This window comes from Klebsiella sp. CD33, from assembly GCF_051992865.1.
In the GTDB taxonomy this organism is placed as follows: domain Bacteria; phylum Pseudomonadota; class Gammaproteobacteria; order Enterobacterales; family Enterobacteriaceae; genus Klebsiella; species Klebsiella pneumoniae.
This window is the reverse complement of the sequence record NZ_CP197023.1, coordinates 112,810-169,448: the sequence shown is the minus strand read 5'-3', so window position 1 is coordinate 169,448 and position 56,639 is coordinate 112,810. Positions and strand designations below refer to the sequence as shown.

The 56,639-nt window shown below is 55.9% G+C and carries 57 protein-coding genes (2 of these 57 only partly in view); 35 read left to right on the top strand and 22 right to left on the bottom strand.

From position 1 onward, the window contains the following. A protein-coding gene (gene mtlR, locus ACR809_RS00840) for a mannitol operon repressor MtlR (RefSeq protein ID WP_002922401.1) crosses the window boundary here: on the top strand, positions 1-502 show its 3' portion. The gene continues 95 nt to the left of window position 1, outside the view; only the last 502 of its 597 coding nucleotides appear in the window; the start codon falls outside the window, past its left edge; the stop codon is at positions 500-502. Here mtlR and ACR809_RS00835 read toward each other — a convergent pair. Beyond that, positions 491-715: a hypothetical protein gene (locus ACR809_RS00835; RefSeq protein WP_002922402.1), complete on the bottom strand. Its 225-nt coding sequence runs from the start codon at positions 713-715 to the stop codon at positions 491-493. The two genes, mtlR and ACR809_RS00835, sit on opposite strands and share 12 nt — an antisense overlap. A gap of 272 nt (positions 716-987) precedes the next feature. Between ACR809_RS00835 and ACR809_RS00830 the strand changes: the two genes are divergently transcribed. The 5 genes from ACR809_RS00830 to trmL all read left to right on the top strand — a co-directional run bounded on the left by ACR809_RS00830 (position 988) and on the right by trmL (position 5,811). Further along, entirely contained in the window at positions 988-1,350 is a 363-nt protein-coding gene (locus ACR809_RS00830; protein WP_002922410.1) for a YibL family ribosome-associated protein, read from the top strand. Positions 1,351-1,635: 285 nt separating this feature from the next. After that, the gene (gene lldP, locus ACR809_RS00825) at positions 1,636-3,291 is read left to right on the top strand and encodes an L-lactate permease (protein WP_102098022.1); all 1,656 of its coding nucleotides are present in this window, start codon (positions 1,636-1,638) and stop codon (positions 3,289-3,291) included. After that, a complete protein-coding gene (gene lldR, locus ACR809_RS00820) occupies positions 3,288-4,061 on the top strand; it encodes a transcriptional regulator LldR (RefSeq protein WP_002922415.1) in 774 nt (257 codons plus the stop codon). Before lldP ends, lldR begins: the two co-directional genes overlap by 4 nt. Continuing rightward, positions 4,061-5,245, top strand: coding sequence for an FMN-dependent L-lactate dehydrogenase LldD (gene lldD, locus ACR809_RS00815; RefSeq protein WP_068815549.1), 1,185 nt, complete (start codon positions 4,061-4,063; stop codon positions 5,243-5,245). The genes lldR and lldD overlap by 1 nt, the downstream gene beginning before the upstream one ends. 92 nt (positions 5,246-5,337) lie before the next feature. Then, a complete protein-coding gene (gene trmL / locus ACR809_RS00810; protein WP_004181521.1) occupies positions 5,338-5,811 on the top strand; it encodes a tRNA (uridine(34)/cytosine(34)/5-carboxymethylaminomethyluridine(34)-2'-O)-methyltransferase TrmL in 474 nt (157 codons plus the stop codon). Positions 5,812-5,892: 81 nt separating this feature from the next. Here trmL and cysE read toward each other — a convergent pair whose 3' ends face one another. The 5 genes from cysE to ACR809_RS00785 form a co-directional block, all read right to left on the bottom strand. Beyond that, the gene (gene cysE / locus ACR809_RS00805; protein ID WP_002922426.1) at positions 5,893-6,714 is read right to left on the bottom strand and encodes a serine O-acetyltransferase; all 822 of its coding nucleotides are present in this window, start codon (positions 6,712-6,714) and stop codon (positions 5,893-5,895) included. 73 nt (positions 6,715-6,787) lie between these two features. After that, positions 6,788-7,807: an NAD(P)H-dependent glycerol-3-phosphate dehydrogenase gene (gpsA, locus tag ACR809_RS00800; protein WP_002922427.1), complete on the bottom strand. Its 1,020-nt coding sequence runs from the start codon at positions 7,805-7,807 to the stop codon at positions 6,788-6,790. Continuing rightward, positions 7,807-8,274, bottom strand: a complete 468-nt coding sequence (gene secB, locus ACR809_RS00795; protein ID WP_002922428.1) for a protein-export chaperone SecB — start codon at positions 8,272-8,274, stop codon at positions 7,807-7,809. The genes gpsA and secB overlap by 1 nt, the downstream gene beginning before the upstream one ends. 60 nt (positions 8,275-8,334) lie before the next feature. Continuing rightward, positions 8,335-8,586, bottom strand: coding sequence for a glutaredoxin 3 (gene grxC / locus ACR809_RS00790; protein WP_002922429.1), 252 nt, complete (start codon positions 8,584-8,586; stop codon positions 8,335-8,337). A 106-nt stretch (positions 8,587-8,692) separates the two neighbouring features. After that, entirely contained in the window at positions 8,693-9,124 is a 432-nt protein-coding gene (locus ACR809_RS00785; RefSeq protein WP_002922436.1) for a rhodanese-like domain-containing protein, read from the bottom strand. 245 nt (positions 9,125-9,369) lie between these two features. On the opposite strand from ACR809_RS00785, the gene gpmM reads away from it, so the two are divergent. The 3 genes from gpmM to ACR809_RS00770 are packed head-to-tail and all read left to right on the top strand — an operon-like array spanning position 9,370 to position 13,146. Continuing rightward, entirely contained in the window at positions 9,370-10,914 is a 1,545-nt protein-coding gene (gpmM, locus tag ACR809_RS00780; protein ID WP_102097938.1) for a 2,3-bisphosphoglycerate-independent phosphoglycerate mutase, read from the top strand. A gap of 9 nt (positions 10,915-10,923) precedes the next feature. Then, positions 10,924-12,195, top strand: coding sequence for a murein hydrolase activator EnvC (envC, locus tag ACR809_RS00775; protein ID WP_002922458.1), 1,272 nt, complete (start codon positions 10,924-10,926; stop codon positions 12,193-12,195). Between the two features lie 3 nt (positions 12,196-12,198). Then, entirely contained in the window at positions 12,199-13,146 is a 948-nt protein-coding gene (locus ACR809_RS00770) for a divergent polysaccharide deacetylase family protein (protein ID WP_002922459.1), read from the top strand. A gap of 5 nt (positions 13,147-13,151) precedes the next feature. Here ACR809_RS00770 and ACR809_RS00765 read toward each other — a convergent pair whose 3' ends face one another. From ACR809_RS00765 to kbl, 3 genes are all read right to left on the bottom strand, one after another. Further along, entirely contained in the window at positions 13,152-13,940 is a 789-nt protein-coding gene (locus tag ACR809_RS00765; protein ID WP_016946699.1) for a glycosyltransferase family 2 protein, read from the bottom strand. Between the two features lie 168 nt (positions 13,941-14,108). Continuing rightward, positions 14,109-15,134: an L-threonine 3-dehydrogenase gene (gene tdh / locus ACR809_RS00760; RefSeq protein ID WP_002922461.1), complete on the bottom strand. Its 1,026-nt coding sequence runs from the start codon at positions 15,132-15,134 to the stop codon at positions 14,109-14,111. Positions 15,135-15,146: 12 nt separating this feature from the next. Continuing rightward, positions 15,147-16,340, bottom strand: coding sequence for a glycine C-acetyltransferase (kbl, locus tag ACR809_RS00755; protein ID WP_122051030.1), 1,194 nt, complete (start codon positions 16,338-16,340; stop codon positions 15,147-15,149). Between the two features lie 213 nt (positions 16,341-16,553). On the opposite strand from kbl, the gene rfaD reads away from it, so the two are divergent. From rfaD to ACR809_RS00730, 5 genes are read left to right on the top strand one after another with little or no spacing between them, the layout of a single operon-like run. After that, positions 16,554-17,486, top strand: coding sequence for an ADP-glyceromanno-heptose 6-epimerase (gene rfaD, locus ACR809_RS00750; protein ID WP_002922463.1), 933 nt, complete (start codon positions 16,554-16,556; stop codon positions 17,484-17,486). Positions 17,487-17,495: 9 nt separating this feature from the next. Further along, complete coding sequence (rfaF, locus tag ACR809_RS00745; RefSeq protein ID WP_002922465.1) at positions 17,496-18,554, top strand: ADP-heptose--LPS heptosyltransferase RfaF; 1,059 nt, start codon at positions 17,496-17,498, stop codon at positions 18,552-18,554. A gap of 3 nt (positions 18,555-18,557) precedes the next feature. Then, positions 18,558-19,544: a lipopolysaccharide heptosyltransferase RfaC gene (rfaC, locus tag ACR809_RS00740; protein WP_016946701.1), complete on the top strand. Its 987-nt coding sequence runs from the start codon at positions 18,558-18,560 to the stop codon at positions 19,542-19,544. Then, positions 19,537-20,637 (top strand): putative lipopolysaccharide heptosyltransferase III, encoded by a 1,101-nt coding sequence (gene rfaQ / locus ACR809_RS00735; protein ID WP_015369166.1) that lies wholly within the window; start codon positions 19,537-19,539, stop codon positions 20,635-20,637. The genes rfaC and rfaQ overlap by 8 nt, the downstream gene beginning before the upstream one ends. Beyond that, positions 20,637-21,746: a glycosyltransferase family 4 protein gene (locus ACR809_RS00730; RefSeq protein WP_077251474.1), complete on the top strand. Its 1,110-nt coding sequence runs from the start codon at positions 20,637-20,639 to the stop codon at positions 21,744-21,746. Before rfaQ ends, ACR809_RS00730 begins: the two co-directional genes overlap by 1 nt. Here ACR809_RS00730 and ACR809_RS00725 read toward each other — a convergent pair. Then, entirely contained in the window at positions 21,725-22,828 is a 1,104-nt protein-coding gene (locus ACR809_RS00725) for a glycosyltransferase family 4 protein (protein WP_015369164.1), read from the bottom strand. The genes ACR809_RS00730 and ACR809_RS00725 overlap by 22 nt on opposite strands. Before the next feature lie 239 nt (positions 22,829-23,067). Here ACR809_RS00725 and ACR809_RS00720 point away from each other — a divergent pair, with 239 nt between their 5' ends. The 7 genes from ACR809_RS00720 (at position 23,068) to coaD (ending at position 30,839) form a co-directional block, all read left to right on the top strand. Then, entirely contained in the window at positions 23,068-24,438 is a 1,371-nt protein-coding gene (locus tag ACR809_RS00720) for an O-antigen ligase family protein (RefSeq protein WP_016946703.1), read from the top strand. 137 nt (positions 24,439-24,575) lie between these two features. After that, the gene (locus tag ACR809_RS00715; RefSeq protein WP_015369162.1) at positions 24,576-25,559 is read left to right on the top strand and encodes a glycosyltransferase; all 984 of its coding nucleotides are present in this window, start codon (positions 24,576-24,578) and stop codon (positions 25,557-25,559) included. 9 nt (positions 25,560-25,568) lie between these two features. Then, positions 25,569-26,540 (top strand): glycosyltransferase, encoded by a 972-nt coding sequence (locus tag ACR809_RS00710; RefSeq protein WP_016946704.1) that lies wholly within the window; start codon positions 25,569-25,571, stop codon positions 26,538-26,540. A 6-nt stretch (positions 26,541-26,546) separates the two neighbouring features. Beyond that, the gene (locus tag ACR809_RS00705) at positions 26,547-28,157 is read left to right on the top strand and encodes a sulfatase-like hydrolase/transferase (protein ID WP_122051029.1); all 1,611 of its coding nucleotides are present in this window, start codon (positions 26,547-26,549) and stop codon (positions 28,155-28,157) included. Between the two features lie 155 nt (positions 28,158-28,312). Next, the gene (gene waaA / locus ACR809_RS00700; protein ID WP_016946706.1) at positions 28,313-29,587 is read left to right on the top strand and encodes a lipid IV(A) 3-deoxy-D-manno-octulosonic acid transferase; all 1,275 of its coding nucleotides are present in this window, start codon (positions 28,313-28,315) and stop codon (positions 29,585-29,587) included. After that, positions 29,587-30,363, top strand: a complete 777-nt coding sequence (locus ACR809_RS00695; RefSeq protein ID WP_004145264.1) for a glycosyltransferase family 2 protein — start codon at positions 29,587-29,589, stop codon at positions 30,361-30,363. Before waaA ends, ACR809_RS00695 begins: the two co-directional genes overlap by 1 nt. After that, on the top strand, positions 30,360-30,839 hold the full coding sequence (gene coaD / locus ACR809_RS00690) for a pantetheine-phosphate adenylyltransferase (protein WP_002922501.1): 480 nt from the start codon (positions 30,360-30,362) through the stop codon (positions 30,837-30,839). The genes ACR809_RS00695 and coaD overlap by 4 nt, the downstream gene beginning before the upstream one ends. A gap of 188 nt (positions 30,840-31,027) precedes the next feature. Here coaD and mutM read toward each other — a convergent pair whose 3' ends face one another. The 4 genes from mutM to radC form a co-directional block, all read right to left on the bottom strand. Further along, a complete protein-coding gene (gene mutM / locus ACR809_RS00685) occupies positions 31,028-31,837 on the bottom strand; it encodes a bifunctional DNA-formamidopyrimidine glycosylase/DNA-(apurinic or apyrimidinic site) lyase (RefSeq protein WP_122051028.1) in 810 nt (269 codons plus the stop codon). 135 nt (positions 31,838-31,972) lie between these two features. Next, the gene (rpmG, locus tag ACR809_RS00680; protein WP_002922510.1) at positions 31,973-32,140 is read right to left on the bottom strand and encodes a 50S ribosomal protein L33; all 168 of its coding nucleotides are present in this window, start codon (positions 32,138-32,140) and stop codon (positions 31,973-31,975) included. Positions 32,141-32,160: 20 nt separating this feature from the next. Next, a complete protein-coding gene (rpmB, locus tag ACR809_RS00675; RefSeq protein ID WP_000091955.1) occupies positions 32,161-32,397 on the bottom strand; it encodes a 50S ribosomal protein L28 in 237 nt (78 codons plus the stop codon). Positions 32,398-32,613: 216 nt separating this feature from the next. After that, positions 32,614-33,279, bottom strand: a complete 666-nt coding sequence (radC, locus tag ACR809_RS00670) for a RadC family protein (protein WP_002922589.1) — start codon at positions 33,277-33,279, stop codon at positions 32,614-32,616. A gap of 172 nt (positions 33,280-33,451) precedes the next feature. Between radC and coaBC the strand changes: the two genes are divergently transcribed. The 4 genes from coaBC (at position 33,452) to ACR809_RS00650 (ending at position 37,015) form a co-directional block, all read left to right on the top strand. Beyond that, positions 33,452-34,666: a bifunctional phosphopantothenoylcysteine decarboxylase/phosphopantothenate--cysteine ligase CoaBC gene (gene coaBC / locus ACR809_RS00665; RefSeq protein ID WP_004188117.1), complete on the top strand. Its 1,215-nt coding sequence runs from the start codon at positions 33,452-33,454 to the stop codon at positions 34,664-34,666. Continuing rightward, complete coding sequence (gene dut, locus ACR809_RS00660) at positions 34,644-35,102, top strand: dUTP diphosphatase (protein WP_004145270.1); 459 nt, start codon at positions 34,644-34,646, stop codon at positions 35,100-35,102. The genes coaBC and dut overlap by 23 nt, the downstream gene beginning before the upstream one ends. 124 nt (positions 35,103-35,226) lie before the next feature. Further along, entirely contained in the window at positions 35,227-35,823 is a 597-nt protein-coding gene (gene slmA / locus ACR809_RS00655; RefSeq protein ID WP_002922598.1) for a nucleoid occlusion factor SlmA, read from the top strand. Positions 35,824-35,998: 175 nt separating this feature from the next. Beyond that, complete coding sequence (locus ACR809_RS00650; protein WP_004173905.1) at positions 35,999-37,015, top strand: SMP-30/gluconolactonase/LRE family protein; 1,017 nt, start codon at positions 35,999-36,001, stop codon at positions 37,013-37,015. A 35-nt stretch (positions 37,016-37,050) separates the two neighbouring features. Here the strand turns inward: ACR809_RS00650 and pyrE are convergent, their stop codons facing one another. From pyrE to ACR809_RS00625, 5 genes are all read right to left on the bottom strand, one after another. Then, on the bottom strand, positions 37,051-37,692 hold the full coding sequence (gene pyrE / locus ACR809_RS00645; RefSeq protein ID WP_004173904.1) for an orotate phosphoribosyltransferase: 642 nt from the start codon (positions 37,690-37,692) through the stop codon (positions 37,051-37,053). 111 nt (positions 37,693-37,803) lie between these two features. Beyond that, on the bottom strand, positions 37,804-38,520 hold the full coding sequence (gene rph / locus ACR809_RS00640) for a ribonuclease PH (RefSeq protein ID WP_002922602.1): 717 nt from the start codon (positions 38,518-38,520) through the stop codon (positions 37,804-37,806). Positions 38,521-38,616: 96 nt separating this feature from the next. After that, positions 38,617-39,756, bottom strand: coding sequence for an ABC transporter permease (locus tag ACR809_RS00635; RefSeq protein WP_015875241.1), 1,140 nt, complete (start codon positions 39,754-39,756; stop codon positions 38,617-38,619). Further along, the gene (locus ACR809_RS00630; RefSeq protein WP_122051027.1) at positions 39,743-40,660 is read right to left on the bottom strand and encodes an ABC transporter ATP-binding protein; all 918 of its coding nucleotides are present in this window, start codon (positions 40,658-40,660) and stop codon (positions 39,743-39,745) included. The genes ACR809_RS00635 and ACR809_RS00630 overlap by 14 nt, the downstream gene beginning before the upstream one ends. Then, positions 40,653-41,579, bottom strand: coding sequence for an HlyD family secretion protein (locus tag ACR809_RS00625; protein WP_271375311.1), 927 nt, complete (start codon positions 41,577-41,579; stop codon positions 40,653-40,655). Before ACR809_RS00625 ends, ACR809_RS00630 begins: the two co-directional genes overlap by 8 nt. Between ACR809_RS00625 and ACR809_RS00620 the strand changes: the two genes are divergently transcribed. Then, entirely contained in the window at positions 41,539-41,670 is a 132-nt protein-coding gene (locus ACR809_RS00620) for a hypothetical protein (RefSeq protein WP_014906776.1), read from the top strand. The genes ACR809_RS00625 and ACR809_RS00620 overlap by 41 nt on opposite strands. Positions 41,671-41,707: 37 nt before the next feature. On the opposite strand, the gene ACR809_RS00615 is transcribed toward ACR809_RS00620, so the two are convergent. Beyond that, positions 41,708-43,408 (bottom strand): lysophospholipid acyltransferase family protein, encoded by a 1,701-nt coding sequence (locus ACR809_RS00615; RefSeq protein ID WP_122051025.1) that lies wholly within the window; start codon positions 43,406-43,408, stop codon positions 41,708-41,710. 499 nt (positions 43,409-43,907) lie between these two features. Here ACR809_RS00615 and ACR809_RS00610 point away from each other — a divergent pair, with 499 nt between their 5' ends. The 3 genes from ACR809_RS00610 (at position 43,908) to ACR809_RS00600 (ending at position 46,761) form a co-directional block, all read left to right on the top strand. Next, complete coding sequence (locus ACR809_RS00610; RefSeq protein ID WP_002922636.1) at positions 43,908-44,771, top strand: YicC/YloC family endoribonuclease; 864 nt, start codon at positions 43,908-43,910, stop codon at positions 44,769-44,771. 182 nt (positions 44,772-44,953) lie between these two features. Continuing rightward, positions 44,954-45,700 (top strand): isocitrate lyase/PEP mutase family protein, encoded by a 747-nt coding sequence (locus ACR809_RS00605; RefSeq protein WP_004181536.1) that lies wholly within the window; start codon positions 44,954-44,956, stop codon positions 45,698-45,700. A 2-nt stretch (positions 45,701-45,702) separates the two neighbouring features. After that, a complete protein-coding gene (locus ACR809_RS00600; protein WP_004151500.1) occupies positions 45,703-46,761 on the top strand; it encodes a bifunctional transcriptional activator/DNA repair enzyme AdaA in 1,059 nt (352 codons plus the stop codon). 55 nt (positions 46,762-46,816) lie between these two features. Here ACR809_RS00600 and ACR809_RS00595 read toward each other — a convergent pair whose 3' ends face one another. Further along, positions 46,817-48,067 (bottom strand): chloride channel protein, encoded by a 1,251-nt coding sequence (locus ACR809_RS00595; RefSeq protein ID WP_122051024.1) that lies wholly within the window; start codon positions 48,065-48,067, stop codon positions 46,817-46,819. Positions 48,068-48,342: 275 nt separating this feature from the next. Here ACR809_RS00595 and ACR809_RS00590 point away from each other — a divergent pair, with 275 nt between their 5' ends. Continuing rightward, positions 48,343-48,960 carry a trimeric intracellular cation channel family protein gene (locus ACR809_RS00590; RefSeq protein ID WP_002922654.1) on the top strand — a complete coding sequence of 206 codons (618 nt, stop codon included), beginning with the start codon at positions 48,343-48,345 and terminating at the stop codon, positions 48,958-48,960. Positions 48,961-48,965: 5 nt separating this feature from the next. Here ACR809_RS00590 and ligB read toward each other — a convergent pair whose 3' ends face one another. After that, positions 48,966-50,642, bottom strand: a complete 1,677-nt coding sequence (gene ligB / locus ACR809_RS00585) for an NAD-dependent DNA ligase LigB (RefSeq protein ID WP_102098680.1) — start codon at positions 50,640-50,642, stop codon at positions 48,966-48,968. Positions 50,643-50,900: 258 nt separating this feature from the next. Here ligB and gmk point away from each other — a divergent pair, with 258 nt between their 5' ends. The 5 genes in view from gmk to recG are tightly spaced (at most 54 nt apart) and all read left to right on the top strand, a layout consistent with a single transcriptional unit that may run on beyond the window. Next, complete coding sequence (gene gmk, locus ACR809_RS00580; protein ID WP_002922664.1) at positions 50,901-51,524, top strand: guanylate kinase; 624 nt, start codon at positions 50,901-50,903, stop codon at positions 51,522-51,524. A gap of 54 nt (positions 51,525-51,578) precedes the next feature. Next, positions 51,579-51,854 (top strand): DNA-directed RNA polymerase subunit omega, encoded by a 276-nt coding sequence (rpoZ, locus tag ACR809_RS00575; RefSeq protein ID WP_000135058.1) that lies wholly within the window; start codon positions 51,579-51,581, stop codon positions 51,852-51,854. An 18-nt stretch (positions 51,855-51,872) separates the two neighbouring features. Continuing rightward, positions 51,873-53,993 (top strand): bifunctional GTP diphosphokinase/guanosine-3',5'-bis pyrophosphate 3'-pyrophosphohydrolase, encoded by a 2,121-nt coding sequence (gene spoT / locus ACR809_RS00570; RefSeq protein WP_122051023.1) that lies wholly within the window; start codon positions 51,873-51,875, stop codon positions 53,991-53,993. A gap of 4 nt (positions 53,994-53,997) precedes the next feature. Further along, on the top strand, positions 53,998-54,687 hold the full coding sequence (gene trmH / locus ACR809_RS00565; RefSeq protein ID WP_004181538.1) for a tRNA (guanosine(18)-2'-O)-methyltransferase TrmH: 690 nt from the start codon (positions 53,998-54,000) through the stop codon (positions 54,685-54,687). Positions 54,688-54,692: 5 nt separating this feature from the next. Continuing rightward, positions 54,693-56,639 carry the 5' portion of an ATP-dependent DNA helicase RecG gene (gene recG, locus ACR809_RS00560; RefSeq protein WP_023284397.1) on the top strand. It continues 135 nt past the right edge of the window, so only the first 1,947 of its 2,082 coding nucleotides appear in the window; it begins with the start codon at positions 54,693-54,695; the stop codon falls past the right edge of the window.

Here is a 56,639-nt window from a genome sequence, read left to right as displayed (position 1 = left end):
GCTTGAGCGTCTGAATGCTGGCAAAACCGTACGAAGCTTCCTGATCGCCACCGTCGAGCTGTTAACGGAAGCGGTCAATATTCTGGTGCTTCAGGTGTTCCGTAAAGACGACTACGCGGTGAAATACGCCGTCGAGCCCTTGCTGGAGGGCAGCGGGCCGCTCGGCGATCTCTCTGTACGCCTGAAGCTGATTTATGGCCTTGGGGTGATAAGTCGTGCCGAATATGAAGACGCTGAGCTGCTGATGGCCCTGCGCGAAGAGCTTAACCACGACGGCAATGAGTACAGCTTTACCGACGACGAAATTATCGGTCCGTTCGGCGAGCTGCACTGCGTCGCCGCCCTGCCGCCAACGCCGCAATTTGATGACAGCGATGCCGAACTGCTGGCAATGCAGAAACTGCGTTACCAGCAGATGGTGCGCTCAACGATGGTGCTGTCCCTGACTGAGCTGATTTCACGAATCAGCTTAAAAAAAGCCTTTCAGAAATCAACGCTCTGATTCCGGTTCCGTCTGGTCGCAGGTCGGCCGGTAAAGCTGACGATAATATTCCAGACGCTGCAGGAACAACGCTTCCTTATCCTGAGGAATGTCTCGCGGTACATGCTGCAGACGCGGAGACTTTTTCAAATACTCCATAAACGCCTGACTGGAAGCCATAAAATCAACCGCTTTGTCGATTAAACGTGGTACGCCGTCGCCGATCTTTGCCATCACGTCCTCCTTTTGGGAATAATCTGATTAAGCATTAGCCAATTCACCAGCGTGGGTTAAGGAAAACGTGCTTATCTGCCGACAGGCTTCACAGAAATGAAATTAGAACGGGTATTAGGCGGAATATTAATAAAATTCAAATTATTAGCGATAAATGATATTGCATTCCGCCGGCGACAAACGGCGAATTTTTGATAAATAGCTATCAACAATAGCGGTCACGGCACATACTATAGGCGAATGAAGCCCCTTTATTAACAGATCAAATCACCATGAAAGAAGTCGAAAAGAATGAAATCAAGCGTCTGAGCGATCGTCTCGACGCCATCCGCCACCAGCAGGCCGAGCTGTCGCTGGTGGAAGCCGCCGATAAATATGCTGAACTGGAAAAAGAAAAAGCCACTCTGGAAACGGAGATTGAACGTCTGCGTTCCGTCCAGAGCCAGAAGCTGAGCAAAGAGGCGCAGAAGCTGATGAGCCTGCCGTTCCGCCGCGCGATTACCAAAAAAGAGCAGGCCGATATGGGCAAGCTGAAGAAAAGCGTTCGCGGCCTGGTGGTTGTCCATCCGATGACCGCCCTGGGCCGGGAAATGGGTCTGAAAGAGATGACCGGTTTCGCCCGCAGCGAATTTTGATCCCCAGCCCTCTCCGTACGGAGAGGGCTATTCTGTCTTCACTCCCCCACATTTTTACCTTCAGCCGGGTCGATTGGTCCAACCAATAATTTCATCCACCCCCTGGCAGTTCACAAATCCGTCAAAACCCATCACAAACCCGTTGCTTGTGAGCAACATCTGATTAACCATTCGTTGTCATCAACCCTGATACCCTTAATTGGCCGGGCCAATTTTTCCTTCGATGGGATCGGCAATGAGCGCAGACTCAGCCCTCCTCTCCTGGCGGCCCGATGGAGACCCTGCATGAATCTCTGGCAACAAAACTACGATCCCGCCGGTAATATCTGGCTATCCAGTCTTATCGCATCGCTACCGATTCTGTTTTTCTTTTTTGCGCTGATTAAGCTCAAACTGAAAGGCTACATCGCTGCCACCTGGACCGTCGCAATCGCGCTGGTCGTTGCCTTACTGTTCTATAAAATGCCGGTGGACCGCGCCTTAGCCTCGGTGGTCTACGGCTTCTTCTACGGCCTGTGGCCTATCGCGTGGATTATTATCGCCGCGGTCTTCGTCTATAAAATCTCGGTGAAGACCGGACAGTTCGACATCATCCGCTCATCGATTCTGTCGATTACGCCGGACCAGCGCCTGCAGATGCTGATCGTCGGCTTCTCGTTCGGCGCCTTTCTCGAAGGGGCGGCGGGTTTCGGCGCACCGGTGGCGATTACCGCCGCGCTGCTGGTTGGTCTCGGGTTTAACCCGCTGTATGCGGCTGGCCTGTGCCTGATCGTCAACACCGCGCCGGTGGCCTTCGGTGCGATGGGCATCCCGATTCTGGTCGCCGGCCAGGTGACCGGTATCGATAGCTTCGCCATCGGCCAGATGGTGGGCCGCCAGCTGCCGTTCCTGACCATTATCGTGCTGTTCTGGATCATGGCGATTATGGATGGCTGGCGCGGCATTAAAGAGACCTGGCCGGCGGTGATAGTCGCAGGCGGTTCGTTCGCTATTGCCCAGTACCTCAGCTCTAACTTCCTTGGCCCGGAGCTGCCGGATATCATCTCGTCGCTGGTCTCCCTGGTCTGTCTGACCCTGTTCCTCAAACGCTGGCAGCCGGTACGCATCTTCCGCTTCGGCGATCTCGGCGCCTCGCAGGTGGATATGACGCTGGCCCGCACACGCTACACGGCGGGACAAGTGATCCGCGCCTGGTCGCCGTTCCTGTTCCTGACCGCCACCGTGACCCTGTGGAGCGTGCCGCCATTCAAAGCGCTGTTCGCTCCTGGCGGCGCGATGTATGACTTCGTTATCAATATTTCGGTACCATTCCTCGACAAAATGGTTGCCCGTATGCCGCCGGTGGTTAGCGCCGCGACGCCCTACGCCGCGGTATATAAATTCGACTGGCTGTCGGCAACCGGCACCTCCATTCTGTTCGCCGCCCTGCTGTCCATCGTCTGGCTGCGCATGAAGCCGAAAGATGCGCTGACCACCTTCGCCGGGACGCTGAAGGATCTGGCGCTGCCGATCTACTCTATCGGCATGGTGCTGGCGTTCGCCTTTATCTCTAACTATTCCGGGCTGTCGTCGACCCTGGCCCTGGCGCTGGCCCATACCGGCCACGCGTTTACCTTCTTCTCGCCGTTCCTTGGCTGGCTGGGGGTATTCCTGACCGGTTCGGACACCTCGTCTAACGCCCTGTTCGCCGCGCTGCAGGCAACGGCGGCGCAGCAGATTGGCGTCTCCGATATTCTGCTGGTCGCGGCTAATACCACCGGCGGCGTTACCGGCAAGATGATTTCCCCGCAGTCGATCGCCATCGCCTGCGCCGCGGTAGGCCTGGTGGGCAAAGAGTCGGATCTGTTCCGCTTTACCGTCAAACATAGCCTGATCTTCACCTGCATGGTGGGGCTGATCACCACGCTGCAGGCCTACGTTTTAACCTGGATGATCCCGTGATAGTGATGCCTAAACGCCTGGCCGACGACGTGGCGCGTCGCGTCCGGGCGCTGATTGAAGAACAACAGCTGGAGGCGGGCATGCGACTGCCCGCCGAGCGCCAGCTCGCCGCCCAGCTCGGCGTCTCACGCAATTCCCTGCGCGAAGCGCTGGCGATGCTGGTCAATGAAGGGGTGCTGTTGAGCCGTCGCGGCGGCGGCACCTTCGTCCGCTTTCAGCATGAGCCGTGGTCAGAGCAAAACATCGTCCAGCCGCTGAAGACGCTGCTGGCCGATGACCCGGACTACAGCTTCGATATCCTCGAAGCTCGCCACGCCATCGAAGCCAGCACCGCGTGGCACGCGGCGATGCGCGCCACCGACGCCGATAAAGAAAAAATTCGTCTGTGCTTTGAAGCGACCCAGAGTGAAGACCCGGATATCGCCTCGCAGGCGGATGTCCGCTTTCACCTGGCGATCGCCGAAGCCTCGCATAACGTGGTGCTCCTGCAAACCATGCGCGGCTTTTTCGACCTGCTGCACTCCTCCGTTAAGCAGAGCCGCCAGCGCATGTATCAGGTGCCGCCGGTGTTTGCCCGCCTGACCGAACAGCACCAGGCCGTCATGGAGGCGATTGTCGCCGGCGACGCCGAGGCGGCGCGCCAGGCGATGATGGGCCACTTAGGCTTTGTCCACGCCACCATCAAACGTTTTGATGAAGACCAGGCCCGCCAGGCGCGAATTACCCGCCTGCCCGGTGACCACAATGAAAATTCCAGGGAGAACTCGTGATGATTATTTCCGCCGCCAGCGACTATCGCGCCGCCGCACAGCGTATCCTGCCGCCGTTTCTGTTCCACTATATTGACGGCGGCGCCTACGCCGAACATACCCTGCGCCGCAACGTCGAGGACCTTTCCGATGTAGCCTTGCGCCAGCGTATTTTGCGCAATATGTCGGACCTGAGTCTGGAAACGACGTTATTCAACGAGAAGCTGGCGATGCCGACGGCGTTGGCGCCGGTCGGGCTGTGCGGGATGTACGCCCGCCGCGGCGAAGTGCAGGCCGCCGGCGCGGCGGACGACAAAGGCATTCCGTTCACCCTCTCTACCGTTTCCGTCTGCCCGATCGAAGAGGTCGCCCCGACCATCAAGCGCCCGATGTGGTTCCAGCTGTATGTCCTGCGCGACCGCGGCTTTATGCGCAATGCGCTGGAGCGCGCCAAAGCCGCCGGCTGCTCGACGCTGGTCTTTACCGTCGATATGCCGACTCCCGGCGCCCGCTACCGCGACGCCCATTCAGGCATGAGCGGCCCGAACGCCGCCGTGCGCCGCTACTGGCAGGCCGTCACCCATCCGCAGTGGGCGTGGGACGTCGGCCTTAACGGTCGCCCGCACGATCTGGGCAATATCTCCGCCTATCTCGGCAAACCGACCGGGCTTGAGGATTACATTGGCTGGCTGGCGAATAACTTCGATCCGTCGATTTCATGGAAAGACCTGGAGTGGATCCGCGATTTCTGGGACGGTCCGATGGTGATCAAAGGGATCCTCGATCCGGAGGACGCCCGCGATGCGGTGCGCTTCGGCGCTGACGGCATTGTCGTCTCCAACCACGGCGGCCGCCAGCTCGATGGCGTGCTCTCCTCGGCCCGCGCCCTGCCGGCAATTGCCGACGCGGTGAAAGGCGACATCACTATTCTCGCCGACAGCGGCATCCGTAACGGGCTCGACGTGGTGCGGATGATCGCCCTGGGCGCCGACAGCGTGCTACTGGGCCGCGCTTACCTGTACGCCCTGGCGACCCACGGTAAGCAGGGCGTGGCGAATCTGCTGAACCTCATCGAGAAAGAGATGAAAGTGGCGATGACCCTCACCGGGGCGAAAAGCATCCGTGAAATCAGCCGTGATTCGCTGGTGCAGAACGCGGAAGCGCTGCAGACCTTCGATGCGCTGAAGCAGAATAACGCCGCGTAATTCTCCACGTTTTCCCTTACGCCGCCCCTCTCCCTCAGGGTGAGGGTTCGCCAAATATCTGCTATTCTGCCCCCCGCAATTAAGGGGGCAGTATGCTGAACATCGTGTTATTCGAACCAGAGATCCCGCCGAACACCGGGAATATTATCCGCCTGTGCGCCAACACGGGCTTCAGTCTGCATATCATTGAGCCGATGGGCTTCACCTGGGACGATAAACGCCTGAGACGCGCCGGACTGGACTATCACGAGTTCACTGCCGTGCAGCGCTATGCGGATTACGCGGCGTTTGTCGCCAGCGCGCAGCCGCAACGGTTGTTCGCCCTCACGACTAAAGGCACGCCCGCCCACAGCGCGGTAAGCTATCAGGACGGTGATTTCTTGATGTTTGGTCCGGAAACGCGCGGCCTGCCGGCCAGCATCCTCGATGCCCTGCCGCCGGAGCAAAAAATCCGTATTCCGATGATGCCGGACAGCCGCAGCATGAACCTGTCAAACGCGGTGTCGGTGGTGGTGTATGAAGCCTGGCGCCAGCTGGGGTATCCTGGCGCGGTCTTGCGCAGCTAACCTGAGCGGTTCCCGGATTACGGCGCGTTGCGCCTTATCCGGGCTACATTTCTGTGCTTAGCAGCGGCAAATGGCAATACATCAAATCCCGTCGCCGTACTCGAAGGTGTGGTGGATGCCGTTGAAATGCTGATCCATATCCATCGCCGGCTTGTCGCTCTCCGGCTTGCCGACGATACGCGCCGGTACGCCCGCCGCGGTGGTGTGAGGCGGAACCGGCTGCAATACCACCGAACCGGCGCCAATCTTCGCGCCACGCCCGACTTCAATATTGCCGAGGATCTTCGCCCCGGCGCCAATCATCACGCCTTCGCGAATTTTCGGATGACGGTCGCCGCTGGTTTTACCGGTCCCGCCGAGGGTGACCGACTGCAGAATAGAGACGTCATCTTCAATCACCGCCGTTTCGCCGACCACAATGCCGGTGGCATGGTCGAGCATGATCCCGCGGCCGATTTTCGCCGCCGGGTGGATATCCACCTGGAAAGAGACGGAGACCTGATTTTGCAGGAAAATCGCCAGCGCGCGTCGCCCCTGAGTCCACAGCCAGTGGCCGATACGATAGGCCTGCAGGGCATGGAAACCCTTCAGATAGAGCAACGGCGTGGAGTATTTATCCACCGCCGGGTCGCGCGTGCGCACCGCCTGAATATCGCAGGCGGCGGAGGCGATCATTTCCGGATCGGCGGCGTAGGCCTCTTCCACCACTTCGCGAATGGCGATCGCCGGCATAATCGGGGAAGCCAGCTTGTTGGCCAGCATATAGCTCAGCGCGCTGCCGAGATTTTCATGCTTGAGTAGCGTTGCGTGGTAAAAACTGGCGAGCATCGGCTCACAGTCAGCCAAAGCCCGGGCTTCGGCTTTAATATTATTCCAGACGATATCCAGTTCTTCACACGGCATTGCATACTCCAGGCGATATAGTAATGACCTGCCAGTTCTGCGCTGGCAGGGTCATTCAGGTGACAAAGGAAAGCTAATTGCTGCTGCGCTCGTCCTTGCGGGCGCGACCCAATAAGGTCAATGCTGCCTCGCGCGCAATTTTTCCGCAATACAATACCTGATAAATTTCCTCGGTTATTGGCATTTCGACACCTAAACGCTGTGCCAGAACGCGAACTTCCTTGGTATTGCGGTAGCCTTCAACCACCTGGCCAATCTTGTCCTGGGCGCTCTGCACGTCCATACCCTGGCCGAGCATCATGCCGAAGCGACGGTTACGGGACTGGTTGTCGGTGCAGGTGAGCACCAGGTCACCGAGGCCGGCCATGCCCATAAAGGTTTCCGGATCGGCGCCCAGCGCCGCGCCGAGGCGGGACATTTCCACCAGCCCACGGGTAATCAGCGCCGTACGCGCATTGGCGCCGAAGCCGATGCCGTCCGACATACCTGCCCCGATGGCAATGACGTTTTTCACCGCGCCGCCGAGCTGCACGCCGATAAAGTCCGGGTTGATGTAGACGCGGAAGCTTTTGCCGCAGTGCAGTAGGCGCTGAAGGTCCTCCGCAAACTGCGGATCCGTGGCCGCCAGCGAAATCGCCGTCGGCAGGCCGGCGGCCAGCTCTTTGGCGAAGGTTGGCCCCGAGATCACCGCCAGCGGAATATCATCGCCCAGCGCTTCACGCGCCACGTCCTGCAGCAGACGGCCGGTTTCGGCCTCCAGGCCTTTGGTGGCCCACACCAGCCGCGCGTCGGAACGCATCAACGGTTTAATCTGGCGTAACACCTGACCGAATACATGGCTCGGCACCACGACAAGGATGTCGCGGCTGGCGGCCAGCGCGGTGGCCAGGTCGCTCTCAAGATGCAGCGTATCCGGGAAAGGCACATCGGGAAGGAACGCGGCGTTGCAGCGATCGTGTTGCAGCGTCGCGATATGTTTCGGGTCATGGCCCCACAGCACAACGTGGTGGCCATTTCTTGCCAGGGTGATGGCAAGAGCGGTGCCGTAAGAGCCGGCACCGATCACAGTCATTGCAGCATTAAGTGCGTTCATCAGGCATCCTGATGTTGTTCAGCACCTTCGCCAGCCTGCTGCTGCAGATAGTTCATGAACAGCGCGTCGAAGTTCACTGGCGCAAGGTTAAGTTGCGGGAAGGTACCGCGGGAAACCAGGCTGGTGATGCACTCGCGCGCGTACGGGAACAGAATGTTCGGGCAGTATGCGCCGAGGCAGTGCGCCATCTGGGTGCCTTCGATGCCGTCGATGGAGAAAATACCGCCCTGCTGTACTTCACAGAGGAACGCGGTTTCTTCGCCCAGCGCAGCGGTCACGGTCACACGCAGCACCACTTCATAAACGCCTTCAGCCAGCTGGGTGGAGGCGGTATCCAGATCAAGTTTAACTTCCGGCTGCCAGTCTTTCTGGAAAACTTGCGGCGCGTTCGGCGCTTCAAAAGAGATATCTTTGGTATAGATACGCTGGATCTGGAAGGTCATTTCGGTGCTGTTTTGTTCTGACATAGTAAAACCCTTTCGTGTTGTCCTTAAATACGCGCTTCCGCCAGGGAAAGCGCGCAAAAATTAGCGCAAGAGGGGATCAAGTCCACCACGTGAATCAAGCGCATACAAGTCGTCACAGCCGCCAATGTGCTGCGCATCAATAAAAATCTGCGGAACCGTCGTCCGTCCGCTGCGCTGGATCATCTCCTCACGCTTCGCGGCATCGCCATCGATCGGCAACTCATGGAACGTTACGCCTTTGCTGTTCAGCAGCGCTTTCGCGCGGATGCAGAACGGGCAGGTCGCTTTGGTGTAGATCTCAATATTGGCCATGACTTCACTCCTGTTGTTACCCTGAGGGTTTTACGCCGCAGCCTGTGTTCCCTTCACGTCAGGCGTGAAGGAGAGAAAACGCGGCGGCATCACCACGCGAGGTAAGTTATTTGCCGCGTACCAGAGGGAGGTTTTCGCCGCTCCAGCCAGCAATGCCCTCTTTCAGTACAAAGACTTTTTCAAACCCGGCTTTGTTCAGCGCGCTGGCGGGCTCTTGCGCCTGCATGCCGGAACCGTCTACCACAATAATGGGTTGCGATTTGTGTTTTTCCAACTCGCCGACGTTATTGGCTTTGATATCGCTGGGCAGCAGGTTAATAGCGCCGGCAATATGGCCTTTACGGAAATCGTCACGCTGACGCAGGTCGACCACCACCGCATCTTCTTTATTGATAAGACGCGTCGCTTCACCACGGGTGATGACTTTAACTTTCGACATCAGCCCCTTGAAGGTGGTGAACACTACCGCACCCAGCAGCGCGATCCACGCGATGCTCAGGACCGGGTGACGGCCGATGAATTGCATAATTTCTTGCATGGGGGGTTACAACTCCCGACTAAGTGAGAAAAAAACCAGGAAAGGAGTATACCTGTGCCTTGCGGCAATTACAGCCAGTGAGCGCGATGTAATGTATTTTCTGCGGGCGGTGGCGAAAAAAAGCCGCTCTCGCTGACCCGGCGCGGCCCGGCCGCTCCCTTTCTTTGATCTTTCACGGGGATTTAAACGATTCAGCTGTAGTAAAATTACGCAAAATTTCTGTCTTTGAGCATGAGGTTGTCGCAATGTCGGTTTCTAAAAAACCTATGGTACTGGTGATTCTGGATGGCTACGGCTATCGCGAAGACCAACAGGATAACGCCATTTATAGCGCTAAAACGCCGGTAATGGACGCGCTGTGGGCCAAACGTCCACATACCCTGATCGATGCATCCGGCCTCGAAGTCGGCCTGCCGGACCGTCAGATGGGGAACTCCGAAGTAGGCCACGTCAACCTGGGCGCCGGTCGTATCGTCTATCAGGACCTGACCCGTCTCGATGTGGAAATTAAAGAACGCACCTTCTTCGCCAACCCGGTACTGACCGCCGCGGTCGATAAAGCGGTTGCCGCCGGCAAAGCAGTACATATCATGGGCCTGATGTCGCCAGGCGGCGTCCACAGCCACGAAGATCACATCATGGCGATGGTGGAGCTGGCGGCAGAGCGCGGCGCTGAGAAGATCTACCTGCACGCCTTCCTCGACGGCCGTGATACGCCGCCGCGCAGTGCGGAAAAAACGCTGGCGACATTCGAAGCCAAATTTGCCGCGCTGGGCAAAGGTCGCATCGCGTCGCTCATCGGCCGCTATTACGCCATGGACCGCGACAACCGCTGGGATCGCGTGGAACAAGCTTATGATCTGCTGACCCTGGCCAAAGGCGAATTCCAGGCCGATACCGCCGTCGCGGGTCTGCAGGCCGCCTACGCCCGTGACGAAAACGACGAATTCGTGAAAGCCACCGTTATCCGCGCCGCCGGCCAGGCCGATGCCGCGATGGAAGACGGCGACGCGCTGATCTTCATGAACTTCCGTGCCGACCGCGCGCGTGAAATCACCCGCGCCTTCGTCAACGCCGACTTCGACGGCTTTGCGCGTAAGAAAGTGGTTAATCTCGATTTCGTGATGCTCACCGAATACGCCGCCGACATCAAAGTCGCCTGCGCCTATCCGCCCGCCTCGCTGGCCAATACCTTCGGCGAGTGGATGGCGAAGCACGATAAAACCCAGCTGCGCATCTCCGAAACTGAAAAATACGCTCACGTCACCTTCTTCTTCAACGGCGGCGTAGAAGAGCCGTTTAAAGGCGAAGAGCGGATCCTGATTAACTCGCCGAAAGTGGCGACCTACGATCTGCAGCCGGAAATGAGCTCCGCCGAGCTGACCGAGAAACTGGTCGCCGCCATCAAAGGCGGAAAATACGATACCATCATCTGTAACTACCCGAACGGCGATATGGTTGGCCATACCGGGGTGATGGAAGCAGCCGTAAAAGCGGTTGAAGCGCTGGATCGCTGCATCGAGCAGGTGGCTCAGGCGGTGGAATCCGTTGGCGGCCAGCTGCTGATCACCGCCGACCACGGCAACGCCGAGCAGATGCGCGACCCGGCCACCGGCCAGGCGCACACCGCCCATACCAATCTGCCGGTTCCGCTGATCTACGTCGGTAATAAAGCGGTCAAAGCGGTCAACGGCGGCAAACTTTCCGACATCGCCCCGACCATGCTGTCGCTGATGGGAATGGAAATCCCGCAAGAGATGACTGGCAAGCCGCTGTTCATCGTGGAATAATCCTTCCCCATGAGGGGAAAGGCGATGTATTCAACTACATGGATCGCAGCGGCAGTTCGATCCGTCCTTTACGCCAGCGCGCTCAGCGCTGGCGTATTGCTGTGCGCGTCATCTGCGCATGCCGACGATCGCGATCAGCTAAAGTCCATCCAGGCCGACATCGCCGCCAGGCAGCGGGCGATTAAGCAACAGCAGCAGCAGCGCGCAAGCCTGCTCGCCCAGCTCAAAGCGCAGGAAGAGGCGATCGCCGCCGCGGCCCGCAAACTGCGCGAAACCCAGGATAGCCTGAACCAGCTCAATAAGCAGATTGACGAGATGAACGCCGCTCTCGCGAAGCTGGAGCGCCAGCGCGCGTCTCAGGAGCGGAACCTCGCCGCGCAGCTCGATGCCGCTTTCCGCCAGGGGCCGCATACCGGCATCCAGATGGTGCTCAGCGGTGAAGAGGGCCAGCGCAATCAGCGGATGCAGGTCTATTTCAGCTATTTCAACCAGGCCCGCCAGGAGACTATCGCGGAGTTGAAGAAAACGCGCGAAGAGATGGCGGTGCAAAAGTCGATGCTCGAAGAAAAACAGAGCCAGCAGCAAACGCTGGTCTACGAGCAAAAGGCCCAGCAGGCGAAGCTGGAGCAGGCGCGTAACGAACGGAAAAAGACCCTTTCCGGCCTGGAGTCTTCCATTCAGCAGGGTCAGCAACAATTAAGTGAATTACGGGCTAACGAATCGCGCCTACGCGGTCGTATCGCCCAGGCGGAAGCTGCCGCCAAAGCCCGCGCCGATCGGGAAGCACGCGACGCGCAGGCGGTGCGCGACCGCCAGCAGGAAGCATCGCGCAAAGGCACCACCTATAAACCAACGGAAAGTGAGCGTTCGCTGATGTCACGCACCGGCGGGCTGGGCTCGCCGCGCGGTCAGGCGTTCTGGCCGGTTCGCGGTCCGCTCCTTCATCGATATGGCGAACAGCTGCAAGGTGAACTACGTTGGAAAGGGATGGTTATCGCCGCGTCTGAAGGCACCGAAGTCAGAGCCATTGCCGATGGTCGGGTCATTCTGGCCGACTGGCTGCAGGGCTATGGTCTGGTGGTGGTGGTCGAACATGGCAAAGGCGACATGAGCCTGTATGGCTATAACCAAAGCGCGCTGGTCAGCGTTGGCACCCAGGTGCGTGCTGGCCAGCCTATCGCGCTCGTAGGCAGCAGCGGCGGTCAGGGCCGTCCGTCGCTCTATTTCGAAATTCGCCGCCAGGGTCAGGCGGTCAATCCACAGCCGTGGTTGGGAAGATAAGTTTTGCTTCAATTTCGCGCAATTGCTCTTGCCGTAGCCGGTTCGCTGGCTCTGGCGGCGCCAGCGTTCGCTGGCAAACTCTCCATCGTTATTGACGATTTTGGCTACCGCCCGCAGACCGAGAATCAGGTGCTGGCGCTGCCGGCAACTATCTCCGTCGCCGTGCTGCCGAACGCGCCGCACGCCCGGGAAATGGCCACTAAAGCGCATAATCAGGGCCATGAAGTGCTCATCCATCTGCCAATGGCGCCGCTCAGCAAACAGCCGCTGGAAAAAGACACCCTGCGTCCCGAAATGAGCAGCGAGGAGATCGAGCGCATTATTCGCGAGGCTTACGGCAAAGTCCCTTACGCCGTCGGGCTGAATAACCATATGGGCAGCGCGATGACCTCCAACCTGTTTGGCATGCAGAAGGTGATGCAGGCCCTGGAGCGCTACAATCTCTATTTTCTCGACAGCGTCACCATCGGCAACACCCAGGCCATGCGCGCCGCGCAGGGTACCGGCGTGAAGGTGATTAAGCGCAAGGTGTTTCTCGACGATACGCAGAATGAAGCCGATATCCGCAACCAGTTCAATCGCGCCATCGCCCTGGCGCGGCGCAACGGTTCGGCGATAGCCATTGGACATCCGCATCCGACGACGGTGCGGGTGCTGCAGCAGATGGTCTATAACCTGCCGCCGGATATCACGCTGGTGCGCCCGAGCAGCCTGCTGAACGAGCCGCAGGTCGACAACTCGACGCCAAACTACGCCCAGCCGCCTGCGCAACAAACGCAGCAGAAGCCGCGTAATCCGTTCCATGGCGTGAAGTCTTGCAAACCGAAGCGCCCGCTGGAGCCTGTGAACGCCAGCCGCTTCTTCACTATCCTCAGCGATAGCATCAGCCAGAGCGCGCTGATCCAGTACTATCGCCTCAAATGGCAGGGCTGGGACAACCCCGGCAACTAGACCACTCAGGGGTCCGTTCGCTTTTGCGCGACGGGCGCCTGGTTATCTTCGTGGGCGTACCACGCCTTAAAATATTTCAGAAAGCTGTAAAACGTCGCGTACAGGCCGGTCACCACGCCGACCTTGCCATAGCGCCACGCCCCGCTAAACAGATACCACTTAAAGAAAGCGCCAATGGCGCTGACGATCCCCCGCGTCAGCGAAGGTTTGATCTGCTGGTACTTCACCAGCCGGGTGGTATAGCTGTTCAGCTTATTAAACACTTCATGCAGCGAATAAAAGGTATCGTGGCGAACGAAGCCCGGCAGCCTGACGGAGCTCGCGTGTCCGACCACCTGGTCATCCACCGGCCGATCGTTAAACCGCGCCTGCTGGCGGTTAAAGAGGCGCACCGGATAATCCGGTGAGGAAATGGGGTAGATAGTCCGTACCTGTTTGCCTAGCACAAACCAGTAGCGCGGCAGACGCCAGGCGCAGGTCGGGTCAGGCTCCTCCCCCGCTTTTAGCGCCTGAATGGCCGCCACCACGTCATTATCAAGAATTTCGTCGCTGTCCATGCACAGCACCCAGTCATGGCTGGCCAGCCCGATGGCATAGTTCATCTGCGCGCCGTGGGCTTTATAGGCATGGTGATGGACGGTGAGACCAAACTGCTGGCAAATAGCGACGGTTTCGTCGGTACTGCCGGAGTCGACGACGATACATTCATCGGCAACCTTCAGCAGAGGCGGCAGCACCTCCATCAGCAGGCGCGCAGAGTTACAGGTCAGTAAGCATACGGAGAGTTTAAGCATGATAGTTACAAAGTTAAACTGCGACTAAACACACTTTATAAGCGAATAACCGTAAAATCGATGTAGAAATTGTGCGCTTAATATTAAGCAGGCTAAAAATGTTATCCAAATCTAAATTAAGGCGCCCGCAGGCGCCTTTTTTGCTGATTTTTACGCCAGCATGGGGGATTAGTCCCAGCTCAAAACCACTTTACCGGACTGGCCGGAGCGCATCGCGTCAAAACCTTTCTGGAAGTCATCAATGCCGAAGCGGTGGGTGATGATCGGTGAGAGATCCAGACCAGACTGGATCAGCGCCGCCATCTTGTACCAGGTTTCGAACATTTCGCGACCATAGATACCTTTGATAAAGAGCCCTTTGAAGATGACCTTGGTCCAGTCGATGGACATATCCGACGGCGGGATACCCAGCATCGCGATACGGCCGCCGTGGTTCATGGTATCCAGCATGCTGCGAAACGCCGGCGGCGCGCCGGACATCTCCAGACCCACATCGAAACCTTCGGTCATCCCCAGCTCGGCCATCACGTCATTAAGGTTCTCTTTGGCCACGTTCACCGCGCGGGTAACGCCCATTTTGCGCGCCAGCTCAAGACGGTACTCGTTGACGTCGGTGATCACCACGTTACGCGCGCCGACGTGTTTCGCTACCGCCGCCGCCATCACGCCGATCGGACCGGCGCCGGAAACCAGCACGTCTTCCCCGACCAGATCGAAGGAGAGCGCGGTGTGCACCGCGTTGCCGAACGGGTCGAAGATAGACGCCAGGTCATCAGAGATATTGTCGGGGATTTTAAAGGCGTTAAAGGCCGGGATCACCAGATACTCAGCAAAGCAGCCCGGGCGGTTGACGCCCACGCCGATGGTGTTGCGGCACAGATGGGTGCGGCCCGCGCGGCAGTTACGGCAGTGGCCGCAGGTGATATGCCCTTCGCCGGAGACGCGGTCGCCAATCTTAAAACCACGCACTTCCTGACCAATCCCCACCACTTCGCCGACATATTCGTGACCGACCACCATCGGCACCGGAATGGTCTTCTGCGACCACTCATCCCAGTTGTAGATGTGCACGTCGGTCCCGCAAATGGCGGTCTTGCGGATTTTAATCAGCAGATCGTTATGGCCGACTTCCGGTTCCGGTACGTCGGTCATCCAGATGCCTTCTTCCGCTTTCAGTTTGGATAACGCTTTCATCTCATACCCTTATTAGGCGATGACGCCCAGTTGTTTGCCGATGCGGGTAAAGGCTTCCACCGCACGCTCAATTTGTTCAGGGGTATGCGCCGCCGACATCTGGGTGCGAATACGCGCCTGGCCTTTCGGTACCACCGGATAGAAGAAGCCGGTGACATAGATCCCTTCTTTCTGCAGCTCGCGGGCAAAGTTCTGCGCCACCACCGCCTCGCCCAGCATCACCGGAATGATGGCGTGGTCGGCGCCGGCCAGCGTGAAGCCTGCCGCGGTCATTTTTTCGCGGAACAGACGCGCGTTAGCCCACAGGCGATCGCGCAGGTCTGCCCCCTCTTCAACCATCTCCAGCACTTTGATGGAGGCGGCCACGATGGCCGGCGCCAGAGAGTTGGAGAACAGATACGGACGGGAGCGCTGGCGCAGCCACTCAACCACCTCTTTGCGCGCGGCGGTGTAGCCGCCGGAGGCGCCGCCCAGCGCTTTACCCAACGTGCCGGTGATGATATCGACGCGCCCCATCACATCGCAGTATTCGTGGGAGCCGCGGCCGTTTTCGCCGACGAAGCCGACGGCGTGGGAGTCATCGACCATCACCAGCGCATCGTATTTATCCGCCAGGTCGCAAACGCCTTGCAGGTTGGCGATCACGCCATCCATCGAGAACACGCCGTCGGTGGCGATCAGCACGTGACGCGCGCCGGCCTCGCGAGCTTCTTTCAGACGCGCCTCCAGCTCTTGCATATCGTTGTTGGCATAGCGGAAGCGCTTCGCTTTACACAGACGCACGCCGTCGATGATCGAGGCATGGTTCAGGGCGTCGGAGATAATGGCGTCTTCCGGGCCGAGCAGCGTTTCAAACAGGCCGCCGTTGGCGTCGAAGCAGGAAGAGTAGAGGATCGCGTCTTCCATACCGAGGAAATCGGCCAGCTTCTTCTCCAGCTGCTTATGCGTATCCTGGGTGCCGCAGATGAAGCGTACCGAGGCCATCCCGAAACCGTGGCTGTCCATGCCGGATTTCGCCGCGGCAATCAGTTCCGGGTGGTTCGCCAGACCCAGATAGTTATTGGCGCAGAAGTTAATCACGTGGCTGTCGCCGACGGTAATGTCCGCCTGCTGCGCCGAGGTGATGATGCGCTCTTCTTTGAACAACCCTTCGGCCCGAGCGGTCTCCAGATTGCCAGTTAACTGTTTGTAGAAATCACCACGCATTGCAACTCTCCAGATTCGGCAAAATTTGGCACATATTACCCAAAGCTATACGCTGATACGAGATGATGCAGGCCTGAATGAATTATTTGCAGCATAAATCACGTCAGCCCAGCACCTTATTCTGCGAATGGCTGTAGGCTTGCTCATGTGGTGATATGATAAGAGCATTCATGTCCGGATTGTCTCCGGGCTCCCAACTTCAAAGGTACAGTTATGATCATCGTTACCGGCGGCGCAGGCTTTATCGGCAGCAACATCGTTAAAGCGCTGAATGACAAAGGCATCACCGACATTCTGGTTGTCGACAATCTGAAAGACGGCACCAAGTTTGTAAACCTGGTTGACCTGAACATCGCTGACTACATGGATAAAGAAGACTTTCTGATCCAGATTATGGCGGGTGAAGAGTTCGGTGAAATCGAAGCAATCTTCCACGAAGGCGCGTGCTCTTCCACTACCGAGTGGGATGGCAAGTACATGATGGACAACAACTATCAGTACTCCAAAGAGCTGCTGCACTACTGCCTGGAGCGCGAAATCCCGTTCCTGTACGCCTCCTCCGCGGCCACCTATGGCGGACGCACCAGCGACTTCATCGAGTCCCGCGAGTACGAACAGCCGCTGAACGTTTACGGCTACTCCAAATTCCTGTTCGACGAATACGTCCGCCAGATCCTGCCGGAAGCCAATTCGCAGATCGTCGGCTTCCGCTACTTCAACGTCTACGGGCCGCGCGAAGGCCACAAAGGCAGCATGGCGAGCGTCGCTTTCCACCTCAATACCCAGCTGAATAATGGCGAAAGCCCGAAACTGTTCGAAGGCAGCGACGGCTTCAAGCGCGACTTCGTCTACGTGGGCGACGTGGCTGACGTCAACCTGTGGTTCTGGGAAAACGGCGTTTCCGGCATCTTTAACCTCGGCACCGGCCGTGCGGAATCCTTCCAGGCCGTCGCCGATGCGACCCTGGCATACCACAAAAAAGGCAGCATCGAGTACATCCCGTTCCCGGACAAACTGAAAGGCCGCTACCAGGCGTTCACTCAGGCGGATCTGACTAACCTGCGCAAAGCGGGCTATGACAAACCGTTCAAAACCGTTGCCGAAGGCGTAACGGAATATATGGCCTGGCTAAACCGCGACGCGTAAGAAACAAGCATGAAAATATTGGTGGTAGGCCCGTCTTGGGTGGGCGACATGATGATGTCGCAAAGTCTTTATCGTACGCTCAGGGCGCGCTATCCCCAGGCGATTATCGACGTGATGGCGCCAGCCTGGTGCCGTCCGTTGCTTTCGCGCATGCCGGAAGTGAACGAAGCGATCCCGATGCCGCTGGGTCACGGCGCGCTGGCTATCGGCGAACGCCGTAAGCTCGGCCACAGCCTGCGCGAACGTCGCTACGATCGCGCTTACGTGCTGCCGAACTCGTTTAAATCGGCATTAGTCCCTTTCTTTGCCAATATCCCGCTGCGCACCGGCTGGCGCGGCGAGATGCGCTACGGCCTGCTCAACGACGCCCGGGTGCTGGACAAAGACGCCTGGCCGCTGATGGTGGAACGCTACGTGGCGCTGGCCTACGACAACGGCGTGATGCGCTGCGCCAAAGATCTGCCGCAGCCGCTGCTATGGCCGCAGCTGCAGGTCAACGAAGGGGAAAAGTCGCAGGCCTGCAGCGCCTTTAACCTGTCCAACGATCGGCCGATCGTCGGCTTCTGCCCCGGCGCGGAGTTCGGCCCGGCCAAACGCTGGCCGCACTATCATTATGCTGCGCTGGCGAAAAAGCTTATCGACGATGGCTATCAGATTGCGCTTTTCGGCTCGGCGAAAGATAACGAGGCCGGCAAAGAGATCATCGCCGCCCTCAGCAGCGAGCAGCAGGCCTGGTGCCGTAATCTGGCGGGTGAAACCCAGCTGGAGCAGGCGGTCATTCTGATCGCCGCCTGTAAAGCTGTAGTGACTAACGATTCGGGGCTGATGCACGTCGCCGCAGCGCTGGACCGCCCGCTGGTGGCGCTGTATGGCCCGAGCAGTCCGGACTTTACCCCGCCGCTGTCGCATAAAGCGCGGGTTATCCGTCTGATTACCGGCTACCACAAGGTGCGCAAAGGCGATGCCGCCGAAGGCTATCATCAGAGCCTGATCGACATCACCCCAGAACGCGTCCTGCAAGAGCTGAACGAACTATTAGCGGAAAAAACCGAGCACGAGGAAGCGTAACGGATGCGGGTATTGATCGTTAAAACCTCCTCCATGGGCGACGTGCTGCACACGCTGCCCGCGCTAACCGACGCCGCGCAGGCTATCCCCGGCATCCGCTTCGACTGGGTGGTTGAAGAGGGTTTCGCGCAGATCCCCTCCTGGCATGAAAGCGTCGAGCGGGTGATCCCGGTGGCGATCCGCCGCTGGCGCAAAGCCTGGTTTTCCGCGCCGATCAAAGCCGAGCGTCAAGCCTTTCGCGAGGCCGTTCAGGCGGTAAAGTATGACGCCATCATCGATGCCCAAGGGCTGGTAAAAAGCGCCGCGCTGGTTACTCGCCTGGCGCACGGCGTCAAGCACGGTATGGACTGGCAAACGGCCCGCGAGCCGCTGGCGAGCCTGTTTTACAACCGCCGCCACCATATCGCGAAACAGCAGCACGCGGTGGAGCGTACCCGTGAGCTGTTCGCCAAAAGCCTTGGCTACGCGAAACCCCAGACCCAGGGGGATTACGCCATTGCGCGCCATTTCCTGCAGCACGAGGCTAGCGCTGCCGCGCCCTATCTGGTGTTTCTGCACGCCACCACCCGCGACGATAAGCACTGGCCGGAAACCCGCTGGCAGGAGCTTCTCGATCTGCTGGCCGACAGCGGCGTCCACATTAAGCTGCCGTGGGGGGCCCCGCACGAAGAGGCGCGGGCAAAACGGCTGGCGGAAGGGCGCAAGAACGTCGACGTATTGCCGCGCATGAGTCTTGAGCAGGTAGCCCAGATTCTGGCTGGCGCACGCGGCGTGGTTTCCGTCGACACCGGCCTTAGCCATCTGACCGCGGCGCTCGACAAACCTAATTTCACGCTCTACGGCCCAACCGATCCGGGACTGATTGGCGGATATGGTAAAAATCAGCATATTATCCGCCCGGTTAACTCATCGCAGCTTGCCGATTTAGACGCTGCTGCGGTTTTTGCACAAATAGAGCCATTGCTGGTAGCAGAGAAAGCCTATGTCTGATTTTTTTTCAGAGCAACGTCCGCCTAAACGCGTGCTGATCATCAAGCTTCGCCACCATGGCGATGTACTTTTAACATCGCCAGTCTTTACGGTAATGAAAAAAAACTGGCCAGACGCCGAAGTGGATGCCCTGGTGTATGACGATACTCAGGCGATGTTGACCAGTCATCCGTATATTAATCAGGTGCATACGATTGGCCGCCAGTGGCGAAAAAAAGGCTGGCTCGCGCAGTTTCGCTTATATCGCGAACTACTCAATACGCTAAAAGCGCGCCAGTATGACGTGTTGATTAACCTGACCGAACACTGGCACGGCGCGCGCCTGGCGCGTCGCCTGAAGCCCCGCGTGTCGGTCGGTTTCAAACCCGATAAGCGCAGCGGCCTGGCGCGTCGTCGTTGGGTAAAATCATTTACCACGCTGTATCCGGCGATTCAGGATAACTCTCGTCATATGGTTGAGGTGAATCTCGATGCGCTGCGCCGTATCGGTATCCACCCGCAAAACGCGGCGGACAAAAATACGCTCTTTGTACCAGGAGAGGCGGCTGAGAAATCGATCGCTGAAAAACTCGACGCCTTCGGCCTTAGCAGTAAATCCTATATTCTGGTGCACCCGACCTCGCGCTGGATGTTTAAGGCCTGGCAAATCGACAAACTGGCAAGGACCATTGACACCCTGGCCGCTCGCGGATTGCCTGTTATTCTTTCTGCCGCGCCGTCGAAAGAAGAAACGGCCTACATGAACGAGTTGCGCGCCGCACTCACCCAACCGGTTTTCGATTTGAGCGGACAGTTAAATCTGAAAGAGCTTGGCGCCTTGATGAAACACGCCCGTCTCTACTTCGGCGTTGATTCAATGCCGATGCATTTAGCCAGCGCGGTCGGAACGCCGACGGTGGCCATTTTCGGCCCAACCGGCGCTATCAAGTGGTCGCCGTGGGGCGTGCCATATCGTGTGATTACCGCCGGGTTTACCTGCCAGCCGTGCGGCAAAGCCGGCTGCGGCGACAGTCAGGTTTCGGACTGCATCACTGCCATTACTCCGCAGCAAGTCCTGAGCGCGATTGACACTCTGTTACTGGAATCTCCATGATGAAACTGGCTATCGTTCGCCAAACCTGGAACCCTAACGGCGGCGCAGAGCGTTTTGTCTCGCGCGCGCTTAACGTGTTAGCGCAGGATTCCGCGCTGGACGTCACGCTGATCGCCCGCTCATGGGAGGAGTCGGCAAACTGGAAAACGTTGACGGTAAATCCCCCTTTCCGTAACCGCACGGTACGTGAACGCGGCTTCGCTCAGGCCGCTGCCGCTCATTTCGCAGACTTTGATATCGTACAGTGCCATGAGCGCATCCCCGGTGCGACGATCTTCCGCGCTGGCGATGGCGTACACGCGGCCTGGCTTGAGCAATATAACCGTATCCTTTCGCCGCTCTCTCGTCTGGCGCAGTCCTTTAGCCATTACCATCGCTATATTCTCAGCGCTGAGCGGGAGATGTTCACACACCCCGCGTTACGCAAAGTTATCTGTAATTCAAAAATGGTTCGCGATGATATCGCGCGCCGCTTTCAACTCGCCGACGATCGGCTAACCGTTATCTACAACGGCGTCGATACCGCGCATTTTCATCCGGACGTTAAAGCGTTGTCCCTGCGTAGCTCACTGGGGATCCCCGAGTCAGCGCCGGTGCTGGCCTATGTCGGATCAGGATTTTCGCGGAAAGGCGTCGCGACAGCGCTGCGCGCCGTCGCCGCTCATGCTGACGTTTGGTTGCTGATCGCCGGGCGCGATAAACATGCGCATCGTTTTAGCGCGCTGGCGAAGCGGTTGAAGATTGCCGATCGCGTCAAATTTCTCGGTCCGGTTTCCGATGTACGCCAGGTATATGGTTCGGCCGACGCTCTGATCTTACCTACGTTGTACGATCCATTCCCTAACGTCTGCGTCGAGGCTATGGCCTGCGGACTACCGCTGCTAACCAGTTTCGGCTGTGGCGCAGCGGAGTGGATTGAACAAGGCATCAACGGCTGGGTATGCGATGCGCTCGACGTCATTGGCTATCAGGATGCCATCGGCGAATGGTTAAAGGGCCGCGAGCGCAACGTTGATTTTGCGGCCAACGCACGCGCCACCGCCGCCCCCTATACGCTTGAACGCATGGCGGAAGAACTGCAGGCGCTTTATCGCGATCTTTTACGCTGAGCCGCCGAGCGGAAAACGCTTTCCATCGCCTCTAACATACATTCGCGAGTAAAATGGGTTGTGAGATACTCATAGCCCTGCTCCGCTAACTGGCGGCGCAGTGATGCGTCCTGATAGAGAGTAACGATCGCTTCCCGTAGCGCATCAACATCATTCTGCGCAATAAGTAACCCCGTCCGGCGGTCGATAACCGCATCACCAGTACCACCAGCATCAGTAGCAATCGTCGCTATCCGCGAAGCCAGAGACTGTAAGACCCCCTGCGGCACGCCTTCCATATCATGAGAAGGACTAATTGCCACATCAAAAGCCGGGAACCAGCGCTGCGGGTCAGGGCGATGTCCTGCCATCACCACACGAGATAGCAGATTGAGCTGAATAATCTGCTCCTCCAGGGCCTCGCGGTGCGGCCCCTCACCGACAATCGCCAGCTTCACCGTGGGATCGTTTATTTGCGCTAACGCTTTCAGCAACACGCTGTGGCCTTTGTTAGGGCGCAGATGCGATACGACACCTAGCCAAAAATCGTTCTGCGAGAGCTCGCAATACGCTCGAGCATCATATTTGTCATCAGGATAGAAACGCTGCGTATCCACACCGCTCGGTACTGAAGTGGTTTGTTCAAGCGGTACGCCCAGCGCCGTCATTTGATGACGAAGCGCTTCGCCAGTCGTAACGATGTGCGCACAGGCGGTGCGAAATAGCCAACGCGTTGTCCAGTTATTACGCGGAACGCCGGAGGCATGGCGCGTACGCACTAACGGAATAGGATTTGCCAGAGTCAAGTTAGCCAACGCCACCAGCCAGGTATCGGCTGAGTTATGGCTGTTAATAACATCAATATTATTACCCTGTTCCAACAGCCAGCGCCGCAGCCGCATCAGATTACTCAGATTTTTACGCTTTAATGGCATCGTGACGACGGTTAATCCTGCCGCCTGCGCCATCTGATGCAACGGCGCAGATTCCGGGCACAGTATGGTCACGGTGTGCCCCCGGGCCACCATACCTAACGATTCATTAATGATGCGCAGAGGCTGGCCGCCCTTGCCGCCATCGGCTTCAGTGTGAACGATGTGCATACTTTTCCAGTTCCTGACAGTGGAGCGATAGTATATACATCGAGAGCGGAGATGTGCATGGTCTGTGAGGAACGCAACGAGGAATGTGCGACCGCTTACAATTATCCCTCTTCTTCATAAGTACGATGTATGTTAGTTTTCCCATCCACGGATTATTGACGGTGGCTGGCATTTCAGCTTCTGTCATATTGTTAACTCACGCTGCCGGAAAGCTGGTTTGTCAAACCCGCCTCTAAACTATGACTAAAACCCGTAATTTTTTTGCAGGACTGACGTTTTTGTACGTCCTGGCATTATGTTTTGTCTGGCCGATTCCTAACGACCAACTCCTTTTCAACCGCAATGGTTTTATCTACACCATTATTTTATGTAGTTTCGGCCTATTCTTTACCAGCCGCACCGCTCGCCAGAAGCTTGATACTCACCAAATAAAGTTTGTATTGATTACCCTCTGGCTACTAACGCTTTATATCTTGCTCAACGGCCTGTTCGTCGCCCCGGATTTAAAAGAAATGGTCGGTACCTGGGATGGACAATGGCTGCGTCCGGTCCTGCTGTTTTGTTCCGGTCTGATTCTGATGCCGGTACTGCAGACCCAGTTCCCTTCCCTAACCAGCGCACGGCTGTTCACACTGATCGTGCTGTGTTTCTGGGGCGTGATTTGTATTCATCTCCTGGACTCCGCCTGGCTTTACTGGCGCGATGGCTATATCCACTGGGGCGAAACGCGGATTGTTTATAACCGCACCCGTATGAGCTTCCAGGTCAATATGATAACCGGCTTCCTGCTGGCGGAATTACTGGCCCGAGCGTTAATCAAAAAGCGCTTCCTGTGTCTGAATACCCCGATCGTTACGCTGTTGTTGATCTCTAACCTCATCTGTACCACACTGGTTGATACGCGCTGGGGCACAATCGGGCTGGTCGGTAGCCTGTTCTCGACCTTTATCCTGCTTAGCCTGAACGCCCAGCGCCGCAGCCGCATCGTACTTACCTTAGGCCTGTTAGTCGCTCTGTTCTGCTCCGCGATTTTCCTCGGTTACGCCTCCTGGAAAACCGATCCGCGCTGGCAGAGTCTGGAAAGCGATGCGGTCGCTGGCTGGAACGCGCCGTTTACCAGCTTCTGCTATAACCGCATTGACGGCACTATCCCGCTCAATGCCCAGGGAAAAGAGATCGATCACTCTAACGGCTGCCGAGCCAGCTTCTTCCATCAAGGCTGGAAGCTTGTTGGCGAGCACCCGGCAGGAATTGGCCCGCGCAAAGAGGCGTTTCGCTATATTCTGCGTCGCGATACTCAGGATATGCATATTACGATTCCGCACAGCCATTATGGGCTAATCGAATTTGGCCTGCAGAACGGCGTGGTCGGGATTGCCGGCTGGCTTATCTTACTGGCGGGCTGCTGGTATATCGGCTGGCGTGAATTCCGCCATGGTAAAACTATGGTTGGGTTATTCCTGCTGCTGTTTACCATCGGCTTCTTCTCGCGAACCATGGTCGACCACAATCTCAAAGACCATTATCTCGAGCAATATATGATGTTGACCGGTCTGCTCATCGGCATCGCCGCGCTGCGACCGCGTGAGAATTATTCGCCAAACGACTAACCATACCTCCGCGCCGGTGGCTTTCTTTATCGCATCATAGATAATAGAGAGCGCTGGCGCAGTTCATATCCGAACTCTGCAACACAAACAGTGTCCAAGCGTAGCACTAGACGTCCCGCTTTTATCACGGAGTAAGCATGTCAGACATTCCTGTCCTGAGCCTTATCGTTGCGGTTTATAACGGTGAGAAATTCCTGAGCGCATTTTTTGACAGCATAAAAGCTCAGCAAATTAGCGGCCTTGAAATCATCGTCGTTAATGACGGTTCAACGGACAACTCTGCTTCTGTTATCAACCACTACGCCGGTGAGTTTGCCCAGTTCCACGTCATCGATCAGGCCAACGGCGGCGTGTCCGCGGCACGTAATAGCGGTCTTGCGGTAGCGCGGGGAGAGTATGTCGCCTTCCCCGATATCGATGACGTAATCTACCCGGGGATGTATTCCCGTTTACTGGAGATCGCCCACCAGAACAACCTTGACGTCGCTACCTGTAACGGTAATTACATTTATGATGATGGGCGTCCCAGCAAAAAAATATTCCCTTCAGACCGTCTTGCGTCCACTGGCGTCCTTGAGGGGCCGGATTGGCTAAATATGGCGCTGGAGTCGCGCAAGTTTTTGCACGTCACCTGGCTAAATATTTATCGCCATGCGCTGATTAAAGAAAATAATTTTTCTTTCGAACCGGGGCTACGCCATCAGGATATTCCCTGGACGACCGAAATACTGCTGGTAGCCAAACGCGTGCAGTACATTGATGAAGTCTTTTATGATTATCTGATCCACTCAGCTTCGGTATCCCATACCCCTGGTACCGACGATACGCGGATGCGCTCTTCACGTCACTATATGAAAATACTGACAATGCTGGATGCCATTAATCAGCGCTACCCGGAACAGGTGAAACGCGTTCCCGGCTGTCATTGGCAAATCGCTAAAGAGGGATTAGGCATTCTGCATAGCATCAATAATATCGAAGACCTCGCCAAAAAAAGGGAAATTACGCAAGAACTCTTTGACCGCGGCATCTGGTCGATGATCTGGAAAAATGCGCGTGGATTACGCCTCCGCTGGCGTCTGGGACGTCGTTATTTTCGTTTAAAAAAACTGGTCAAATAAAGCGAACCTATGAATAAGCTTAAATTGCACGCCGTTTCTCGCAGCGATTTTATCGCTAAAAATTATGCTGACTTCCAGACGCTGCTCGATAACCGGGTCGATCCCAACACCATTCCAGAGCGTTTTTATTGCGGCGGACGCGGTGGCTGGACATTCCAGACGACGCTGGCCCTCAATTATTATTATGGCGACGCGATAGAATGCTCTTTCGGCTCTGAATGCCGCCCCGATGCTATCAATCTGATGCATAACGATGATTTCGGTTCTCGCGTCAAGCCCTGGCGGGGTGTCACCGTCGTCGCGCGCGCTGACCGGCCACCGGTTATCGGCGCGGATTATGTCGTTGACCAAAATCCGGAAGTTGACGGTCACAGTAATCGTATCTTCGTCCCTTATTGGCCGCAGCCGGGTGTTCAGCCGCGCGAGCGCACGGATAACACTATTCATACCGTGGCCTATTTCGGGCGTGTCGATAGTTTCCCGGCGGAATATCAAAGCGATGAATTTAAACAACGCCTGGCTGAACAAGGTATTGCCTTGCGTATCTCGTTCAACAACTGGACAGACTACCGCGATGTCGATATTTGTGTGAGTTTCCGTAAATCACATGACCATAAGCTAGCGCGCAAACCGGCCAGCAAGCTTATCAATAACTGGTTGGGCAAAACGGTAATGATTTGCGACGATGAACAATCATTCCGGGCAATTCGCGAAAGCGAACTCGACTATCTGATAGCTAAGAATCCGGACGAAGCCTTCGCAGCGATCATGAAGTTAAAGAACGACCCCGAGCTCTATCAAAAGATGCGCGAACAAGGGGAGAAACGGCTTCAGGTCTATTCAAGGGAGGCCGTTGCCGCCCGTTGGATGGCGCTTTTTGAAGATATCTGGCGCAAGGGGTTGAATGCACGTTCAATGCCGGTCCGCGCCCTCCGCTTTGGTTTTGGCAAAGCGATTCGTCCTTTGACCAAAAAGTACTGAGTTACGATGATGACTTTACACCGCAATCTTATACGCACATTACTGCTGACGGTCGCTTTTGCCGTGCTGTTCGCGCTGCCAGAAATCATTATCCTGTTAAAGGACCACGTCTATAGCCCGAAGGCTGGAGACCTCTCGCTTTATCTGATTATTTCGCTGCTGGCGGCGGTAAGTATACGCTTCTTTATCACCCGCTTGCTGTTGGCGATTACCTTCATCGTGCAAATTAGCGAAGCGATTTACTATCAGTTTTATGGCCAGTTCTATGGCCCAAGCGAGGTATGGCTGGCGTTCGTCGAAACCAAAGATATCGCCAGCGGCATTACCGACAGCCTCGGCACGTTGGGAATTTACTTCGTTATCATGTTTATCGCTGTTGTTTTTGCCCTGTTCTTTACGCGCCGTTTTGCGCCACAGTGGCCTAAGCTGCTGGCCGTGCCATGTCTGGTAGCGATTCTGGTGATGTTTGTCGGCCAGTTTTACAAAGCGATCAACGGCCAGATGTATAAGTTCAACCCGGATCTGCGTCACTCGCTTTTACGTAACGGCCTTTCGGCCATGAGCTACAGCGCTATTCGCCTGATACCAGAGGCGATTTCCGGTGATAACCAGAAACTAACAACCTACGAGCCGTATAAAGTCACGCCGATCCCGCAAAGCCAGGTCGGCCGCTACTCTATTATTCTCGCTATCGGTGAAAGCCTGAACCCGCACCACATTAGCGCGTTGGGTTATGAACGAGATACCACCCCTGAATTGAAAGCGCTTATGGAGCAATATCAGGGAACCGGACGGCTAATCGTCTCCAATGCCGTCTCTACTCGCGTGGCTATTCCGATGTTGGTCAATAACCTGCGCGAGCCTGACAACTACGCCGCCTACAAGAATAAATCAGCGAACATTTTTGTTAATGCGCAGAAGCGTGGTTATCAAACGGCATTTATCTCTGCCCAAGGGCTGGAAGGCTTAAGTAACTGGATTGGCATTCACGCGCTCAACCTGTGGGAAGATACACAGGTGCGACCGGCGCCAGAAATCGGCGCTGATGTGGTGCTTACCCCCTCAGTAGAAAAAGCCGATATTAACTGGGCGAAGCCGTTCCTGATGGTTCTTAACAGCCGGGCGCCGCATATCCCTTACGACCGCAACATTCCGCAGGGATTTGCCCGCTTCTCAACACCGGAAGCCAGCGATGAAGTCACCCAGAAGAAAAACGAGTATGATGACGCGGTTCGCCTTTACGATCGTGAACTGGCCTCGGCGATTCGCGCGGTAATGGCCAAGTCGAAATTACCCGTCCTGATCTTCGTCACCTCCGATCACGGTGAGCGCGTCGGCGATGGCGGCTTATTTGGCCACTCTATCGTTTCAATGCCAATCGCGCAGGTTCCGTTCCTCTACTTTAGTAACGACCCGGCCTATTCAATGCACAATATTGCGCCTCAGATGCCGTTGAACCACTATCAACTGGCAACGCTGATCAACAAAATGTTAGGGTACACCATTGAAAATCCTAATCAGAAAGATGACAGTTACTTTATTACTGGCGGCGATATTCGCGGTCTTTCTGAGCGTGTAACCTATCATTTGAATGCACTCCCTCCTGCGGAACAATAATTCTGCGGCGTATAGAAGGTGGGCAATCATTGCCCACCTTTGCCAACATCGGGTATGGAAGACAACAAAAGGACTGGGAAAGTGCCAAAGAGATAGCTTTACACGGGTTAAATGCTTAGAATTTGCCCGCAAAAAACCTAAAACGGATAAATAGTTTGGAATTGCTTTATACCACCCTACTCTACCTCATTCAGCCGCTGGTGTGGCTGCGACTGCTGCTGCGCAGCCGTAAGGCCCCGGCATACCGAAAACGCTGGGCTGAACGTTATGGCTTCTGTCAAAACAAGGTAGTGCCGGATGGCATTCTGCTGCACTCCGTCTCCGTCGGTGAAACGCTGGCGGCGATCCCGTTAGTACGCGCGCTACGCCATCGCTATCCCTCACTGCCCATCACCGTCACGACCATGACGCCGACCGGTTCTGAACGCGCCATGTCGGCGTTTGGCAAAGATGTTCATCACGTCTATCTGCCCTACGATCTGCCCGGCGCCATGAACCGCTTCCTGAACACCGTTCAGCCGAAGCTGGTGATCGTTATGGAGACCGAGCTGTGGCCGAATATGGTGGCCGCGCTGCATAAGCGTAAGATCCCGCTGGTGATCGCCAACGCGCGCCTGTCCGAACGTTCCGCCAAAGGCTATGCCAAACTGGGCGGCTTTATGCGCCGCCTGTTGAGCCGCATTACGCTTATCGCCGCGCAGAATGAAGAAGATGGTAACCGCTTCCTCTCTCTGGGGCTGAAGCGCAACCAGCTGGCGGTCACCGGCAGCCTGAAATTCGATATCTCCGTCACGCCAGAGCTGGCGGCCCGGGCGGTGACGCTGCGTCGGCAATGGGCACCGCACCGCAAGGTCTGGATTGCCACCAGCACCCACGACGGTGAAGAACAAATCATCCTCCAGGCGCATAAAAAACTGCTGGAGACTTTCCCGAACCTGCTGCTGATCCTTGTTCCCCGCCATCCGGAGCGCTTCCCTGACGCCCGTGAGATGGTACAAAAGGCTGGGATGAGCTTTACTCTGCGCAGCACCGGCGAGATCCCCTCCTCCAGTACCCAGGTAGTCATTGGCGATACCATGGGCGAGCTGATGCTGCTCTACGGCATTGCCGACCTCGCCTTCGTCGGCGGCAGCCTGGTGGAGCGCGGCGGCCATAACCCGCTAGAGCCGGCGGCGCACGCCATTCCGGTGCTGATGGGCCCGCATACCTTCAACTTCAAAGATATCTGCGCCAAGCTGCAGCAGGACGATGGCCTGATCACCGTTACCGATGCCGATTCGCTGGTCAGGGAGGTGTCCACGCTCCTGACCGATGAAGATTACCGTCTGTGGTATGGCCGTCACGCGGTGGAAGTGCTGCATCAGAACCAGGGCGCGCTGTCGCGTCTGCTACAGTTACTGCAACCTTACCTGCCGCAGCGGAGTCATTAATGTCGAACCGGCTTTCCGTGGTGATGATCGCTAAAAACGCCGCCGACCTGCTGCCGGATTGTCTGGGCTCCGTTAGCTGGGCGGATGAAATTATCGTCCTCGACTCCGGCAGCACCGACAACACCGTTGAGCTGGCCCGCCGCCTCGGCGCCCAGGTCTATACCCATACCGACTGGCGAGGCTATGGCATTCAGCGCCAGCGCGCGCAGGATTACGCCACCGGCGACTGGGTGTTGATGATCGATACCGATGAGCGCGTCACGCCAGAACTCAGGCAGGCTATTCTTAAGGTACTGGACGCCCCCCAGCGCGGCGCCATCTACAGCATCGCCCGCCGTAACTATTTTCTCGGACGCTTTATGCGCCACAGCGGTTGGTATCCCGATCGCGTCCTGCGCCTGTACGAACGCGCCCGTTACCGCTATAACGATAATCTGGTCCATGAATCGCTGGATAGCCTGGGCGCCGAGGTTATTCCGCTGACCGGCGATCTCCTGCACCTGACCTGCCGCGACTTCGCTGGCTTCCAGCAAAAACAGCTGGCGTATGCCGCCGCGTGGGCGCTTGAGCGTCACCAGAAGGGCAAGAAGACCTCGATGGCAGGGATTTTCAGCCATACGCTGGGCGCGTTCCTCAAGACGTTGCTATTGCGCGGTGGGGTGCTGGACGGTAAACAGGGATGGTTACTGGCGATGGTCAACGCGCAGTATACGTTTACGAAATATACCGAGCTGTGGGCGCTGAGCCACGGCTACTCGGAGAAAGAGTCATCATGAGCACAAAAGCGATCTATCCGGGTACCTTCGACCCCATCACCAACGGTCATATCGATATTGTCACCCGCGCGGCAAGTATGTTCGATAAAGTGGTGCTGGCTATCGCCGCCAGCCCGAGTAAAAAGCCGATGTTCAGCCTTGATGAGCGCATTGCGCTGGCAGAGCAGGCGACGGCCCACCTGGTGAACGTGGAGGTTATCGGCTTCAGTGATTTAATGGCCAATTTCGCGCGCGCGCAGCAGGCCAATATCCTGATCCGCGGCCTGCGGGCGGTGGCGGATTTCGAGTATGAGATGCAGCTGGCTCATATGAACCGCCACCTGATGCCCACCCTTGAGAGCGTGTTTCTGATGCCGTGCAAAGAGTGGTCGTTTATCTCTTCCTCACTGGTGAAGGAAGTGGCGCGCCACCAGGGCGACGTTTCTCACTTTCTGCCAGCTAATGTGCATCAGGCGCTGTTGAATAAGCTGAAGTAACGCATCTGCCGGGTCATGAGCCACGTCGGCTGGCGCAGCACTACGCCGCTGGGCCATTCACACCGGCTCTGTCCCGGTCTTTGTGCCAGATGGCGCTACGCTGACCTGGCCTACAAACGCCCCCGGCCCACCAGATGCGCACCCGCAGGCCCGCTGACCTGGCCGACAAACATTCCTGTTCTTGAGAACTATTTCTGGCACTGACGGCAATAAAAGGTCGCCCGCTGGGCATGTTTGGTCCCGACGACCGGCGTGCCGCAGATCCGGCAGGGTTCGCCCTTGCGGCCATAGACCTGTAGCTCCTGGGCGAAGTAGCCCGGCTTGCCATCGCTTTGCAGGAAATCCTTTAACGTGGTGCCGCCCTGCTCTATCGAACGCAGCAGGACCAGCTTAATCACCTTCACCAGCTGCTCACACTCTTCCCGCGACAGCGAGGACGCCAGCCGGTCAGGATGGATCCCGGCGGAGAACAGCGATTCACTGGCGTAGATATTCCCCACGCCCACCACCAGCTTGTTATCCATCAGCCAGGGTTTGATCGCGGTTTTCTTCTTCGCGCATTTTTGCTGGAGATAGTCGGCGTTGAACGCGTCGCTGAGCGGCTCCGGGCCAAGATGCGCCAGTACCGGATGGCCTTCCAGCGTTCTGGTCCACAACCAGGCGCCAAAGCGGCGTGGATCGGTGTAGCGCAACACCTTGCCGTTACTCATGACCAGGTCAACGTGATCGTGTTTTTCAGCAGGCAGCTCTTCGCTCAGGATGCGCAGGCTCCCCGACATCCCAAGATGGACGATGATCCAGCCGTCCGGCAGCTCCAGAAGCAGGTATTTGGCGCGGCGACGCACGCTGAGAACCGGAACGTCGCTCAGGCGATAAATCTCTTCGGAAACCGGCCAGCGCAGCCGTCCGTTGCGCACGACGGCGTGCAGAAGGGTTGCGCCAACCAGGTGCGGCTCGATGCCGCGGCGGCTGGTTTCAACCTCTGGTAATTCAGGCATGATTTTCCTCCGTTTACCCGACGTATTGTGCTTCACGGACAGGTGACTGAAAAGGGAGTATGTGAAAGCAATATGGGGGAGTTTTAAAAACAAAAAACCCCGCCGAAGCGGGGTTTTTATACAAGGAGGCTAAAATTATTTGATTTTAGCTTCTTTGTAGATAACGTGCTGACGTACAACCGGATCGTACTTTTTCAGTTCCATTTTTTCCGGTTTGGTACGTTTGTTCTTCGTGGTGGTGTAGAAGTGACCAGTACCAGCGGAAGAAACCAGCTTGATTTTCTCACGAATACCTTTAGCCATGATTTATTTCCTCTAAGTACTTAGTACTTTTCGCCACGGGCACGCAGTTCAGCCAGAACTGTATCGATGCCTTTCTTATCGATTACACGCATACCTTTAGCAGATACGCGCAGGGTGACAAAACGCTTCTCGCTCTCAACCCAGAAACGGTGAGAGTGCAGGTTCGGCAGGAAACGGCGTTTAGTCGCGTTCAGTGCGTGGGAACGGTTGTTACCGGTCACCGGACGCTTGCCAGTAACTTGGCAGACTCGGGACATGTCTATTCTCCAAAAATCAAATTAGCTCGAGCTTCGTATGGGGTATTGGCGCCTCGTCAGGCTTTACAGCCTGGTCATCGCAGTTCAATGTGAACTCTCGACTGCCAGGCCCAAATGCCAAACCCGAGATTCTCAAAGGTGGCGTAGTATACGCTGACTCGGCGATGTGCTCAAGTCCCGAACAGACAAAGATCCCGAAGGATCGCCAGTTCGGGGCTAAATCCAGCCACGTTCGGCAAAAGATACATACGCACCGCGGCCGATAACCAGATGATCAAGCACGCGTATCTCCATGAATCTACAACATTTTATCACCCTTTCGGTAATCAGTCTGTCGGCCTGACTTGGCTCCGGGCTACCGGAGGGATGATTATGCGCAAGGATCACGGCGGCGGCGTTCACTTTGATGGCTTCGCGTACAATTTCTCGCGGATGCACCTCAACGTGGCTAAGAGTACCAGAAAAAAGACGACTATGTTTCAACACCCGGTTCTGATTATCTAAAAAGATCACCATAAAGATCTCGCGCTCCTCTTCCGTCAGCTGGCTTTGTAAAAACTCGCGCGTCATCGAGGGGGTGACCAGCGCGGCCTCCTCGACCAGCTGCGAGCTAAAATAGCGTCGCGCCAGCTCGGCAATGCCCTTCAGTTGCGCATATTTCGCCAGCCCCAGTCCGTCCACAGCAATCAGTTGCGCTTTATCAGCGGAAAGCAGAGCGTAGAGTGAGCCAAAACGCTGTAGTAACGCCTGGGCATAGCTGAGCACATCCTGACGACGCGTGCCGACGCGCAGAAAAAGCGCCAGTAGCTCAACATCCGTTAGCGTTTCGATGCCGTATTGCAGCATCTTCTCCCGTGGCATCAGATTTTCCATTCCGTCCATGCGCCCTCCTGGATGAATCAGCCTATCCTGGCACAGCCTGACGGCGCTGCCGACCCGCCGATTTTCACCCTGCGTAGCCGCTCGCAAAGTGAATGCCCGGCAGAGGCACGACGGCGGCAGGATTGTGATAAGATGCGCGGATTCTGGTCTACGGCAACAGGAAGACATCATGATGACTCTGGCGGGTAAAAAAATCGTCCTGGGCGTCAGCGGCGGCATCGCGGCGTATAAAACCCCGGAACTGGTGCGCCGGCTGCGTGAACGCGGCGCGGAAGTGCGTGTCGCGATGACGGAGGCGGCAAAAGCGTTCATCACCCCACTCAGCCTGCAGGCGGTATCCGGCTATCCGGTTTCCGACAGCCTGCTCGATCCGGCGGCGGAAGCGGCAATGGGCCATATTGAGCTCGGTAAATGGGCCGACCTGGTGATCCTCGCCCCAGCGACCGCCGATTTAATCGCTCGCGTGGCGGCCGGCATGGCCAACGATCTGGTGTCGACGATCTGTCTTGCCACCCCATCCCCGGTTGCCGTGGTGCCCGCCATGAACCAGCAGATGTATCGCGCGCAGGCCACCCAGCATAATCTGCAGACGCTCGCTACCCGCGGGCTGCTGCTATGGGGACCAGACAGCGGTAGCCAGGCCTGCGGCGACGTCGGCCCGGGGAGAATGCTCGATCCGTTAACTATCGTAGACATGGCCGCGCAGCATTTCGCCTCCCCTGTCAAAGATTTGCAACATCTCAACCTCATGATTACCGCGGGCCCGACCCGTGAGCCATTGGATCCGGTGCGTTATATCACCAACCACAGCTCTGGCAAGATGGGCTTCGCGATTGCCGCCGCCGCAGCGCAGCGGGGCGCGAACGTGACCTTGATCAGCGGGCCGGTATCGCTACCGACCCCGCCGTTTGTGCAGCGCATTGATGTCACTACCGCGCTGGAGATGGAAGCGGCCGTCCAGGCTGGCGCCCAGCAGCAGCACATTTTTATTGGCTGCGCCGCGGTAGCGGATTACCGCGCCGCCGTCATCGCCGAAGATAAAATAAAAAAACAAGGTGATGAATTAACAATAAAAATGGTTAAAAACCCGGATATCGTGGCCGGGGTCGCGGCGCTAAAATCACATCGCCCCTACGTCGTTGGGTTTGCCGCCGAAACGAATAATGTGGAAGAATATGCGCGGCAAAAACGTGCCCGCAAGAACCTCGACCTGATTTGCGCCAACGATGTTTCCCAGCCTAATCAGGGCTTTAACAGCGACAGCAACGCACTACACCTTTTCTGGCAGGATGGGGAAAAGCGCTTACCACTTGAGCGCAAGGAACTCCTGGGCCAATTATTACTCGACGAGATCGTGACCCGTTATGATGAAAAAAATCGACGTTAAGATTCTGGACCCGCGTGTCGGCCAGCAATTTCCGCTGCCGACCTATGCCACCTCCGGCTCCGCCGGACTTGACCTGCGAGCCTGTCTCGACGACGCCGTAGAGCTGGCGCCGGGCGCAACCACACTGTTGCCGACCGGCCTTGCGATTCATATCGCCGATCCCTCTCTGGCGGCGGTGATCCTGCCGCGCTCCGGCCTGGGTCATAAGCATGGCGTAGTCCTGGGCAACCTGGTGGGCCTTATCGACTCCGATTACCAGGGGCAGCTGATGGTGTCCGTCTGGAACCGCGGTCAGCAGAGCTTTATTATCGAGCCGGGCGAACGTATCGCACAGATGGTCTTTGTGCCGGTCGTTCAGGCGGAATTTAACCTGGTGGAATCCTTCGATGCCACCGACCGCGGCGAAGGCGGCTTCGGTCACTCAGGGCGTAAATAAGCCCAGCAACACGGAATCTGCATCCCAACGCGCATAACGCAATAACATTACCGCAAGCCCTGGTTTGCGGTCGCGTTGTGGATGCCTGCCTGACAAGTGCTTATTTTCAGGGGTATTTTAAAACATGGCAGAAAAGCAAACTGCGAAACGGAATCGTCGCGAAGAAATACTTCAATCTCTGGCGCTGATGCTGGAATCCAGCGATGGTAGTCAGCGTATTACCACCGCGAAACTGGCGGCTTCCGTCGGCGTCTCTGAAGCCGCGCTGTATCGCCATTTTCCCAGCAAAACCCGCATGTTTGACAGCCTGATCGAGTTCATTGAAGACAGTCTGATTACGCGCATCAATTTGATTTTGAAAGATGAAAAGGACACCACCGCGCGCCTGCGCCTGATCGTTCTGTTGATTCTTGGCTTTGGCGAGCGTAATCCTGGGCTGACGCGTATCCTCACCGGGCACGCGCTGATGTTCGAACAGGACCGGCTTCAGGGTCGCATCAACCAGCTTTTTGAGCGCATCGAAGCGCAGCTACGCCAGGTGATGCGCGAGAAAAAAATGCGCGAAGGCGAAGGCTACACCCTCGACGAAACCCTGCTGGCCAGCCAGCTGCTGGCTTTCTGCGAGGGCATGCTGTCGCGCTTTGTGCGCAGCGAGTTCAAATATCGTCCGACGGATGATTTCGACGCCCGCTGGCCGCTGGTCGCCGCACAGCTGCAGTAAATCCTCACATGCAGCCGCCAGGCTGCATGATTCTCCTCGCAATCTGCGTAAGTTTGTCGCAAATCCCAGGGCCATTGGTTGAATTGCCCAATGCGCGTTTCCGCTTTCCTTTCCTACTATCCAGCTTGCTGAACATTTCACCCTCCCCCAACACCACCCGACAAGGAGAGATTTGATGGCGACGTCACGGCGGGATTTACTGAAGATAGGCGGGTTGGCAACCGCATCGCTACTGGTCAGTCAAAAAAGCTTCGCAGCATGGGCCCCCTCTGAACGCTATCCGGACCCACGCATCGTGGCCGTCGATGATAGCTTTCGTCGCTATATGCTTGCCAGCGCAAAGGTCGAACGCATCGCCAGCGGCTTCCGCTGGGCGGAAGGCCCGGTCTGGTTCGGCGACATGCGAATGCTGCTGTGGAGCGACATTCCGAATAACGCCATCATGCGCTGGGATGAAGTCAGCGGAGAAACCAGCATCTTTCGCTACCCGGCCAATTATAGCAATGGTCACGCCCGCGACAGACAAGGGCGCTTAATCAGTTGCGAGCACGACACCCGCCGCATTACGCGTACCGAATACGATGGGTCTGTTACCGTACTGGCCGATAGCTACCAGGGTCATCGCCTCAATTCTCCAAACGATATCGTTGTGAAGTCAGACGGCACCATCTGGTTTACCGATCCGCCATTTGGCATCAGTGGTTTTTACGAAGGCCACAAAGCAACATCAGAATTGCCGCAAAACGTCTATTGTCTGGAGCCGGAAAGCCGCAAACTGAGCGTGGTACTGGGCGACGTAAAAGGGCCAAATGGTTTGTGTTTCTCGCCGGACGAAAAGACCTTATACGTGGTGGAAAGCCGGGCGACACCGAACCGCTTAATTCTGGCGTGGGATGTGGAAGGCAATACGCTGAAAAATAAACGGGTATATCTCGACTGTGGGAACGGTACCGCCGATGGGATCGCCTGCGACGCAGACGGCAATCTGTGGTGCGGATGGGGAAGCGGAAACGAAGAACTCGACGGCGTGCGGATCTTCAACCCACAGGGTAAGCATATCGGCACCATTAAACTGCCAGAGCGCTGCGCGAACTTGTGCTTTGGCGGCGAACAGCGCAATCGTCTGTTTATGGCGTCCAGCACGTCAATCTATTCGCTGTACGTCAATGCGCAGGGCGCTAAGCTGATATAGCGGAAATCCGGCAGCCGAGGCTGCCGGGCGCATCATCAGACGCCGTAAGCTTCACGATAGGCGCGAACTGACGCCAGGTGTTCCGCCATCTCCGGCTTTTCTTCCAGGTAAGCGATCAGCTCTTTCAGAGTGATGATTGAGATAACCTGGCAGCCGTAATCCCGCTCCACTTCTTGAATGGCGGAGATCTCGCCGCGGCCGCGTTCCTGACGATCCAGGGAGATCAGAACGCCCGCCAGCTGCGCGCCCTGGGCCTGGATAATCTCCATGGATTCGCGAATCGCCGTACCGGCGGTGATCACGTCATCCACCAGCATTACCCGGCCCTGCAGCGGGCTACCGACCAGATTGCCGCCTTCGCCATGGGTTTTTGCCTCTTTGCGGTTAAAGCAGTAAGGCAGATCGCGGTCATGATGCTCGGCTAACGCCACCGCGGTGGTGGTGGCGATTGGGATTCCTTTGTAGGCCGGGCCAAACAGCAGGTCAAACTCAATTCCGGAATCCACCAGCGCCTCGGCATAAAAACGGCCCAGCAGAGCCAGATCGCGCCCGGTGTTAAACAGGCCGGCGTTGAAGAAATAGGGGCTCTTGCGCCCGGATTTCAGCGTGAATTCGCCAAACTTAAGAACCTGCTTGCTAAGCGCAAACTCAATAAACTGGCGCTGATACGGCTTCATGGATTCGCTCCTTTGGTACTTTTCATCATTGTCAGACTGCGCGCTCCCCTTCGCAGGTGTGATGAAGGATAAAGCGCAAAAAAAAAGGCGACTTCTCAGTCGCCTTAATCATTAATTTTCTAACGCCGCCTTCTGCGTCGTGATAATGGACTCGATCCCCCCTCGGGCTAACGCCAGGAGAGTGAGGAGTTCTTCATGGGTAAACGGCTCACCTTCCGCAGTGCCCTGCACCTCAATAATACGGCCATCTTCGGTCATCACCACGTTCATGTCGGTCTCCGCGGCGGAGTCTTCGATGTACTCCAGATCGCAGATGGCTTCGCCATTTACGATACCGACGGAGACCGCGGCCACCATCCCTTTCATCGGATTGGTTTTCAGCTTGCCGGCGGCGACCAGCTTATTCAGCGCATCGGCCAGCGCCACGCAGGCACCGGTAATGGAGGCAGTGCGGGTGCCGCCGTCGGCCTGCAGTACATCGCAGTCGAGAGTAATCGTGAATTCGCCCAGCGCTTTCAGGTCAACCGCTGCGCGCAGCGCGCGGGCAATCAGGCGCTGAATTTCCATCGTCCGGCCGCCCTGCTTGCCTTTTGCCGCTTCACGCGCGTTACGCGTGTGCGTAGAACGCGGCAGCATGCCGTATTCAGCGGTGATCCAGCCCTGGCCCTGGCCTTTCAGGAAACGCGGAACGCCTTCGTCAATAGAGGCAGTGCACAGCACTTTGGTATCACCGAATTCGACCAGCACGGAGCCTTCAGCGTGTTTTGTGTAATTACGGGTCAGGGTGACGGGACGCACCTGATTAGCGCTACGGCCTGCTGGACGCATGATAGAAATCTCCGGCTTGAAACGAATGTGAGGGCGCATTATACGAATTTCATGGCAAAAAGCCTATGCCCACTCCAGCCGGACGCGCCGATAATGTCAGTCCAGCGTTTTACGATAAGATTTCAACCCCACACCAATGACAATCACCGCCAGGCCTATCAGCGGCAAGAGGTCAGGCAACAATGCCATTGCTGAATAGCCTTTCAGCATAATGCCCTTAACCAGGCGGATGAAGTAGGTCAGCGGTAAACAGGAGCCAATGGCTTTCGCCCAGTCTGGCATACTAATAAAGGGGCTGACAAATCCGGACAGCATAAGTGAAGGGATGAAATAAAATGACGACATTTGCAGCGCCTGCAGCTGGTTTTGTGCTAAGCCAGAAATACCGATACCAATTGACAGACAAAGAAAGACATAAATTAACAGCACAAAAAATAGTAGGAAGACGCTACCGTGAAGGGGGATATCGAACAACAAAACGGCGGCAATCAGGATTAACGTCGCCTGAAACAGACCAATGATAACAAAAGGCGTTATTTTCCCAATAATGACCTCAAGCCCGGACAACGGAGAGACCAGTAAATTTTCTAACGCCCCGTTTTCTCGCTCGCGGGTAATAGACAGGGCGGTCATCAGGATTAACGTTGTACTGAGTATAGACCCCATAATACCGGGAATAGTATTAAACTGGGTTATCCCCTCAGGGTTAAACATGCGATGAATGATAAGCTCGAAATCATCCTCTTTTTGCACCACACGCATGTCGCCCGGCAAATCGTGCTGAAACATCGACTTCGCCACCTGCACAAGGGCGCTGAGCGCATTCCCCGTGGTGATCGGATCGATGGCATCCCCCTGAATCAATAGTTGTGGCTTTTCTCCACGCAGTAACTTGCGCGTAAACCCTTCAGGGATCGTCACGATAAAAGTGACATCCCCCCGCACAAAGGCTTTCTGCGCCGCCTCTTCTGAATCGACAGGAATCATCGAAAAATACCCGGTATTTTGCGCTTCCGTCACAAAGATTTGACTCATGCGTTCGGTATCATAATTTAGTAAGGCGGTCGGAAGATTATGCGGATCCATATTGATGGCATAGCCAAGAATGATCAGCTGAAAAAGAGGTGTCAGGAGCACCATACTGATGCTGACTTTATCACGGCGTAGCTCGTGAATTTCCTTAATAACCACGCCAATCCACCGCGTAACGGAGAAGCTAAAATTAATTTTTTTCACAATTATTTTTCATCAAGTAGGTAAATGCATCTTCCAGATTGGTATCCACCTTACAGAACTCATAACCCTGTTGCGTAAAGGCAAAAAGCGCGGATTTTAACTTCGCTTCATCTCTGGATGTAATATAAAGCTGATTGCCAAAAATGACCGTTTGCTCAATATCCGGCAAGCGCTGTAGCTGGCTTTCAAGCAGCGTCAGACCGGCGCCGCTGGTTCGCATGGTGATCAAATTCTGGGAGGCGATAATCGACGCAATAGTGCCATTCGCCAGCAGCCGACCATAAGATAGATAGGCAACCTTATGGCAGCGCTCAGCCTCATCCATATAATGCGTGCTCACCAGTATCGAGATCCCCCGGTCAGAGAGCTGGTGCAGCATTTGCCAGAACTCTCGCCGCGCCTTGGGATCCACGCCAGCAGTCGGCTCATCCAGAAATAGCAAAACGGGTTCATGCAACATACAGGCGGCGAGGGCCATTCTTTGCTTCCAGCCCCCAGAAAGCTCCTTAGCCAGCTGGTGCTGTCGGGCAGTGAGGCCTAACTCAGAAAGCGCACGTTCAACCCGATCTCTACGCTGATCGAGGCTATATAACCGCGCAATAAAAAGTAAGTTTTCCCGAATAGTTAAATTTCCCCACATTGAGAAATACTGGGTCATGTAGCCTATCTTTTTCTTTATCTTTTCCCGCTGCGTAAAGATATCCATACCCAGACAAGTACCTTCACCGGAATCCGGCGTAATCAAACCACACATCATTCGAATCGATGTCGTTTTTCCGCTACCGTTCGGACCGAGAAAACCATAGATCTCGCCTTTTGCTACCTGTAAAGAGAAATCCTTTACGACGTGATGCTCGCCAAAATGTTTATTGAGATTTTTTGCATCAATACAAAGATTATTCATCGCCAATAATCTCCACATCAAACGGTTGGCCGATTTTCATCCGTCCTGCCTGCTGCAGCGCAGGGATAGCCTCCGCCATAAAAATGAGCTTCTCACGACGTTTCGTACTATAAATAACTGGAGGCGTAAACTCGGCCTCAGGGCTGATATAGTTAATAATGCCAGCAATGGGCTCAGCGCAACCATCGCATATAAGTTTTACCTTAGATCCGATTTTAAATTTACCGAGCTTCGCTTCGGGTATAAAGAAGCGTACTTTTATATTCTCAGGAGGTAACAGACTGATTATTGGTTTACCAGCAGAAGGGCGCTCCCCGGCACGATAAATAATATCGAAGACTTTAGCATTGACCGGAGAAACAATCGTCGTTTGCTGGACATCCCACAGCGCCTTATCCCGTTCGAGTTTTGCCGCGGCCACCATTGAGCGCTGCTTGCTAATCTCATCCTGCCGGGCAGGGAGTTGCCGTGCTTTGAGTTGATTAATTAACTCTTCAACCTGTGCGCCTTTTTGAGTTAATTCATCCCGGATATCCTCCCATTCCGCAAGCGATATGGCATGATTGGCGTAAAGATTACGATATCGCCCAAGCTGCCGCTTTACCTGGGATTCTGCCGATTGTGCTTTTTTTATCTGCGAACGTATAATATCCAACTCTTCAGGCCGTTCGCCAGATTCCAGATTTCGTAATAGAGCGCTCTCTGCTGATAGCTTTTCCTCAGCGCGCAGGAAAATATTTTGCGCATCGAAGGACTCAATCTTCACTAACTCCTGTCCTGCGGCGACGTTATCTCCTTTATTGATCAAGATCCGTTCTATTTTTTCGTTACCAGAATATGAAAGGTATACAAATTCTCCATGTGAATAACCGGATAACATGTTATCTGATTTGTTATCACATCCGGTGAGTATCAGCACCGATATCAATATAATAAATACATTTATTGGCTTTCGCATTAAAACGCATCCATACGTATATCATTTCCCTTATCACTACGGTCTGGATTGAGGCACGCTCGCTCCAGGACCGGACAATCATCGTCAGTTTAATCTCTTAAATAATGCTTAACGTAGCTTTCATTCAATTTATCTATAGAGCTCAGATTTAACCCAGCTATCGAATTAAAAGAATCATCTTTTGTGAATGCAAGAATCGACGATCCGCCCGGGGAGAACCATTTAGCACTCTGTTTAAAAGGCCAGGGAAGTTCATAACCTTCTTCTCTCAGCAGGTGATTAAGCATGCTCCAGTCTGCTCTAAAATCTTCGCCACAAAATGGAGTATCATCCTGTACATTTTCGGCAGTGAACAATGCTATCGGCGAACAAAAATCAGCTGTCGAGGAAAAGTATATATTATAGAAACTGATGATGAGTTTCTGTACTTTTTCAGGAAAAGTTCCAGGAATGGTCAGCACACCCAGCAAGTATTTATAGTCCGGATATCTTTTTATAAAGTCAAATATCCCTTGCCATAAATAATCAAGCACCTTACTTTTTTGATAAGGTTTCTGAATAAAGCCGCGGCCAATTTCCACACACTTCTCTAAACAGGAATAGGCATTATCATGGTATTTAAACAAGCTGTTGCTATAGAGGCCTGTTACACCATGTTGGGCCAGCTGCTCGCCAACGGGCATAACACGATATGCTCCCAGGATTTCCACATCAGAAGGATCCCACAAAATGATATGATAATAACTTTCATCAAAAACATCGTTATCTCGGTCGTTACCAGTTCCGGCACCAATATCGCGATAACAGCGTTCGCGTAAGCGCCCTAACTCATCAATAATAGGTGAGGTTCGGTTAGTATTACAGCGATATATCACTAGTTTTCTACCGTCTTCAAACTGCCTTAATATTTCGCACTCCTCTATTGCGCTAATTAGCTCCTTTTTACCTGGTTCTAATTCTTGCGGCGCAATCGTATCTAACATAGCCGGGCCATTCTTCGCTATACTCTGGAGGTGCGTCAAACATACATTTGCCGCGGCAGAAAGATCTTTATTGTATTCTTTAAACGAGGATAAGGCTATTTGCTGTCCTATATTGATTTTCATGGTCTTGCCATGATGGCGGAGAGCTTCACGAATAACCATCATATTCGACAGTTGCCGCCAGAATGTTGCAGTAAGATAATAAATCTTACTGTTTGCTCCCGTAATATGAATTGGTACCAATGCTGCATTATTTCTCATAGCAAGCTGTAAAAAACCGGGGTTCCACTTATGCTCCTGTAACCCGGAAAGAGACCAGTTAGCCAGCTTACCCGCAGGACATATAATCAATACGCCTCCTTTTCGCAGGTGATTGTTCATCTCGCGGAATTTTTTATGGCTCATCTTACCGGCCATATTCTCAATTCCAATGGTAAGTTCCGATACCTGGGGGAATATAATTGGCAAAACGTGATTGGCTATTATTTTTATATCACTCCTGACTCGGGAGACCGTATGTATTAAGCTAAGTCCATCGATAACCGTCGGATGATTTGAAATAACAACCGTAGCCCCATGCTCAGGTATGTTGTTAAATTGGTGGTATTCGCTTTCACATTTCAACTCAAGGAGTTCAACAACTGCATTAACCCACTCGACCCCATTTTTATTAACGAGTCGCTCGTTATATATTAAGCGAGAAAATACCTTATTGCCAAATGCCGTCCTGAACAGCCATTTTTTCCAAAAAGGTATGGTTGTATTTGGAAAAAATTCCCTTACGACTCTGTCAAAGATAGCGTCCATATTAAAATCCTTTTTATAGAACTCATCTTAAACGACTATACTAGCGTTCTTTCAGTCGGACAATACCGCACAAAACTTTAAAAGGCCAAAACAAAACAATTAGATATAATTAATATAACAGTATTCTCAACATAAATATAATCTCCAAAATTTTAATAAATTTATAGTAATCAATGCAAAAAAAACATACATAATGCTTAAAGGTAATACCCTATCTCATTTCTGGTGATTATACTTCCTAAAACTCACAGAATAGCTTGTCTGGCGGTATATGCATTTGTACAAAGGCATCCGAATTCCATGCCCGCATCTAATATCAGAAAATATTAACTACGGATTCCCATAATATATAACCCCACCTACAGCCCCTGGCGAAAATAACTTTGCGGCGATATCCCTTAAAACAATCGTCCTTGAAGTATTTCATCACTATTCCTGTTAAGTCACCGCCCGCACGGCTATAATCCTTGCATTCATTATTACGAAAACAGGAACGCCTATGATCCGCAGTATGACCGCCTATGCCCGCCGTGAAATCAAGGGTGACTGGGGTAGCGCCGCATGGGAGCTGCGCTCGGTAAACCAGCGCTATCTGGAAACGTACTTCCGCCTGCCGGAGCAGTTCCGTAGTCTGGAGCCCGTGGTACGCGAGCGCATTCGCGCCCGCCTGACTCGCGGTAAAGTCGAATGCACCTTGCGTTTTGAACAAGATCCCAGCGCTCAGGGTGAACTCATCCTCAACGAAAAGCTGGCTAAACAGCTGGTAAACGCTGCCAACTGGGTGAAAATGCAGAGCGATGAAGGGGAAATCAACCCGGTTGATATCCTGCGCTGGCCGGGTGTGATGGCCGCCAAAGAGCAGGATCTCGACGCCATCGCCGCCGACATTCTGGCCGCTCTTGACGGCGCGCTGGACGACTTCATCGTCGCCCGCGAAACGGAAGGCCAGGCCCTGAAAGCGCTTATCGAGCAGCGGCTTGAAGGCGTGAGCGGCGAAGTGGCGAAAGTTCGCGCTCATATGCCGGAAATTCTCCAGTGGCAGCGCGAGCGCCTGGTCGCCAAGCTGGAAGATGCGGAAGTACAGCTGGAAAATAACCGCCTTGAGCAAGAGCTGGTGCTGATGGCGCAGCGTATCGACGTTGCCGAAGAACTGGACCGTCTCGAAGCGCACGTTAAAGAGACCTATAACATTCTGAAGAAGAAAGAAGCTGTGGGTCGCCGTCTCGACTTTATGATGCAGGAGTTCAACCGTGAATCGAACACCCTGGCGTCAAAATCGATTAACGCCGAGGTGACCAACTCCGCGATTGAGCTGAAGGTACTCATCGAGCAAATGCGCGAGCAAATCCAGAATATCGAGTAACGCTTTCTCGTTTGTTAATGTATTTCGGTATCCAGGGCCATGATAAATCATGGCCTTTTTATTTATCTCTCTCACGGGCGAATGATAAGAATCTACTTATAAAAAATAGTCGTCCAGTTTTCGGTTGTGGCAAATAAGCACAACGCGGCACAGTCATGAAAACACTACCGCGAGAGAAAAGAATGGACTTTAATGCGCTTCACCAGCAAAACCAACCTTTGTTGCTTGCCAATGTCTGGGATGCCAGCAGCGCTCAGGCTGCTCAGCAGGCTGGTTATCAGGCGCTGGGATCCTCCAGCGCTGCTATCGCCGCAATGTTAGGGTATGAAGATGGCGAAGAGATGAGTTTTGACGAGCTGTTTTATGTCGTCTCACGCATCAAAACCGTTAGCGAACTGCCGTTAAGCGTCGATTTAGAGGCGGGCTACGGCGCGACAACCAGCCACATCATTGATAATATCCGGCGTCTGGCGCATCTCGGCGTGAGTGGAATAAATCTCGAGGATAGTCATGTGGTGGATAGTACGCGTCGTCTTGACGATGCGGAGCGCTTTGCCGTCAAACTGCAGGAAATCACCCGCGCCTGTCCCGGTCTGTTTGTTAATGTCCGCACCGATACCTTTCTTCTCAACGTACAAGATGCGCTGGTTCAGACGCTCTATCGCGGTCAACTCTACGCCAAACACGGCGCATGCGGTTTTTTTGTGCCTTGCGTCACCCGCGCGGAGGATATTACCGCCATCGTTCACCACGTGCCTTTACCCTTAAACGTAATGTGTATGCCTGAGCTGGCTGACTTCAGCACCTTATCGACACTGGGCGTAAAACGAATTTCGATGGGCAATTTTATTTATGCTGCGACGCAGGCCAGACTGAAAGACTTATTATGTCAGGTGCAAACCCAACACTCTTTCTCAGGTGTTTTTTGACCATGAAAATTACCGACAGCATGCAGTGCGATATCTGGTATCAGGCGCTGCTTGAACGCGCGGTGGAATTCACCGGCGTTTTTTTCGTCGGCGTGAAAACCACCGGCGTATTTTGTATCTCGGTCTGTCGGGCGCGAAAACCCCGGCGGGAAAACGTCGAATTTTATAATGACTTTAAATCCGCGCTGGATGCCGGCTTCCGGCCATGCAAAGTCTGTCGCCCGACGGAGAATGCCCGGACGGCCCCCGCCTTTGTTGAACAAGCGCTCCGCCTGCTGCGAGAAGCTCCAAAGGTCCGCCTCAGCGATAGCGAGCTACGTCAGCACGATATTAGCCCGGAACGCGTTCGCCGCTGGTTCCTGCAAAACCACGGGATCACCTTTCAGGCTTTTCAACGGATGCAGCGTTTGAATATGGCGCTTCAGGAATTAAAAGCAGGCCGCTCAACTACCGATGTCGCTTTCGATAGCGGTTACGAGTCCTTAAGCGGCTTCGGCTATACCTGCAAAAAATTGACCGGTTTCGCACCCAGCGCGCAACGCCAGGTTGTTTTAATTCATCGTTTTACCACCCCGTTAGGGCCAATGTTTGTTTGTGCAACGCAACGGGGAATTTGTCTGCTGGAGTTTGTCGACAGACGAGCGCTGGAGTCAGAATTCAGCGACCTGCAGCGGCGGTTCAACGCCAGCATCATCGCAGGTGAAAATGCCCACACCAGGCAGGCGCAACAGGAAATAACGGAGTATTTCGCCGGACAGCGTCAATCGTTCGAGGTGGCGCTTGATACCCCAGGCAGCGAATTCCAGCGAGCGGTCTGGCGCCGTTTACAGCACGTTAGCTTCGGTGAGACGACGCATTATCAATCGATTGCGATGGAGATAGGTAAACCAACGGCCACGCGCGCGGTGGCTGCTGCAAACGGCGCTAACCGCGTCGCGATTATCATCCCGTGCCATCGAATTATCGGCAAAGATGGTTCGATGACCGGTTACGGCGGCGGCATTGCACGAAAAATATGGCTTATTAACCATGAGGCAACCATCAGGGAAAAACGCGGCTGATTTTACTTTCAGGATCAACGGGCCCCTCCCTGACTTTCACCGCGGCTCGGTAAGCCTATTTTTTATCCAGCACCCGGCAGGTTAAAAACGCCCCTGCCGCGCACAGCAGCGCCGGAGCCAGATAGCTGTGATCCATGTGGGTAAACTCCATCACCAGCGCCACTGCGGTCAACGGCATCTGCATGGAGGCGGCGAGAAACGCGGCCGCCCCCACCACAGCGAAGCTGCTTTTATCACCGCCAGGGAAGCCGAGCTGCCAGAGCGCGCAGAGCAGCAGGCTGACCAATCCGCCCACCGCCAGCCCTGGGGTTAACAATCCACCCTCCGCGCCGCCGAGCAGCACCGCCAGAATCACCACCATCTTCAATACTAACAGGACAGCGACCATGGAGAGAGGCAGCCCGTCGCTGAGCGCCAGCTGCATTGGACCCTTGCCATTGCCCGGAAGCTCGGGGAAATAAAGACTCAGGATGGCAAGAAGACAAAACCCCAGCAGACAGAACACCGGCATCTGCCAGTTACTTCGCGCGCGTGAACGCGCCGCGCTGGTCGCTTTGCGAAAGAGCCAGGCGCCGGTGCCAAGAATCGGGCCCGCCAGAATCGCCCACCAGAGAAAGGTGTGCGGAAGTGCGCTGGAAACAAAATGGTATTGCGATTCATCCCCTAACCCCAGGGTGGCCGTCCAGGCGGCAATCGCCGAGGTCATTATCGCCGCCAGCGTTTTTTCCCAGCTAAACGACAGCAGCATGACCTCAAGGCTGAACAACGCCCCTGCCAGCGGGACGTTATAGACCGCCGCCAGACCCGCGCCCGCCCCACAGGCAATCAGCGTGCGGGTTTCATCTTCCAGCAGGCGCAGCTTACGCGCCACCATCCCCGCCCCCAGCGCGCCCATTTCCCGGGGCGCCACTTCGCGGCCAAGCGGGGAGCCCAGCGCTACGGTGACGATCTGCAGCAGCGCGTGGATCGTCGTGGTACCCGCGGGCATGGGTACGCAGGGGTTGGCCACCGCCGCCGCAATAGAAACCCGCCTCTGCCCGTAGCGACCAAGCAGCCACCAGCCAAATCCGGCGACGGCGCCGCCGGCCACGATTGCCACGATGCGGCGTGGCCAGGACGACTCCGTGACGCCCTGTAAAAATGACACCGAACCAACGATCTGCCCGTAACTGTAACCAAAAGCCAGGTGCTGAATCGCGTGTAAAATTAGTGCCAAAACCATGCCGGACAGACCGGCCAGAATCCCGGTTAACACCACGGCTATCAGGCGGATCAGATGATTTTTATTCCCGGCGGCGACGCTCATTTTCTCAGGCCTTGAAAAGGAAAAATAAAAGAATAAAGGGCGAGACTTAAACATTGCGTAATCATAGTGTTTTCGATAGTGATACCCATCGCTTCACTTAGCATTACTTTTTCTAATCAATAAAAATCCCTAAAAAATCAATAAACCTTTAAATCAAGCCATCACAGATACTATTTCCATTAATTTTTCCTGGCGTAAATGATTCGCTTTAGAAAATCTCAATCGTGATCCTGCGCACAAATCGTTAACCTGCCCGCCATTACCTGGGGGGATCTATGCTGCTTCATGTTCTGTATTTAATCGGTATCACCGCGGAAGCCATGACCGGCGCACTGGCTGCCGGGCGCCGGCGGATGGATACGTTTGGCGTCATCATTATCGCCACTGCGACCGCGCTGGGCGGGGGTTCCGTTCGCGATATCCTGCTGGGGCACTATCCTCTTGGTTGGGTGAAGCATCCCGAATATGTCATCATTGTCGCCGTCGCCGCCGTCCTCACGACCATTGCCGCTCCGGTGATGCCGCACCTTCGTCGGCTGTTTCTGGTGCTGGACGCGCTGGGGCTGATCGTGTTTTCCATCATCGGCGCGCAGATCGCCCTGGACATGGGCGAAGGCCCGGTTATCGCCTCTATTGCCGCCGTGATCACCGGTGTCTTCGGCGGCGTACTGCGCGATATGTTCTGCAAACGCATTCCGCTGGTCTTCCAGAAAGAGCTGTATGCCGGGATCTCCTTTGCCGCAGCCGTACTCTATATTGCTCTGCAACATTACGTCAGCAGCCACGATGTGGTGGTGCTGGCTACACTGCTGTTCGGCTTTACCGCCCGCATGCTGGCGCTGCGCTGGAAACTGGGGCTACCGGTCTTCCACTACACCCATGACGCCCACTAACCGCCTTAAAATCCGGGGATGCGCTGCCCGCTAAGCCATTGCGCCAGCGCCACCACGTCCGGATGGTGCAGGAAAGCCACCAGCTGGCGGGCTCTGATCTCCCCCACGCCCGGCAGCGTGCGCCATTGCGCTTCACTTTTTGCCGCCAGCAGATGCCAGTTCTCGCTTTCGAGCTGCGCCAGCGCCCCCTGCGGCACCGGGATCCCCATCGCCAGCACCCAGCGGATAAAAGGTCGTTTGCGAACAAGATCAAACTGATGCCAGAGGTGCTGCCCGCGGGCGGCGGAAATCCCTGGCACCGCCTGCAGCTGCTCAACGGTAAGCGCCAGCCAGGAAAAGATATGCGTCATCGGGTTTTGCTGCTGAATGACGCGCCATAAATTTTCCCCCACGCCATCGACATTCAGGGCGGACTTTGATGACAACCAGATCAGCCTGGAAAGAAACTGTTCGCTGCACTCAGGGGTGGCGAAATAGCAGGTTAGCGCATTAAATTTCGCCGGCGGCGGCGTCGGTTTATGGCGCTCGGCCGTCCGCCAGACGACGGCGTCGACCCGAGGAATACCCTGCCCTGCCAGACTGATCTGCAGCTGATCGCCAACCCCAATATCCAGCATCTGCCAGCGGGACACAGAGCCAACGTTAACCCGCTGCACGCGTTTATCATCCAGCCGCTGGGGCTCAAGCTCGGCCACCACGTTGAGTCTGCCGCTGCGGCCGGTACTGAAACGGATCGCCCGTACCTGCATCACCCGCGATGCCGGAGGATATTTCCAGGCTGCCAGCCACTCGCCCTTTCCGGGCGACCAGACTCGCCCCGGCGGCTCGCGTCCTTCGCGCACAATCACACCGTCGCTGACGAAGGGCAGCGGCGAGCGATACCAGCGCTGGCGCCACTGCGCCACCTGCTCGATGCGCGACACCGGATGGGTATATTGTCCGCTGTACTTAAACCCCGCCTGCGCCAGCAGCTGCTGACGACGGCGCATATCCGACGGGCCGTCTGGCCAGGCCCAGATAAAAACGTCCAGTTGACTGAGCGCCGCCGCCGCGTCGGCTCGCATCATCAACCCGGCGACTTTCGCCCGCGCATTCATCCCCCCGGCCCGCTGCTGGACATGGCCGTCCCGGCGCAGAAACAGTTCCCCCTGCAGTACGCTGTCGGCCAGTTCACCGGTCATCACTTTCGCCAGCGCCGGGATCTGCCGCGCTCGGGCGGTCCATGCCTCACCGCGTAAACCATCGCCGCGGCTAATGGCCTGAACCAGACGCCCCTGGCGATAAACGAGAGTCACCGCCACGCCGTCCACTTTAGGCTGTATCCACAGGTCGGATTTATTTTTCATCCAGCGGGCAACGCTGTCCTCATCCGCCAGCTTGCGCACGCCGGTATGGGCCACCGGATGACGCGCATCGCCGGTGGGCGGAGGCAGATCGTCATCCTCAGGCGTCGCGCCCGGAAAGCATTGTCGCCACTGCGCCAGGCGCAGGGTGAGCTGGTCGTAAACGTCATCGCTCACTCCGCTGGCGCCCTGCCGCCAGTAAGCCTCTTTCCAGGCGACAATTTGCTGATGAAGGCGTGAAATCTCCTGCCTTCCTCTGGCCGGCGGCCAGTCCGGACACGTCGCCAGCGCGCTGGCAGAGAACATCCCTAGCGCCAGCCACCACCCTCCTTTACGCATTGCAGTCCCCTCCTCCATCACCTGGCGGAGAGTCTGCTGCAGAATGCCGCGAGCCGCGACGGAAGCTTTTTCGCCTTGCGAAGCGCCTTCCAGGATTTACGCCTCATTGCAGCAACGGCTGGCGAATTCAGGAAAACGGCAGGCAAAATGAAAGAAACAGCGGCAAAAAGTGTGACAATGACTGCGTCACGCCGCGGCGACGTGTATAATAGGCTCGTATGTAGGACCTCTTTCGATAACCACATACAAAAGACACTCATGGCTCAAGGCACGCTTTATATTGTTTCCGCCCCTAGCGGCGCGGGTAAATCCAGCCTGATTCAGGCTTTATTAAAAACCCAACCGTTGTATGACACCCAGGTATCGGTCTCCCATACCACGCGGGCGCCGCGTCCGGGTGAAGTGCACGGCGAACACTATTTCTTCGTGAATCACGACGAATTCCGCTCGATGATTGGCGAAAACGCGTTTCTGGAACATGCAGAGGTCTTTGGCAACTATTACGGCACGTCGCGTAAAGCGATCGAGCAGGTGCTGGCGACCGGCGTCGATGTCTTCCTCGATATCGACTGGCAAGGCGCGCAGCAGATCCGTAAAAGCATGCCCGGCGCGCGCAGTATTTTTATTCTGCCGCCGTCAAAAGATGAACTGGACCGTCGCCTGCGCGGCCGCGGCCAGGACAGCGAAGAGGTGATCGCGAAACGGATGGCCCAGGCCGTTGCGGAAATGAGCCATTACGCGGAATATGATTACCTGATTGTGAACGATGATTTTGACACCGCCCTGAGCGACCTGAAAAATATCATCCGCGCTGAACGTCTGCGCATGAGCCGCCAAAAGCAGCGACATGGCGCTTTAATCACCAAACTATTGGCAGACTGAACCCACATTCAGTATCATGCCCAGTCATTTCTTCACCTGTGGAGCATTTTAAGTATGGCACGCGTAACTGTTCAGGACGCTGTAGAGAAAATTGGTAACCGTTTTGACCTGGTACTGGTCGCCGCGCGTCGCGCTCGTCAGATGCAGGTTGGCGGAAAGGATCCGCTGGTACCGGAAGAAAACGATAAAACCACCGTTATCGCACTGCGCGAAATCGAAGAAGGTCTGATCAACAACCAGATCCTCGACGTACGTGAGCGCCAGGAACAGCAAGAGCAGGAAGCCGCTGAATTACAAGCCGTTACCGCGATTGCTGAAGGTCGTCGTTAATCACACAGCGGGTCGCCCTTGTATCTGTTTGAAAGCCTGAATCAGCTGATTCAAAACTACCTGTCGGAAGACCAGATTAAGCGTCTGCGGCAGGCGTATCTCGTTGCACGTGACGCTCACGAGGGTCAGACACGTTCAAGCGGTGAACCCTATATCACGCACCCGGTCGCGGTAGCCTGCATTCTGGCCGAGATGAAGCTCGACTATGAAACGCTGATGGCCGCGCTGCTGCATGATGTGATTGAAGATACCCCCGCCACCTACCAGGACATGGAACAGCTTTTTGGTAAAAGCGTCGCCGAGCTGGTAGAGGGGGTGTCGAAACTTGATAAGCTCAAGTTCCGCGATAAGAAAGAGGCGCAGGCCGAAAACTTTCGCAAAATGATCATGGCGATGGTGCAGGACATCCGCGTCATCCTCATCAAGCTTGCCGACCGCACCCACAACATGCGTACTCTGGGCTCGCTGCGCCCGGATAAACGCCGACGCATCGCCCGCGAAACGCTGGAAATTTACAGCCCGCTGGCGCACCGTTTAGGCATCCATCACATCAAAACCGAGCTCGAAGAGCTGGGCTTTGAAGCACTGTACCCTAATCGCTACCGCGTCATTAAAGAGGTGGTCAAAGCGGCGCGCGGCAACCGTAAGGAGATGATTCAAAAGATCCTCTCCGAAATCGAAGGGCGTTTGCAGGAAGCGGGGATCCCCTGCCGCGTCAGCGGTCGCGAGAAGCATCTATACTCCATCTACTGTAAAATGGTGCTCAAAGAGCAACGTTTTCACTCGATCATGGATATCTACGCCTTCCGCGTTATCGTCCATGATGCCGATATCTGCTATCGCGTGCTCGGCCAGATGCACAGCCTCTACAAACCGCGTCCGGGTCGTTTTAAAGACTATATCGCCATTCCGAAAGCTAACGGCTATCAGTCTTTGCACACCTCGATGATCGGCCCCCACGGCGTCCCGGTCGAGGTACAAATTCGTACCGAAGACATGGACCAGATGGCGGAGATGGGGGTAGCGGCGCACTGGGCTTATAAAGAGCACGGCGGCGAAAGCAGCACCACCGCGCAAATCCGCGCTCAGCGCTGGATGCAAAGCCTGCTGGAGCTGCAGCAGAGCGCCGGTAGCTCGTTTGAATTTATCGAGAGCGTAAAATCCGATCTGTTCCCCGATGAGATTTACGTTTTCACCCCGGAAGGGCGCATTGTCGAACTGCCTGCCGGCGCCACGCCGGTGGACTTCGCCTACGCGGTGCATACCGATATCGGTCATGCCTGCGTCGGCGCGCGCGTCGACCGTCAGCCCTATCCGCTGTCGCAGCCGCTCTCCAGCGGTCAGACTGTCGAAATTATCACCGCGCCGGGCGCTCGCCCGAACGCCGCCTGGCTGAACTTTGTCGTCAGCTCGAAAGCGCGCGCCAAGATCCGTCAGCTGCTGAAAAACCTTAAGCGCGACGATTCGGTCAGCCTTGGCCGTCGTCTGCTCAATCACGCGCTGGGCGGAAGCCGCAAACTCGCCGAGATCCCACCGGAGAATATCCAGCGCGAACTCGATCGCATGAAGCTGGCCTCGCTTGACGATCTGCTGGCGGAAATCGGTCTGGGCAACGCCATGAGCGTCGTGGTGGCAAAAAACCTGCAGCAGGGCGAAGCCGCTGCGGCGCCGGTGCCGGCTAACGCGTCGAACCACGGTCATCTGCCAATCAAAGGCGCCGATGGCGTGTTGATCACCTTCGCCAAGTGCTGTCGTCCAATTCCAGGTGACCCGATTATCGCCCACGTCAGCCCGGGTAAAGGGTTGGTTATCCACCATGAATCCTGTCGTAACATTCGCGGCTACCAGAAAGAGCCGGAGAAATTTATGGCGGTTGAGTGGGATAAAGAGACCGCTCAGGAGTTCATCACCGAAATCAAGGTGGACATGTTTAACCACCAGGGCGCGCTGGCTAACCTGACGGCGGCGATCAACACCGCGTCTTCCAATATCCAGAGCCTGAATACGGAAGAGAAAGATGGCCGCGTATACAGCGCCTTTATCCGCCTGACCGCGCGCGACCGCGTGCATCTGGCGAATATCATGCGCAAAATCCGCGTCATGCCGGACGTGATTAAAGTCACCCGTAACCGAAACTAGCTTTATGAACTCAAAGCGCTACGAGCGTATCTGCGAGATGCTCGCCAGGCGTCAGCCTGACCTGACGGTCTGCATGGAGCAGGTCCATAAGCCTCATAACGTCTCTGCGGTCATCCGGACCGCAGATGCCGTTGGCGTACACGAAGTGCATGCCGTCTGGCCGAGCAGCCGGATGCGTACCATGGCCTCCGCCGCCGCGGGCAGCAACAGTTGGGTGCAGGTTAAAACCCACCGCACTATCGCAGATGCCGTCGGCCACCTGAAAGGCCAGGGCATGCAAATTCTCGCCACTCACCTTTCCGACAAAGCCATCGATTTTCGTGAAATCGACTATACGCGTCCAACCTGCATCCTGATGGGCCAGGAGAAAACCGGCATCACCCAGGAAGCGCTGGCGCTGGCCGATCAGGACATCATTATCCCGATGATCGGCATGGTGCAGTCGCTGAACGTTTCCGTCGCCTCGGCGCTGATCCTCTACGAGGCGCAGCGCCAGCGGCAGAATGCCGGGATGTACCAACGCGCCAACAGCATGCTGCCGCCACAAGAGCAGCAGCGCCTGCTGTTCGAAGGCGGCTATCCGGTGCTGGCCCGCGTCGCCAGACAAAAAGGTCTGCCTTACCCCCACGTTAACGAGCAGGGCGAAGTGGAAGCCGATGCCGCGTGGTGGGCTACCATGCAGGCTGCGAGGTAAACCCAATGTCAGGCCGCCTGTTAGATGCCGTTCCGCTCAGTTCACTCACCGGTGTGGGCGCTGCGCAGAGCAGCAAACTGGCGAAGATTGGCCTGCATACGGTACAGGATCTGCTGCTGCACCTGCCTTTACGCTACGAAGATCGCACCCATCTTTACCCGATAGCCGAGCTACTTCCCGGAGTTTATGCCACCGTGGAAGGTGAAGTGCTCAACAGCAATATCACCTTCGGCGGCCGGCGGATGATGACCTGCCAGATCAGCGATGGCACCGGCATCCTCACCATGCGCTTTTTCAACTTCAACGCGGCGATGAAAAACAGCCTCGCGACCGGTCGTCGGGTGCTGGCCTACGGTGAAGCCAAACGCGGGAAGTACGGCGCCGAGATGATCCACCCGGAATATCGCGTCCAGGGCGATATGAGTACTCCGGAGCTGCAGGAAACGTTAACCCCAGTCTATCCGACCACCGAAGGCATCAAGCAGGCGACCCTGCGCAAGCTCACCGATCAGGCGCTTGAGCTCCTGGAAACCTGCGCGATTAGCGAACTCCTGCCGCCGGAGCTGGCGCAGGGGATGATGAGCCTGCCGGAGGCGCTGCGTACGCTGCACCGCCCGCCTCCCTCATTGCAACTTAGCGAGCTGGAAAACGGCAAGCACCCGGCGCAGCAGCGTCTGATTCTGGAAGAGCTGCTGGCGCATAACCTCAGCATGCTGGCGCTGCGGGCAGGCGCCCAGCGCTATCACGCCCTGCCGCTCGGCGCCAACGATACCCTGAAAAACCAACTGCTGGCCTCCCTGCCCTTTAAGCCCACCGGCGCGCAGGCGCGGGTTACCGCCGAGATTGAACACGATATGGCGCTGGACGTGCCGATGATGCGCCTGGTGCAGGGCGACGTTGGCTCCGGTAAAACGCTGGTCGCTGCCCTGGCCGCCTTGCGCGCTATCGTCCACGGCAAACAGGTGGCGCTGATGGCGCCCACCGAACTGCTTGCCGAGCAGCATGCCAATAACTTCCGCAACTGGTTCGAACCGCTGGGTATTGAAGTCGGCTGGCTGGCGGGCAAACAGAAAGGCAAAGCCCGCCAGGCGCAGCAGGAGGCTATCGCCAGCGGCGAGGTGCAGATGATTGTCGGCACCCACGCCATCTTCCAGGAGCAGGTGCAGTTTAACGGCCTGGCGCTGGTGATTATTGACGAACAGCACCGCTTCGGCGTGCATCAGCGGCTGGCGCTGTGGGAGAAAGGTCAGCAGCAGGGATTCCACCCGCATCAGCTGATCATGACCGCCACCCCGATCCCCCGCACCCTGGCGATGACCGCCTACGCCGATCTGGACACCTCGATTATCGACGAGCTGCCGCCAGGCCGAACTCCGGTGACCACTGTCGCCATCCCCGACACCCGGCGCAGCGATATTATCGACCGCGTGCGCAACGCCTGTACCCATGAAGGTCGCCAGGCCTATTGGGTCTGTACGCTGATTGAAGAGTCCGATCTGCTGGAAGCCCAGGCGGCGGAAGCCACCTGGGAAGAGCTCAAACTGGCGCTGCCGGAGCTCAATATCGGCCTCGTCCACGGGCGGATGAAACCGGCGGAGAAGCAGGCGGTGATGCAGGCCTTCAAGCAGGGCGAGATGCATCTGCTGGTAGCCACCACGGTGATTGAAGTCGGCGTCGACGTGCCTAACTCAAGCCTGATGATTATCGAAAACCCGGAACGTCTGGGTCTGGCGCAGCTGCACCAGCTCAGAGGGCGCGTCGGGCGCGGCGCAGTCGCTTCCCACTGCGTGCTACTCTATAAATCGCCGCTCTCCAAAACGGCGCAGAAACGTCTGCAGGTCCTGCGCGACAGCAACGATGGTTTCGTCATTGCCCAGAAAGACCTCGAAATTCGCGGTCCCGGCGAGCTGCTCGGCACCCGCCAGACCGGCAACGCCGAATTTAAAGTGGCG

Coding starts and splice junctions, on each gene's coding strand:
- trmH (WP_004181538.1), top strand. CDS start 53,998: ATGAACTCAAAGCGCTACGAGCGTATCTGCGAGATGCTCGCCAGGCGT.
- ACR809_RS00605 (WP_004181536.1), top strand. CDS start 44,954: ATGGACTTTAATGCGCTTCACCAGCAAAACCAACCTTTGTTGCTTGCC.
- ACR809_RS00620 (WP_014906776.1), top strand. CDS start 41,539: ATGTTATCTGATTTGTTATCACATCCGGTGAGTATCAGCACCGATATC.
- rfaF (WP_002922465.1), top strand. CDS start 17,496: ATGAAAATATTGGTGGTAGGCCCGTCTTGGGTGGGCGACATGATGATG.
- dut (WP_004145270.1), top strand. CDS start 34,644: ATGATGAAAAAAATCGACGTTAAGATTCTGGACCCGCGTGTCGGCCAG.
- ACR809_RS00720 (WP_016946703.1), top strand. CDS start 23,068: ATGACTAAAACCCGTAATTTTTTTGCAGGACTGACGTTTTTGTACGTC.
- rpmB (WP_000091955.1), bottom strand. CDS start 32,397: ATGTCCCGAGTCTGCCAAGTTACTGGCAAGCGTCCGGTGACCGGTAAC.
- mutM (WP_122051028.1), bottom strand. CDS start 31,837: ATGCCTGAATTACCAGAGGTTGAAACCAGCCGCCGCGGCATCGAGCCG.
- radC (WP_002922589.1), bottom strand. CDS start 33,279: ATGGACGGAATGGAAAATCTGATGCCACGGGAGAAGATGCTGCAATAC.
- ACR809_RS00600 (WP_004151500.1), top strand. CDS start 45,703: ATGAAAATTACCGACAGCATGCAGTGCGATATCTGGTATCAGGCGCTG.
- gmk (WP_002922664.1), top strand. CDS start 50,901: ATGGCTCAAGGCACGCTTTATATTGTTTCCGCCCCTAGCGGCGCGGGT.
- lldD (WP_068815549.1), top strand. CDS start 4,061: ATGATTATTTCCGCCGCCAGCGACTATCGCGCCGCCGCACAGCGTATC.
- rpoZ (WP_000135058.1), top strand. CDS start 51,579: ATGGCACGCGTAACTGTTCAGGACGCTGTAGAGAAAATTGGTAACCGT.
- ACR809_RS00610 (WP_002922636.1), top strand. CDS start 43,908: ATGATCCGCAGTATGACCGCCTATGCCCGCCGTGAAATCAAGGGTGAC.
- ACR809_RS00595 (WP_122051024.1), bottom strand. CDS start 48,067: ATGAGCGTCGCCGCCGGGAATAAAAATCATCTGATCCGCCTGATAGCC.
- rph (WP_002922602.1), bottom strand. CDS start 38,520: ATGCGTCCAGCAGGCCGTAGCGCTAATCAGGTGCGTCCCGTCACCCTG.
- coaBC (WP_004188117.1), top strand. CDS start 33,452: ATGACTCTGGCGGGTAAAAAAATCGTCCTGGGCGTCAGCGGCGGCATC.
- ACR809_RS00830 (WP_002922410.1), top strand. CDS start 988: ATGAAAGAAGTCGAAAAGAATGAAATCAAGCGTCTGAGCGATCGTCTC.
- coaD (WP_002922501.1), top strand. CDS start 30,360: ATGAGCACAAAAGCGATCTATCCGGGTACCTTCGACCCCATCACCAAC.
- ligB (WP_102098680.1), bottom strand. CDS start 50,642: ATGCGTAAAGGAGGGTGGTGGCTGGCGCTAGGGATGTTCTCTGCCAGC.
- ACR809_RS00590 (WP_002922654.1), top strand. CDS start 48,343: ATGCTGCTTCATGTTCTGTATTTAATCGGTATCACCGCGGAAGCCATG.
- rpmG (WP_002922510.1), bottom strand. CDS start 32,140: ATGGCTAAAGGTATTCGTGAGAAAATCAAGCTGGTTTCTTCCGCTGGT.
- gpsA (WP_002922427.1), bottom strand. CDS start 7,807: ATGAACGCACTTAATGCTGCAATGACTGTGATCGGTGCCGGCTCTTAC.
- rfaD (WP_002922463.1), top strand. CDS start 16,554: ATGATCATCGTTACCGGCGGCGCAGGCTTTATCGGCAGCAACATCGTT.
- ACR809_RS00725 (WP_015369164.1), bottom strand. CDS start 22,828: ATGCACATCGTTCACACTGAAGCCGATGGCGGCAAGGGCGGCCAGCCT.
- rfaQ (WP_015369166.1), top strand. CDS start 19,537: ATGTCTGATTTTTTTTCAGAGCAACGTCCGCCTAAACGCGTGCTGATC.
- lldP (WP_102098022.1), top strand. CDS start 1,636: ATGAATCTCTGGCAACAAAACTACGATCCCGCCGGTAATATCTGGCTA.
- ACR809_RS00835 (WP_002922402.1), bottom strand. CDS start 715: ATGGCAAAGATCGGCGACGGCGTACCACGTTTAATCGACAAAGCGGTT.
- ACR809_RS00615 (WP_122051025.1), bottom strand. CDS start 43,408: ATGGACGCTATCTTTGACAGAGTCGTAAGGGAATTTTTTCCAAATACA.
- kbl (WP_122051030.1), bottom strand. CDS start 16,340: ATGCGTGGTGATTTCTACAAACAGTTAACTGGCAATCTGGAGACCGCT.
- ACR809_RS00630 (WP_122051027.1), bottom strand. CDS start 40,660: ATGAATAATCTTTGTATTGATGCAAAAAATCTCAATAAACATTTTGGC.
- secB (WP_002922428.1), bottom strand. CDS start 8,274: ATGTCAGAACAAAACAGCACCGAAATGACCTTCCAGATCCAGCGTATC.
- cysE (WP_002922426.1), bottom strand. CDS start 6,714: ATGCCGTGTGAAGAACTGGATATCGTCTGGAATAATATTAAAGCCGAA.
- grxC (WP_002922429.1), bottom strand. CDS start 8,586: ATGGCCAATATTGAGATCTACACCAAAGCGACCTGCCCGTTCTGCATC.
- ACR809_RS00730 (WP_077251474.1), top strand. CDS start 20,637: ATGAAACTGGCTATCGTTCGCCAAACCTGGAACCCTAACGGCGGCGCA.
- ACR809_RS00765 (WP_016946699.1), bottom strand. CDS start 13,940: ATGCTTAAACTCTCCGTATGCTTACTGACCTGTAACTCTGCGCGCCTG.
- pyrE (WP_004173904.1), bottom strand. CDS start 37,692: ATGAAGCCGTATCAGCGCCAGTTTATTGAGTTTGCGCTTAGCAAGCAG.
- envC (WP_002922458.1), top strand. CDS start 10,924: ATGAGGGGAAAGGCGATGTATTCAACTACATGGATCGCAGCGGCAGTT.
- tdh (WP_002922461.1), bottom strand. CDS start 15,134: ATGAAAGCGTTATCCAAACTGAAAGCGGAAGAAGGCATCTGGATGACC.
- ACR809_RS00710 (WP_016946704.1), top strand. CDS start 25,569: ATGAATAAGCTTAAATTGCACGCCGTTTCTCGCAGCGATTTTATCGCT.
- trmL (WP_004181521.1), top strand. CDS start 5,338: ATGCTGAACATCGTGTTATTCGAACCAGAGATCCCGCCGAACACCGGG.
- ACR809_RS00705 (WP_122051029.1), top strand. CDS start 26,547: ATGATGACTTTACACCGCAATCTTATACGCACATTACTGCTGACGGTC.
- ACR809_RS00650 (WP_004173905.1), top strand. CDS start 35,999: ATGGCGACGTCACGGCGGGATTTACTGAAGATAGGCGGGTTGGCAACC.
- rfaC (WP_016946701.1), top strand. CDS start 18,558: ATGCGGGTATTGATCGTTAAAACCTCCTCCATGGGCGACGTGCTGCAC.
- gpmM (WP_102097938.1), top strand. CDS start 9,370: ATGTCGGTTTCTAAAAAACCTATGGTACTGGTGATTCTGGATGGCTAC.
- slmA (WP_002922598.1), top strand. CDS start 35,227: ATGGCAGAAAAGCAAACTGCGAAACGGAATCGTCGCGAAGAAATACTT.
- ACR809_RS00785 (WP_002922436.1), bottom strand. CDS start 9,124: ATGCAAGAAATTATGCAATTCATCGGCCGTCACCCGGTCCTGAGCATC.
- ACR809_RS00695 (WP_004145264.1), top strand. CDS start 29,587: ATGTCGAACCGGCTTTCCGTGGTGATGATCGCTAAAAACGCCGCCGAC.
- ACR809_RS00715 (WP_015369162.1), top strand. CDS start 24,576: ATGTCAGACATTCCTGTCCTGAGCCTTATCGTTGCGGTTTATAACGGT.